53 protein-coding genes are annotated in these 56,256 nt (G+C 60.2%); 31 read left to right on the forward strand and 22 right to left on the reverse strand.

The features are described from left to right. Positions 1–113 precede the first annotated feature (113 nt). Complete coding sequence (locus ACP7AP_RS17410; protein ID WP_426036083.1) at positions 114–935, reverse strand: tripartite tricarboxylate transporter substrate-binding protein; 822 nt, start codon at positions 933–935, stop codon at positions 114–116. Positions 936–1,058: 123 nt separating this feature from the next. Next, positions 1,059–2,114, reverse strand: coding sequence for an ABC transporter substrate-binding protein (locus ACP7AP_RS17415; protein WP_426036085.1), 1,056 nt, complete (start codon positions 2,112–2,114; stop codon positions 1,059–1,061). A gap of 85 nt (positions 2,115–2,199) precedes the next feature. On the opposite strand from ACP7AP_RS17415, the gene ACP7AP_RS17420 reads away from it, so the two are divergent. From ACP7AP_RS17420 to ACP7AP_RS17440, 5 genes are all read left to right on the forward strand, one after another. Next, complete coding sequence (locus ACP7AP_RS17420) at positions 2,200–2,877, forward strand: response regulator (protein ID WP_426036086.1); 678 nt, start codon at positions 2,200–2,202, stop codon at positions 2,875–2,877. Continuing rightward, positions 2,874–4,265, forward strand: coding sequence for a sensor histidine kinase (locus tag ACP7AP_RS17425; RefSeq protein WP_426036087.1), 1,392 nt, complete (start codon positions 2,874–2,876; stop codon positions 4,263–4,265). The genes ACP7AP_RS17420 and ACP7AP_RS17425 overlap by 4 nt, the downstream gene beginning before the upstream one ends. Positions 4,266–4,386: 121 nt before the next feature. Further along, the gene (locus tag ACP7AP_RS17430) at positions 4,387–5,379 is read left to right on the forward strand and encodes a sugar phosphate isomerase/epimerase family protein (protein WP_426036088.1); all 993 of its coding nucleotides are present in this window, start codon (positions 4,387–4,389) and stop codon (positions 5,377–5,379) included. A 104-nt stretch (positions 5,380–5,483) separates the two neighbouring features. Next, positions 5,484–6,338, forward strand: a complete 855-nt coding sequence (locus ACP7AP_RS17435; protein ID WP_426036090.1) for a MurR/RpiR family transcriptional regulator — start codon at positions 5,484–5,486, stop codon at positions 6,336–6,338. A gap of 7 nt (positions 6,339–6,345) precedes the next feature. Further along, positions 6,346–7,248: a PfkB family carbohydrate kinase gene (locus ACP7AP_RS17440; protein WP_426036092.1), complete on the forward strand. Its 903-nt coding sequence runs from the start codon at positions 6,346–6,348 to the stop codon at positions 7,246–7,248. 113 nt (positions 7,249–7,361) lie between these two features. Here the strand turns inward: ACP7AP_RS17440 and ACP7AP_RS17445 are convergent, their stop codons facing one another. The 5 genes from ACP7AP_RS17445 to ACP7AP_RS17465 are packed head-to-tail and all read right to left on the reverse strand — an operon-like array spanning position 7,362 to position 12,215. Next, positions 7,362–8,825: an aldehyde dehydrogenase gene (locus tag ACP7AP_RS17445; protein WP_426036094.1), complete on the reverse strand. Its 1,464-nt coding sequence runs from the start codon at positions 8,823–8,825 to the stop codon at positions 7,362–7,364. A gap of 38 nt (positions 8,826–8,863) precedes the next feature. Next, positions 8,864–9,901 (reverse strand): LLM class flavin-dependent oxidoreductase, encoded by a 1,038-nt coding sequence (locus ACP7AP_RS17450; protein ID WP_426036096.1) that lies wholly within the window; start codon positions 9,899–9,901, stop codon positions 8,864–8,866. Between the two features lie 10 nt (positions 9,902–9,911). Beyond that, entirely contained in the window at positions 9,912–10,826 is a 915-nt protein-coding gene (locus ACP7AP_RS17455) for a flavin reductase family protein (protein ID WP_426036098.1), read from the reverse strand. Beyond that, a complete protein-coding gene (locus ACP7AP_RS17460; protein WP_426036100.1) occupies positions 10,823–11,641 on the reverse strand; it encodes an alpha/beta fold hydrolase in 819 nt (272 codons plus the stop codon). Before ACP7AP_RS17460 ends, ACP7AP_RS17455 begins: the two co-directional genes overlap by 4 nt. After that, positions 11,613–12,215 carry an amino acid synthesis family protein gene (locus ACP7AP_RS17465; RefSeq protein WP_426036102.1) on the reverse strand — a complete coding sequence of 201 codons (603 nt, stop codon included), beginning with the start codon at positions 12,213–12,215 and terminating at the stop codon, positions 11,613–11,615. The genes ACP7AP_RS17460 and ACP7AP_RS17465 overlap by 29 nt, the downstream gene beginning before the upstream one ends. A gap of 106 nt (positions 12,216–12,321) precedes the next feature. Here ACP7AP_RS17465 and ACP7AP_RS17470 point away from each other — a divergent pair, with 106 nt between their 5' ends. Both ACP7AP_RS17470 and ACP7AP_RS17475 read left to right on the forward strand, forming a co-directional pair. Then, positions 12,322–12,999, forward strand: a complete 678-nt coding sequence (locus tag ACP7AP_RS17470) for a GntR family transcriptional regulator (protein ID WP_426036104.1) — start codon at positions 12,322–12,324, stop codon at positions 12,997–12,999. Next, positions 12,999–13,283, forward strand: a complete 285-nt coding sequence (locus ACP7AP_RS17475) for a DUF1330 domain-containing protein (RefSeq protein WP_426036106.1) — start codon at positions 12,999–13,001, stop codon at positions 13,281–13,283. The genes ACP7AP_RS17470 and ACP7AP_RS17475 overlap by 1 nt, the downstream gene beginning before the upstream one ends. Here the strand turns inward: ACP7AP_RS17475 and speB are convergent. Then, positions 13,280–14,239 carry an agmatinase gene (gene speB, locus ACP7AP_RS17480; RefSeq protein WP_426036182.1) on the reverse strand — a complete coding sequence of 320 codons (960 nt, stop codon included), beginning with the start codon at positions 14,237–14,239 and terminating at the stop codon, positions 13,280–13,282. The genes ACP7AP_RS17475 and speB overlap by 4 nt on opposite strands. Before the next feature lie 227 nt (positions 14,240–14,466). On the opposite strand from speB, the gene ACP7AP_RS17485 reads away from it, so the two are divergent. After that, positions 14,467–15,810: an NAD(P)-binding domain-containing protein gene (locus tag ACP7AP_RS17485; protein ID WP_426036108.1), complete on the forward strand. Its 1,344-nt coding sequence runs from the start codon at positions 14,467–14,469 to the stop codon at positions 15,808–15,810. Positions 15,811–15,991: 181 nt separating this feature from the next. On the opposite strand, the gene ACP7AP_RS17490 is transcribed toward ACP7AP_RS17485, so the two are convergent. The 5 genes from ACP7AP_RS17490 to ACP7AP_RS17510 form a co-directional block, all read right to left on the reverse strand. Beyond that, the gene (locus tag ACP7AP_RS17490) at positions 15,992–16,750 is read right to left on the reverse strand and encodes a type 1 glutamine amidotransferase (RefSeq protein ID WP_426036110.1); all 759 of its coding nucleotides are present in this window, start codon (positions 16,748–16,750) and stop codon (positions 15,992–15,994) included. A gap of 106 nt (positions 16,751–16,856) precedes the next feature. After that, positions 16,857–18,164 carry a type III glutamate--ammonia ligase gene (glnT, locus tag ACP7AP_RS17495; protein WP_426036112.1) on the reverse strand — a complete coding sequence of 436 codons (1,308 nt, stop codon included), beginning with the start codon at positions 18,162–18,164 and terminating at the stop codon, positions 16,857–16,859. A gap of 62 nt (positions 18,165–18,226) precedes the next feature. After that, positions 18,227–19,552: an FMN-binding glutamate synthase family protein gene (locus ACP7AP_RS17500; RefSeq protein ID WP_426036114.1), complete on the reverse strand. Its 1,326-nt coding sequence runs from the start codon at positions 19,550–19,552 to the stop codon at positions 18,227–18,229. 7 nt (positions 19,553–19,559) lie between these two features. Then, entirely contained in the window at positions 19,560–20,249 is a 690-nt protein-coding gene (locus ACP7AP_RS17505) for a protein GlxC (RefSeq protein ID WP_426036116.1), read from the reverse strand. A gap of 2 nt (positions 20,250–20,251) precedes the next feature. After that, positions 20,252–21,148, reverse strand: coding sequence for a class II glutamine amidotransferase (locus ACP7AP_RS17510; protein WP_426036118.1), 897 nt, complete (start codon positions 21,146–21,148; stop codon positions 20,252–20,254). Between the two features lie 265 nt (positions 21,149–21,413). On the opposite strand from ACP7AP_RS17510, the gene ACP7AP_RS17515 reads away from it, so the two are divergent. The 11 genes from ACP7AP_RS17515 (at position 21,414) to ACP7AP_RS17565 (ending at position 30,779) form a co-directional block, all read left to right on the forward strand. Next, positions 21,414–21,704: a hypothetical protein gene (locus tag ACP7AP_RS17515; protein WP_426036120.1), complete on the forward strand. Its 291-nt coding sequence runs from the start codon at positions 21,414–21,416 to the stop codon at positions 21,702–21,704. Then, complete coding sequence (locus ACP7AP_RS17520; protein WP_426036122.1) at positions 21,705–22,085, forward strand: hypothetical protein; 381 nt, start codon at positions 21,705–21,707, stop codon at positions 22,083–22,085. It abuts the gene before it with no gap. Positions 22,086–22,094: 9 nt separating this feature from the next. Further along, positions 22,095–22,283: a hypothetical protein gene (locus ACP7AP_RS17525; protein ID WP_426036124.1), complete on the forward strand. Its 189-nt coding sequence runs from the start codon at positions 22,095–22,097 to the stop codon at positions 22,281–22,283. Then, positions 22,270–23,697: an APC family permease gene (locus ACP7AP_RS17530; protein ID WP_426036126.1), complete on the forward strand. Its 1,428-nt coding sequence runs from the start codon at positions 22,270–22,272 to the stop codon at positions 23,695–23,697. Before ACP7AP_RS17525 ends, ACP7AP_RS17530 begins: the two co-directional genes overlap by 14 nt. A 53-nt stretch (positions 23,698–23,750) precedes the next feature. Continuing rightward, positions 23,751–24,410, forward strand: a complete 660-nt coding sequence (locus tag ACP7AP_RS17535; RefSeq protein WP_426036128.1) for a hypothetical protein — start codon at positions 23,751–23,753, stop codon at positions 24,408–24,410. Further along, positions 24,407–24,679, forward strand: a complete 273-nt coding sequence (locus ACP7AP_RS17540; protein WP_426036130.1) for a hypothetical protein — start codon at positions 24,407–24,409, stop codon at positions 24,677–24,679. Before ACP7AP_RS17535 ends, ACP7AP_RS17540 begins: the two co-directional genes overlap by 4 nt. A 213-nt stretch (positions 24,680–24,892) precedes the next feature. Continuing rightward, positions 24,893–26,665, forward strand: coding sequence for an APC family permease (locus tag ACP7AP_RS17545; protein WP_426036132.1), 1,773 nt, complete (start codon positions 24,893–24,895; stop codon positions 26,663–26,665). Between the two features lie 226 nt (positions 26,666–26,891). Continuing rightward, on the forward strand, positions 26,892–28,031 hold the full coding sequence (locus ACP7AP_RS17550; protein WP_426036134.1) for an aminomethyltransferase family protein: 1,140 nt from the start codon (positions 26,892–26,894) through the stop codon (positions 28,029–28,031). Between the two features lie 83 nt (positions 28,032–28,114). Then, entirely contained in the window at positions 28,115–28,765 is a 651-nt protein-coding gene (locus ACP7AP_RS17555) for a dimethylamine monooxygenase subunit DmmA family protein (protein ID WP_426036136.1), read from the forward strand. Continuing rightward, complete coding sequence (locus ACP7AP_RS17560; protein ID WP_426036138.1) at positions 28,762–29,727, forward strand: PDR/VanB family oxidoreductase; 966 nt, start codon at positions 28,762–28,764, stop codon at positions 29,725–29,727. Before ACP7AP_RS17555 ends, ACP7AP_RS17560 begins: the two co-directional genes overlap by 4 nt. Before the next feature lie 11 nt (positions 29,728–29,738). Further along, positions 29,739–30,779, forward strand: coding sequence for a heme-dependent oxidative N-demethylase family protein (locus ACP7AP_RS17565; RefSeq protein ID WP_426036140.1), 1,041 nt, complete (start codon positions 29,739–29,741; stop codon positions 30,777–30,779). A 5-nt stretch (positions 30,780–30,784) separates the two neighbouring features. On the opposite strand, the gene ACP7AP_RS17570 is transcribed toward ACP7AP_RS17565, so the two are convergent. Beyond that, positions 30,785–31,444, reverse strand: coding sequence for a helix-turn-helix domain-containing protein (locus tag ACP7AP_RS17570; RefSeq protein ID WP_426036142.1), 660 nt, complete (start codon positions 31,442–31,444; stop codon positions 30,785–30,787). A gap of 78 nt (positions 31,445–31,522) precedes the next feature. Between ACP7AP_RS17570 and ACP7AP_RS17575 the strand changes: the two genes are divergently transcribed. Next, positions 31,523–32,533 (forward strand): GlxA family transcriptional regulator, encoded by a 1,011-nt coding sequence (locus ACP7AP_RS17575; RefSeq protein WP_426036144.1) that lies wholly within the window; start codon positions 31,523–31,525, stop codon positions 32,531–32,533. A 73-nt stretch (positions 32,534–32,606) separates the two neighbouring features. Here the strand turns inward: ACP7AP_RS17575 and ACP7AP_RS17580 are convergent, their stop codons facing one another. From ACP7AP_RS17580 to ACP7AP_RS17600, 5 genes are all read right to left on the reverse strand, one after another. Then, positions 32,607–33,170 carry a sarcosine oxidase subunit gamma gene (locus ACP7AP_RS17580; protein ID WP_426036146.1) on the reverse strand — a complete coding sequence of 188 codons (564 nt, stop codon included), beginning with the start codon at positions 33,168–33,170 and terminating at the stop codon, positions 32,607–32,609. Continuing rightward, entirely contained in the window at positions 33,163–36,060 is a 2,898-nt protein-coding gene (locus ACP7AP_RS17585) for a sarcosine oxidase subunit alpha family protein (protein ID WP_426036148.1), read from the reverse strand. The genes ACP7AP_RS17580 and ACP7AP_RS17585 overlap by 8 nt, the downstream gene beginning before the upstream one ends. After that, a complete protein-coding gene (locus tag ACP7AP_RS17590; RefSeq protein WP_426036150.1) occupies positions 36,057–36,344 on the reverse strand; it encodes a sarcosine oxidase subunit delta in 288 nt (95 codons plus the stop codon). Before ACP7AP_RS17590 ends, ACP7AP_RS17585 begins: the two co-directional genes overlap by 4 nt. 114 nt (positions 36,345–36,458) lie before the next feature. Further along, positions 36,459–37,709, reverse strand: coding sequence for a sarcosine oxidase subunit beta family protein (locus ACP7AP_RS17595; protein WP_426036152.1), 1,251 nt, complete (start codon positions 37,707–37,709; stop codon positions 36,459–36,461). Positions 37,710–37,794: 85 nt separating this feature from the next. Then, positions 37,795–38,637 (reverse strand): EamA family transporter, encoded by an 843-nt coding sequence (locus ACP7AP_RS17600; RefSeq protein ID WP_426036154.1) that lies wholly within the window; start codon positions 38,635–38,637, stop codon positions 37,795–37,797. Positions 38,638–38,749: 112 nt separating this feature from the next. Between ACP7AP_RS17600 and ACP7AP_RS17605 the strand changes: the two genes are divergently transcribed. Together ACP7AP_RS17605 and ACP7AP_RS17610 are read left to right on the forward strand one after the other, a co-directional pair. Next, positions 38,750–41,119: a DUF1989 domain-containing protein gene (locus ACP7AP_RS17605; protein ID WP_426036156.1), complete on the forward strand. Its 2,370-nt coding sequence runs from the start codon at positions 38,750–38,752 to the stop codon at positions 41,117–41,119. A gap of 9 nt (positions 41,120–41,128) precedes the next feature. Further along, a complete protein-coding gene (locus ACP7AP_RS17610; protein ID WP_426036158.1) occupies positions 41,129–41,530 on the forward strand; it encodes a group II truncated hemoglobin in 402 nt (133 codons plus the stop codon). Between the two features lie 737 nt (positions 41,531–42,267). Here the strand turns inward: ACP7AP_RS17610 and ACP7AP_RS17615 are convergent. Next, the gene (locus tag ACP7AP_RS17615; protein WP_426036160.1) at positions 42,268–42,900 is read right to left on the reverse strand and encodes a hypothetical protein; all 633 of its coding nucleotides are present in this window, start codon (positions 42,898–42,900) and stop codon (positions 42,268–42,270) included. 189 nt (positions 42,901–43,089) lie between these two features. Next, entirely contained in the window at positions 43,090–44,016 is a 927-nt protein-coding gene (locus tag ACP7AP_RS17620; RefSeq protein ID WP_426036162.1) for a 2-hydroxyacid dehydrogenase, read from the reverse strand. 72 nt (positions 44,017–44,088) lie between these two features. On the opposite strand from ACP7AP_RS17620, the gene ACP7AP_RS17625 reads away from it, so the two are divergent. Both ACP7AP_RS17625 and ACP7AP_RS17630 read left to right on the forward strand, forming a co-directional pair. Beyond that, positions 44,089–44,862 (forward strand): SDR family oxidoreductase, encoded by a 774-nt coding sequence (locus ACP7AP_RS17625; RefSeq protein WP_426036164.1) that lies wholly within the window; start codon positions 44,089–44,091, stop codon positions 44,860–44,862. Positions 44,863–44,883: 21 nt separating this feature from the next. Beyond that, positions 44,884–45,414, forward strand: a complete 531-nt coding sequence (locus tag ACP7AP_RS17630; RefSeq protein ID WP_426036166.1) for a gluconokinase — start codon at positions 44,884–44,886, stop codon at positions 45,412–45,414. A gap of 451 nt (positions 45,415–45,865) precedes the next feature. On the opposite strand, the gene ACP7AP_RS17635 is transcribed toward ACP7AP_RS17630, so the two are convergent. Next, positions 45,866–46,810, reverse strand: a complete 945-nt coding sequence (locus ACP7AP_RS17635; protein WP_426036168.1) for a LysR family transcriptional regulator — start codon at positions 46,808–46,810, stop codon at positions 45,866–45,868. Positions 46,811–46,951: 141 nt separating this feature from the next. On the opposite strand from ACP7AP_RS17635, the gene chvE reads away from it, so the two are divergent. The 7 genes from chvE (at position 46,952) to ACP7AP_RS17670 (ending at position 56,040) form a co-directional block, all read left to right on the forward strand. Further along, positions 46,952–48,028 (forward strand): multiple monosaccharide ABC transporter substrate-binding protein, encoded by a 1,077-nt coding sequence (gene chvE / locus ACP7AP_RS17640; protein WP_426036170.1) that lies wholly within the window; start codon positions 46,952–46,954, stop codon positions 48,026–48,028. 49 nt (positions 48,029–48,077) lie between these two features. Next, complete coding sequence (gene mmsA, locus ACP7AP_RS17645) at positions 48,078–49,607, forward strand: multiple monosaccharide ABC transporter ATP-binding protein (RefSeq protein WP_426036172.1); 1,530 nt, start codon at positions 48,078–48,080, stop codon at positions 49,605–49,607. Then, positions 49,607–50,782 carry a multiple monosaccharide ABC transporter permease gene (gene mmsB, locus ACP7AP_RS17650; protein WP_426036174.1) on the forward strand — a complete coding sequence of 392 codons (1,176 nt, stop codon included), beginning with the start codon at positions 49,607–49,609 and terminating at the stop codon, positions 50,780–50,782. The genes mmsA and mmsB overlap by 1 nt, the downstream gene beginning before the upstream one ends. A 12-nt stretch (positions 50,783–50,794) precedes the next feature. Beyond that, entirely contained in the window at positions 50,795–51,787 is a 993-nt protein-coding gene (gene araD1, locus ACP7AP_RS17655; protein WP_426036176.1) for an AraD1 family protein, read from the forward strand. A 7-nt stretch (positions 51,788–51,794) separates the two neighbouring features. Then, the gene (araD, locus tag ACP7AP_RS17660; protein WP_426036178.1) at positions 51,795–53,537 is read left to right on the forward strand and encodes an L-arabinonate dehydratase; all 1,743 of its coding nucleotides are present in this window, start codon (positions 51,795–51,797) and stop codon (positions 53,535–53,537) included. Positions 53,538–53,548: 11 nt separating this feature from the next. Further along, on the forward strand, positions 53,549–54,460 hold the full coding sequence (locus ACP7AP_RS17665; RefSeq protein ID WP_426036184.1) for a Gfo/Idh/MocA family protein: 912 nt from the start codon (positions 53,549–53,551) through the stop codon (positions 54,458–54,460). Positions 54,461–54,534: 74 nt separating this feature from the next. Next, positions 54,535–56,040 (forward strand): aldehyde dehydrogenase (NADP(+)), encoded by a 1,506-nt coding sequence (locus ACP7AP_RS17670; protein WP_426036180.1) that lies wholly within the window; start codon positions 54,535–54,537, stop codon positions 56,038–56,040. Positions 56,041–56,256: the final 216 nt, after the last annotated feature.

Raw genomic sequence — 56,256 nt, forward strand, 5'->3', positions numbered from 1 at the left:
GCGAAGCTCCATAGGATGTGATTTGCCCATCTCGATCCCCTATATCTGGAAAGATCAGGGAATCAGAAACCGTCCAAGATGGGAAGCCTGAATCATATGAACGGCGACTTGCTCTAACATTCGATATCAGTCACGAAGCCGGGGTATTTCCGCCGCGCGAAGTTTATGAAGGCAAGGTTCGCAATGTCATCCGCGCTCTCGATCATGTCCATATGCCGCCAATACGTAGACCAGTGCATGCCCTTTGGCTTACGCACGAAACTGCCCATACCCGGCTCACTTCCCATTGCCACCCGCCGCTTGTTTGCGGCGCGCACTGCCCGATCTACAGGGGTCTCCGATTGGCAGGTATAGGCGACCTGATTGCCAAGGATGGCCGCCAGCGCCTCACCACCGCCCGAGAAGGCGACGTAGTTGATCTTGGTCGGATCAATGCCTGCGGCTTTGGCCAAAAGACCGACGGTGATATGATCGACGCCACCCGCCGAGCCGCCTGCCCAAGACACCGAGCCCGGATCAGCCTTCATCATCTCAACCAATTCGCCAATGGTCTGGATCGGCGAGGATGCGGAAACCGCGATGCCCTCGGCTTCACCGGTCAGCCGCGCAATCGGGGTGACATCGGCCAAAGTAACCGGAGATGAGTTGGTCAGGATCGCGCCGACCATCACATAACCGCCCACGATCAACTGACTGGGATCGCCCGATGCGGTCGAAGCGAATTGCGCCAGACCGACAGTGCCGCCCGCGCCCGGTACGTTCTGCACCTGAACCGAGCCTGCGATGCCTTCGGCCTGCATCACCTCTTGCATCGACCGCGCGGTGCTGTCCCAGCCGCCGCCCGGTGCCGCAGGAGCCATGATCATGTAATCGGTGGCAAGTGCCGGAGCCGCCAGCGCAGCCACGAAGAACGCGCTCAAAAGCGTGTGTTTCATCCTGATTCTCCTCCCAAGGCACGGATTTTGTGCCGTTTCTTCTGGGCAGCACCTCCTCGTGCCGTCCCTGCTTGGAATTTCAGCACATAATCCTGTCAACTGGCTGACAGTGGCCGCGCGCAGCTATTTTGGGGCCAAAGCCGCGCGCCACAGCCGAAACAGCCGCTGGCGCTTGGCTTGATCAAGGTAAACCAGCACGCCGGGGCTGACCGAAACCGGCCGCAGTTGATCGCCCAAGGCCGCCTGCATCGCACGGCCACTGTTGGCACCCGAAACCTCTAGGCTCACCGCAGGCATCCGCAGCTTTTCCGACAGCAGGGTCTGGCCCTGTTTGCTCATCAGGAAATCCAGAAACTCCGCGCCCAGTGCGGGCGAGCCTGCCGCGCGCGGCACCAGTGCTACCCTTGACACCACCACGGTGAAATCACGCAACAGCACCAACCCCAGATCGGGCGCATTGCGGGCCTGATCGGCGGCATAAGAACCTAAGACGTTATATCCCAACACCAAACGACCATCCGCCACCCGGTCGATGATGTCCTGACTGGTGGGATAAGTTTGCAGGCCCGCCGCCGCCATTTCGCGCAGCAGTGACCAAATATCGGGAAAATGTTCGGTATCGCGGGCGAGAAACAGATATCCCACGGCAGAGCGTTCAATGTCATAAGTGCCGATTTTGCCGTGCATTTCGGGCGAGGCGTGGCGCAGCCAATCCATCAGCTCCAGCCGCGATTGCGGCGGGCCATTTGGGAAGCTGGGCTTGTGGTAGACCAGCACGCCGGGCTCGAACGTCATCGCAAAGGCGGTGTCCTGCCAGTTCGCCCATTGCGGCCAGTTGCGCGCGGCGGGCACCTCGACCGCCTGCGCATAGCCGTCATTGGCCAGCTTGATCTGCATATCCATCGCAGAGGAGAACACGAAATCCGCCGTAGGCTTTCCTGCTTCGGTTTCCGCCACCACCCGCGCTGAAATCTCGCCCGCCAGCAGGTCTTCGTAGCGCACCGCCACCCCCGGATGCCCCGCCTGAAACGCCGCAATCAGCGGCGCGGCCAAGTGGTTATCCAGCGTCGAATAGATCACCAATTTTGACTTAGCCGTGCCATCAGGGGCTGGATAGTTCACCACCTCGCCCCAGATCGGGCCAGCCATTGCAGCGCAAAACAGGGCCAAACCGAACATTCTTCGCATCATTTCACTCTGACCGATGCAACTTGCGTTCACAACTGAGCACTTTCCGCCTACCTTGCCCTAGGGGGGGATGAGTATGCGCTTGCTGGTGGTTGAAGATGATCTGCCCTTGGCGGAATCCTTGGTGACGCTGCTCACCTCGTCCGGTTATGCGGTGGATTGCGTGCATGATGGCGCGTCTGCCGAGGCGCTGGCGGCGGTGGAACAGTTTGATCTGGTGATCCTCGATCTGAACCTGCCGCAGATGGACGGGCTGTCACTGTTGCGCGCGATGCGAGCGCGGGCCAATCCGGCGGCGGTGATGATCCTGACCGCGCGCGGGGCCGCCGAAGACCGGGTGCGCGGCCTCGATCTGGGCGCGGATGATTATATGGCGAAACCCTTTGATGTGCGCGAGTTTGAAGCCCGCGTGCGATCTTTGTTGCGGCGTCAAGCGGGCCTGCGTTCGGCCACCGTCACCTTGGGCACCGTCACGCTGGACCTGACCACCCGGCAGTTTTCCGCCGCAGATCAAGCGCTTGACCTGCCGCCGCGCGAACGGGCCCTGCTGGAACTGCTGCTGACCCGCGCCGGAAAAGTGGTGACGAAAGAGGCCATCGTGCAATCCTTGACCTCGCTGGATGATATGCTGTCGGACAATGCCATCGAGCAATATATCTCACGCCTGCGCCGCCGCATTGCCCCGTTTGGTTTGGGTTTGCAGGCGGTGCGCGGCATTGGCTATCTGCTGGAAAAAGCCCCGGACAGCCGATGAAACCCTATTCCCTGCGCCGCCGTCTGCTGCTGTGGCTGTTTCTGGCCACGGCTTTGCTGGGCCTGATCGCGCTGCTGGACACTTGGCGTGAGGCGCTGCGCACCGCGCAAAGCGTGTCGGATCGGGTGCTGGTCGGCTCGGCCTTGGCGATTGCCGAGCGGGTGACAGTGGATCAGTTCGGCGAGTTAGAGGTCGATCTGCCCTATTCCTCGTTGGAAATGCTGACCTCGACCGCACAGGACAAGGTGTTTTATCGGGTAGATGGCCCAATCGGCCACTTTCTGACCGGATATGAGGATCTCGCGGTGAACCCAGCGCCTGCGGGTGGTGTGGCGTTTGCTGATGGCACGCATGGCGCGGTGGGTATCCGCAGCGCCACTTTGATGCGCGAGGTGTCCACGGGGGCACGCTCGATTGGCTTCAGCGTGACGGTGGCGGAATCGACGCGGGCGAGGGCGGAATTGGCGCGCGCGATCCTTTTGCGCTCGGCGTTGCGGCTGGCGGTGCTGATCCTTGGCGTCGCCTGCATCGTCTGGATCGCGGTGACATCGGCGCTACGCCCGCTGGACCGACTTGGGGCCACCATCGCCGAACGCTCGCCCGACGATTTGCGCCCAGTGACCGCCGATACCCCGCAAGAGGTCGAGGCGCTGATGCGGGCGATCAATTCCTTCATGAAAAGGCTGGATACCGCGCTTGAGGCGTTGCGGCATTTCACCGGCAATGCCAGCCACCAGCTGCGCACCCCCCTCGCCGTGGTGCGCACGCAACTGGCCTTGATTGACCGCAGCGCTACCCCCGCGCAGGCCACTGCGGCGACGGATAAGGCGAAAATTGCGCTGGAACGCGCCGAGCGGGTTTTGGCGCAACTGCTGGTGCTGTCGCGGGTGGATGCCGCAACAGGAGCTGCGGCATTGCAACGGCTTGATATCGTCGCCATCGCGAAAGACCTGACTGCCGAAATGGTGCCGCTGGCGCTGAGCCATCACATCGACCTTGGCTATGAGGGGGCGACGGAAGCCATGACATTGGCCGAGCCGGTGCTGCTGGCCGAGTTGTTGAAGAACCTGCTGACCAATGCCATCGCCTATGCCGGGGTCGGTGCGGTGGTGACCGTGCGGGTGCAAAAGCTTGGCGACGCGGTGGTGCTTGAAGTTGAAGACAACGGCCCCGGCCTGTCGCCCGAACAGACCGAGCGCGCGGTGCTGCGCAAACGCGGCACCAGTGCCCCTGCCCGCGCGCTGTCGGCTGATCAGGAAACCGGCTTTGGCTTGGGTCTGGCGATCACCACCGAAATCGCCGCGTTGTTTGATGCCGAAATTCAACTGCAGCGCGGGGCGGAACAGCGTGGTCTGCTGGTCCGGGTGAAATTTCCGCCGCTGGCGTAAGGCATAGCGCGAACGGCAAACCGAACACCGTAAATTCGAAGTGACCTGTGCTTATGTGAGACGGGAATTTGCTTCATACTTTACAACCAATATAGTAGTTGTGAAGCTATGGGAGAATCAAATGCTCGGAAACCGTTTCGCAACCCGGATCAATTCCTTCGCATCGGGGGCATCCGACTACTGGCCTGACTTGGCCGGAAAGCCCTCGCTGGCGCAAATAATTCAACGTGCGGCGACGGTCGACGGGCTGACCGAGTTGGACCTTAACTACCCTGATCATGTCGGCGCAGATGCTATGGAAATCGCCAAAGTGGTGGGTGATTGCGGCCTTTCAGTTAGCGGTCTGGCGATGCGTTATTACACCAACCCAGCCTTCAAACGCGGCGCTTTCACCAACCCAGACGGTGCTGTGCGACGCGAGGCGATTGATCTGACCAAGCGCGGCATTGATGCCGCCCGCGCCATCGGTGCGCCGATGATGACGCTGTGGTTGGGGCAGGATGGCTTTGATTACACCTTCCAATGCGACTACGCCGCAATGTGGCAAGATGAGATTGCAGGCATCGCCGAAGTCGCTGCACATGATGCGGATTGCCTGATCTCTATCGAGTACAAACCCAATGAACCAAGGGCTTATAGTGTTCTTCCCGATGCGGCGACCACGCTTTTGGCGATTAAAGAAGTGGGCGCTGCAAACCTTGGTGTCACCATCGACTTTGCCCATGCGCTTTATGCCGATGAGCAGCCCGCCTTTGCTGCAGCGCTGATCCAGCGCCACAGCCGCCTGCTTGGCTTGCATCTGAACGACGGCTACGCCAAGCGCGATGATGGGCTGATGGTGGCCGCAGTACACGAACAAGCGACGCTGGAACTGCTGCGCGAGGTCAAGCGTGGCGGCTTTGAGGGCGCGATTTATTTTGACACCTTCCCCGATGCCTCGGGCCTTGATCCGGTGGCGGAATGTGCCGCCAACATCCGCACCGTGCGCCGGATGCTGGCAGCGGTGGATGTGATGGCAGGCGACAACCGCCTCGCCGATGCCCAAAGCCGTCAAGACCCGATTGCAGCACAAGAAATCGCTCGAATTGCGCTGGCGGGTAAGACAGTGGCCTGAATTTCTTTACAAGTGTACGTAGGCTTGTGCTGAATTGTGTCGTCGTGAATACAGTCCGTTGCACGACAAGCAGATGGAACGCGTTGTGAAAATCCGAGGGAAATATGGGCGACCCAAAAGCCGTAGCCGCACAGATCCGCATGAAGCTGCCGAACCTGACGCCGCTGGAAGGCAAGGTCGCAAGCGATATTCTGGCGCGCAAGGATATTGATGCCGCAACGCCCCTGCGGGAGGTGGCCGAGAAATCCGGCGTATCCGATGCGATGGTGGTCAAGGTGGCGAAGAAACTCGGCTTTGCCGGATTTCGCGAGTTTCGTCAGGGTCTTGTCGATTACTACAAATCTGACAGCGCCGCCCTGCATTCTGAAATCTCGGAACAAGACGGCTCTGGTGAGATCGTGCAGAAGGTGTTCCGCACTGCGATGCAGGCGCTGGAGGAGACCTTTGCCATCCTCGATCTGGCGGCGTTTGATCGGGCGGTGGATTACCTGCACCGCGCCCGTCAACGCGACTTCTACGGGCTTGGCGGATCAGCACAAATCGCCCGCGATGTGGCGCATAAATTTTTGCGCATCGGCATCCGGGCCAGCGTCTTTGACGACGCGCATATGATGATGATGTCGGCGGCGCTGCTGGGGCGCGACGACGTGGTGGTGGCATTTTCACATTCCGGCACCACGGCCTCGGTACTGGATGCGGTGGAACTGGCGCGGCGCAATGGCGCGCTGATCATCGCGGTGACGAACTATGCCGAAAGCCCCCTCGCCGGGTTGGTCGATGTGGTGTTGTGCTCGACTGCGCAGAATTCGCCGCTGCTGGGGGAAAACGCCACGGCGCGGATTGCGCAGTTGAACCTGCTGGATGCGCTTTTTGTGGCGACAGCCCAGCGCGACCGCGCTACCGCCGATCAAAATCTGGATCGCACCATGCGCGCCGTGCAATCGAAACGCAGACAATGAGGCCAAGATGACCAAGCCCGCCCGCCTGATTGGAAATACCGTCCTTGTGGTCGGCAGCCTGCACTACGACATTATGGTCGAAGCCGATCATTTGCCGCGCCGCGATGAGACGGCGGTGGGATCGCGCTGGTATCCGAAATTCGGCGGCAAGGGCGGCAATCAGGCGGTGGCGGCGCAGGCTTATGGTGCTGTGGGCCGGATATTGGGCGCGGTTGGCGCGGATGATTTCGGCGCGTTCCTGCGGGCACGGTTGGGAAGTTCAGGCGTCGATCACCGCTTTGTCGCCACCTGCGACGAAGTTGGATCGGGGATGAGTGTGGCGATCATGGATGCCAGCGGTGATTATGCGGCGACGATTGTGTCGGGGGCGAACCTGCATATCGTTTGCGAAACCCTGCAAAATCCTGAGGTTTGGCAGGATGTCGGCCTACTGGTTTTGCAAAACGAAGTCCCCGAAGCCATCAACCTGCATGCCGCGAAAGCCGCCCGTGCGCGCGGCATCCGCACTCTGTTGAACGCCGCCCCGAGCCGCCCGCTGTCACTTGAATTCGCCCGTTTGGTGGATGTGTTGGTGGTAAACGCGGTCGAAGCCGAAATGATGGGCGCAAGCCCGATCACCAACCTGAAAGCCGCTGCCGCTGCCGCGAAAAAGTTGGCGGATCGCTTTGAAAGCGTGATTGTCACCGCAGGCAGCCTGGGACTGGCGGCGTGGAGTGCCGAGGATGAGCATTTCAGCATCGCCGCCGAGAAGATCGACGTGGTCAGTTCGCACGGCGCAGGCGATGCGTTTATCGGTGCCCTCGCCGCCTGCATGGTGGGTGGAGCCAAGTTCAAAAAGGCATGTGCTGCGGCCTCGCACGCCGCAGCCGAGCATGTGGCCGGGCGGCCTGCGATGGCGATTGCCCGCTGAAAGCGGCAGCTGAATTTCTCCCAGCGGGGAATGACTTGTGTTTTCTGCCACTTTTTTTTCGAAAATCTACCACATGTGGTAGTATTTTTTGCACATTCGCAAAAGCTTCCGTTTTAGCGCATCACGAAGGGATCAGGAATTGGATCGTCCGAGGTGCGCAGCCAGACCGTCTTGACCGTGGTGTAATCCAGCGCGGCCGCAAGCCCTCCCTCACGGCCATGCCCAGACAGCCCCTGCCCACCAAACGGCGCAATCGGCGACACCGCGCGATAGGTGTTCACCCAAACCACTCCGGCGCGGATACCCCGGATCATCCGGTGTGCCCGGGTCAGGCTGCGGGTGAACACGCCCGAGGCAAGGCCGTAAACCGTGTCATTCGCCAGCGCCAAGGCCTCGGCTTCGGTCTCAAAACTGATGACCGACAGCACCGGGCCAAAAAATTCCTGCTGCAAGCCCACCGCATCCGGCAGGCCAGAGCAATCTAAAATCGTTGGCGGATAAAAGAATCCGTGGCCTTCCGGCACCACGCCGCCCGTCACCAGCTTGGCCCCCTGCCCCAGACTTTGCGCCACCAGATCGGCGATGCGCGTGCGTTGCCGCTCGGTGCAAAGTGGGCCAACTTCGGTGGTCATCTGATCGGGGGCGGCAATCCGAATGGCCTCGGCCTTGGCCTTCAGCTTGGCGAGGAAAGCGTCTTTGATGCTGGCTTGGATGATCAGACGCGAACCCGCGACGCAGCTTTGCCCGGTCGCCGCGAAAATTCCCGAGATCTGCGCGTTGACCGCCGAATCCAGATCGGCATCCTCAAACACGATGAACGGCGATTTGCCACCCAACTCCAGCGAGGTCGAGGCGAGGTTCTCCGCCGATGCCCGTACCACATGCCGCGCGGTTTCCGGGCCGCCCGTGAAGGCGATATGGGCGATTTTCGGATGGGTGGTGAGGGCTGCACCCGCCGCCGGGCCGCCCGTAAGAATATTCACCACACCCGGTGGAAAGCCCGCCTCATCCACCAAACGGGCAAATTCCAACATCGGCGCGGGGCCGTCTTCAGAGGCCTTCAACACAACCGTGCATCCCGCAGCCAGCGCTGGCCCCAGTTTGACCGCCGACAGGAACAACTGGCTGTTCCACGGCACGATCGCGGCCACCACGCCGATGGGTTCGCGCCGCAGCCAAACTTCCATATCCGGCTTGTCGATCGGCAGATGCGCGCCTTCGATCTTATCAGCCACACCGGCATAATAGCGATAATATTCCGCGACATAGGCGATCTGCGCCGAGGTTTCGCGGATGATCTTACCGGTATCGCGGGTTTCCAAAGCGGCGAGTTTCGGGGCTGCCGCCTGCACCAGATCGGCCAACCGATACAGCAATTTGCCGCGCGCCGAGGCCGTCAAACCCGCCCAAGCCGGGCTGCAAAACGCACCCCATGCGGCATCGACAGCGCGCCCCACATCGGCAGCGGAAGCCTCTGGCATCAGCGCCCAAGGCTGGCCCGTCGCCGGATCAAGGCTTGCAAAGCTGGCCGCGCCATCCTCAAAAACCCCACCGATATACTGTTGGAACCGCTGCATAGAGCCTCCTTGGGCGGACATTGGGGGCGGAAGTTGGGTCAGGCAAAGGCAGGCATCACGTCTTGCACAAAGCGTGTCAACGAGGCTTTTTTGCGCGCAAAACTCATCCCAGAGTCGATCCACAGGCTAAACTCATCATAGCCCAAATCCTGATAGCTTTTGATGCGGGAAATCACCTCGGCAGGCTGGCCGACGATGTTGTTCTTGCGCATCGCAGCCGCTGAATAGAACGGATGGGCAGCGACTTCTTCGGGTGTCAGTGTCTGGATCAGGCCCTGCGAAATCGGGCGCTTGTTCAGGAACCAAGCGCCGAAGTAGTTGTAAAACAGGTTCAATTCTTCCGCGCCAAGATCGGCGTCGGCCTCACTCTCCGCCACATAGGTATGCCGCAGCACCATGATTTTCGGGCGCGGCATTTCGGGATGCGCGGCACAGGCGGCATTAAACCGCTGCATCAGGCTGACCACTTCTTCATCGCCCATATGCAAAGGCGTCACCTGCACATTGCAACCATTGGCAACGGCGAAATCGTGAGAGTTCGGATCACGCGCCGCCACCCAGATCGGCGGAAACGGCTGCTGCACCGGTTTCGGGGCCGAGGTGGTTTTCGGGAACTGCCAATGCTCGCCGTTGTGTTCGTAATCGCCCGCCCACAGGCCCTTGATCGCCGGGATCAGCTCGCGCATCTTTTGACCAGCGGTCCAGGCATCCAATCCGGGGCTCATCCGGTCATATTCAAAGCTGTAGGCCCCGCGCGCGATGCCCAGATCAAGGCGGCCGTCCATGATCAGATCGGCCATCGCGGCCTCTCCGGCCAATTTGATCGGATGCCAGAACGGAGCGACGACATTGCCGGTGCCAAGCCGCACGTTTTTGGTGCGGCGCGCAAGATCGACAAGGTTCAGAAACGGGTTCGGCGCGATGGTGAAATCCATGCCGTGATGCTCGCCGGTCCAGATCGCGTGCATGCCGTTTTCGTCAGCGATCTGGCAGAGTTCCAGCATTTCCTCATACAAGCGCTGCTGCGGCTCGTCGGCACTGACCCGCTCCATATGCACGAACAACGAGAATTTCATCGGCGATTCCTTAGCTTTTGCTGACCGGAGCAACCCGGCCCATATTCTGATTACCGAAATAAATGCCATAATCGCCGACACGGGCCTCATCGGCCAGCCGCTCCAGCATGGTGCGCATGGCGGGGTCGGTCACGTCGTCAAAGCGATTGGGGCTAAGTTCAACAAAGCCGCCCTTGCTCGGCGTGCCGCCCGTGCTGGGGCAGAGAAACGCGATGTGCTGCTGGCCCGCCGCGACGTCTTCATAGACCGAATAGATGAAACCGGGCACCGCCTGCACGCCCGCAGCCTCGATCAGCGCCTGCAAGGTCGCCGTGGCCCCGTTGACCCCAACCCGCGCCGTCGGAAGGCTCAGGCCGCCGCGCCCATCGTCTTGCAACAGCACATGGCCGTCCTGCTCGATCAAAGCCGAGACAACCACCGCAGGCCCACTCGCCAAAGCCGCGCCCGCTTGCGCCGGGGTGAAATAAGAGCCGCGATAATAACCCAAACCCGCCTGACCCGAGGCTTCAAACGCCGCAACCTTGCCGATCAGAATGGCATGATCGCCCGCGTCTATGACTTGATGCGTGCTGCAATCGAACCAAGCCGAGACGCCATGCAGGATGGGCGCACCGTGGGGGCCAATTTGCCATTGCACGGTGGAAAAGCGATCCTCCACCGGCTTGGCGAAGGTGTTAGAGACATCCTTCTGGCTTTCGGATAATATATTGATCGCAAAGCCTTTTGCCGCCATGAACCGCGCATAGTTGCCCGAGGTTTTCGCGATCAACACCAACAAAAGCGCGGGATCGAGCGACACCGAGGAAAACGAATTGGCGGTAAAGCCAATCGGCGCGCCCGCCTCGTCCAGCGCGGTCACAACGGTCACGCCCGTCATGAAGGTGCCAAAAGCGTCTCGCAGCAGGCGACAGTTTTCCAATGTCATGCGCGTATCCCCTTCTTTGCGGCGAGCAGTGGCACCGCCAACCAAGCCGCAAGTGCTGCATTGACCTGCGCCGGGGCCGTCAGATTGACCATATGGCGGTGGCCCTTGATCACCACAGCCTGACCCATCGGTGCCGCCATCGCCATCGCTTTTGCCATCGCCGGGGTCGAGTTCGCATCCCCCGAAGCCGTCAAAACCAAGGCGGGGCTATGGATTTTCGGCCAAGCCTCGGCATAGGCCATATCGCCATTGGCAAAGGCACGGTAAGCCGCCGCATAGCCTTGCAATTTCACCATACGCAGCCAGCCCGCCACCTGCGCGCGCACCGCTTGATCCGCCGCCGTGTCGCCAAACCAACGCGTCAGCGGCACATCAATGTCATTCGCGCCATTGGCCAAATCCGCTGCCCGCGCCTGCACCGCCGCCCGCGCCTCGGGCGTGCGGCGATAAACCCCGTTCAAAACCGCCAGCCGCAGCACCAGATCGGGATGATCTACGGCCAGGCCAGCGGCGATCAAAGCCCCCATCGAATGGCCCGCGACATTGACAAAACTGCAGCCCAGCTGGCGCAAAGTTTTCGCCGCCCAAACCACATAATCAGTTAATTCCGGTTGCCCCGGAAGCAGGTCAGACAAGCCATGTCCCGGCATATCGAGTGCAATCACCCGGTTGGTTTTGGCAAAATGCGCGATCTGCGGCCCCCAAGAGTCCGCACACATACCAACGCCGTGCAGCAGAACCAAAGGCTCGCCCTGGCCAAGCTCCAGATAGCTGATGCGCGTGCCGTCAGACAGCCGCAGGGTTTGCAGCGTCATGGCCCAGATCCTTAAGGTCTTGATAGCGATCACCAATCCGGTGATGTGGCCGCCCACCGATGGAAGCCCCCAGTGCCACCACAATCTCATCCGCCGCCGGGGCATCCGGGATGGCGAAATGGATGGTCAGGTAATGCGAGCGCCGGCCTTCATCGTTTTTATCCATCAGCGGGATCATCACCGGGGTATTCGCGCCACCGCGGATATTGGTGAACGCCAGATAAGATTTCGCCCCGACCGCCGTGCGATAATGATTGCCAAACCGCAAGGTGTGGATCAGCGCCGAGGCATGCTCGACCTCACCATCAAGCCCGACAATCGCGGCTTTACCGTAGGCTTCAATCACCTCGCCCGAACCCGCAGCCTCCAGGATCATCGCGGTCAGCAGGGCACCCAGATCGGGCGCAACATCATGAATCGCGGGCTTGAGGTTCTCGACAAAGCCCATTCCGGCCCAGGGGTTTTGCACCACCGCCGCCGCCGCGATCAGCTTTAACGGCATTGCCGCCACCTTACCGCCCTCAATCAGCGTGGTTTCAACGTGCAGCAGGGTCTTGCGGATAACGGCTGGCATTTTGGCCTCAGAATCGCTAGGTTTGTCTGATGGTATGTTGGTATACCATAGGACCGCATGTCAAGAACCAGTTGCGATTGACCCATCTTCTCGCTAGATTGATGCCATGAACCCGCTTGAAGATCTGAAAATCACCCATCCGCCGCAGACCCTGCGCGAGATTGTGCTGGAGCGGATGCGCAGTGCGATCCTGTCAGGCCGATTTGCCTCTGGCGAACGTTTGGTGGAACGCACGCTTTGCGACCAGCTTGGCGTCAGCCGATCCGTGGTGCGCGAGGCGATCCGCTATCTTGAGGCCGAAGGTCTGGTCGAAATCATGCCGAACAAAGGCCCGATGGTGGCGCGGATGGATTGGGCGCAGGCCGCGCAAATATATGAAATCAGGCTGCTTTTGGAACAAAACGCCGCCGCTGCCTGCGCTCAGGCCGCGGACGCCACGGTGAAAGCCAAGCTGCAAGCGGCCACCCATGCCATCGAGGCCGCCTCTGCCGTAAATGAAAACCCCGCTTTGATTGCGGCCACCACCCGGTTTTACGAGATCATCTTCACCGCCGCAGGCCACCGCATCGCTTGGGAGGTTGTGCAGCGCCTGAATGGCCGGATCAGCCGCCTGCGCGCGATGACTTTGGCCACCACCGACCGCCGGGTTTCTGGCCCGGTGCGGATGGCGCGGATTTGTGCGGCGATCTGCGCCAATGACCCCGATAGCGCCGCGCAAGCCGTCTGCGATCACCTCGATGAAGCCGCCAAAATCGCCCACCGTCTGTTGAAAGAGGCCAAGTGATGCCCGCCTATTGGATCGCCCATGTCACCGTCACCGACCCCGCGCGGTACAAAGGGTATCAGGCGCTCGCCCCACAGGCGTTCGCGAAATTTGGCGGCAAATTCCTTGCCCGAGGCGGGGCGTCTGACAGCCCCGAAGGCGCGGGATTTGAACGCCATGTCGTGATCGAATTTCCCGATCTGGCAACCGCCCGCGCCTGCTACGCCTCGCCCGAATACAGCGTCGCCAAAGCCGAGCGCGACGGTGCGGCCCGCGTGATGATCACCATGGTCGAAGGGCTTTAGCCGACATGCCGCCCCTGCGGCACCCCCGGCAGAACACAGAGCATTTCATAGAGCAAATTCGCCCCGATCAGCGCAGTATTTCCCGACGGATCATAGGGCGGTGACACCTCAACCAGATCGCCGCCGACGATGTTCAGACCCGCACATCCACGAACGATTTCAAGGCCTTGCCAGATCGTGAGGCCACCCGGTTCAACCGTGCCAGTGCCGGGCGCAAAGGCGGGATCGAGGCTGTCGATATCATAGCTCAGATAGACCGGCGCGTCGCCGATTTTGGCGCGAATTTCCGCCATCAGCGGCTTTAAGGATTTATACCAACACTCCTCGGCCTGCACCACGGTCCAGCCATTTTTACGGCCCCAGTCGAAGTCATCAAGGCTATATCCGGTGCCGCGCAGGCCGATCTGAAAAACCTTGTCATTCTGCAAACAGCCGTCTTCCCAAGCGCGGCGGAACGGGCAACCATGCGCCACTTTCTCGCCAAACATCGTGTCATTCACATCGGCATGGGCATCAACGTGGATCAACGCCACAGGGCCGTGTTTCGCCTTGATCGCGCGCAAAATCGGCCAAGTTAACGTGTGATCGCCGCCCAAAGTCAGCGGCAGCGCACCATGCGCCAGCACGCCGTTGTAATAGTCGGTGATGATATCGACCGACTTTTTCAGATCAAAGGTGTTGATCGGCACATCGCCGATATCGGCCACTTGCAGATGCTCGAACGGTGCCGCTCCGGTCGCCATATTAAAGGGGCGCAGCATCCGGGATTCGTCGCGAATTTGGCGCGGCCCATGCCTTGTGCCCGAACGGTTCGAGGTGCCAATATCCATCGGAATCCCGATGAAGGCCACATTCAGCCCCGCCGCTGTGTCTTGCGTCGGCAGCCGCATCATCGTGGCAGGCCCGCCAAAGCGCGCCATCTCATTACCGCCAAGCGGTTGATTGAATTTGGACATTTCCACGATCTCTCCCAAAGCTTGCACGCAGCTTAGCCGCAAGCCGCGATCCGTGGAAAGAGCTTTGTCTGCCATGGCTTTGCCGATTTTTGAGGCAGGTCGAAAGATTCACCCCCTTCATCTTTTTCCCAACAGGAAAATAATTTGACAGTAGCGCGCCTGTGTCGCTAGCCTGTTTTCCAACAGGAATGCAGCCCGAACCGGGCGCGGCCAATTCGGAGGAAGACATGGCAAAACGTGTGGCAGTGATCGGCGCGGGGCCGTCTGGTCTGGCGCAGTTGCGGGCTTTTCAATCGGCCAAGATGAAGGGCGCGGAAATCCCGGAAGTGGTGTGTTTCGAGAAGCAATCGAACTGGGGCGGCCTTTGGAACTACACGTGGCGCACCGGGCTGGACGAGACTGGCGAGCCGGTTCACAGCTCGATGTATCGATATCTGTGGTCGAACGGTCCGAAGGAAGGTCTTGAGTTTGCAGACTATTCCTTTGAGGAACATTTCGGCAAGCAAATCGCCTCTTATCCGCCGCGTGCTGTGCTGTTCGACTATATTCAAGGTCGGGTGCTGAAGGCCGGTGTGCGCGATTGGATCAGGTTTTCGACCCCGGTGCGGTTTGTGAAATACAACGAGGTTAAGGGAAATTTTACCGTTACAGCACACGATATGAAAACCGACCGGATGTATGAGGAGGAGTTCGACAACGTCATCGTGGCGTCGGGCCACTTCTCAACCCCGAACGTGCCGGAATATCCGGGGTTTGATAAGTTCGGTGGCCGGGTGCTGCACGCCCATGATTTCCGCGATGCGATGGAGTTCAACGGCAAGGATATCCTGCTGCTGGGGTCAAGCTATTCGGCGGAAGATATCGGCTCGCAATGCTGGAAATATGGCGCGAAGTCGATCACCGTGGCCTATCGGAATGCGCCGTTGGGCTATGATTGGCCAGAGAATTTCGTTGAGGTTCCGGCGCTGGAGCGGGTGGATGAGACCACGGCTTATTTCAAGGATGGCACAACCAAACGGGTGGATGCGATCATTCTGTGCACCGGCTATAAGCATCACTTCCCGTTCCTGCCCGATGATCTGCGGCTGAAAACCGCGAACAGGTTGGCTGCGGCGGATCTGTATAAGGGGGTGGTTTGGGTGAATAACCCGAAGCTGTTCTATCTCGGCATGCAGGATCAGTGGTTCACCTTCAACATGTTCGACGCGCAGGCTTGGTGGGTGCGGGATGTGGTGATGGGGCGGATCGCGGTGCCTGCGGATAAAGCGGTGCTGCTGGCCGACGTGGTAAACCGGGTCGCGCGCGAGGATGCGGGCAAGGATGCGCATGATGCGATCCATTATCAGGGCGACTATGTGAAGGAATTGAACGCCGAGACCGACTACCCCAGTTTCGATGTCGATGGGGCCTGTGAGGCGTTCTTTGAATGGAAGGAACACAAGAAAGCCGGGATCATGACCTTCCGCAACCACGCCTATAAATCGGTGATCACGGGCACGATGGCACCGGTGCATCACACGCCTTGGAAGGACGCTTTGGAGGATAGTTTGGAGGCTTACCTTCGGAACTGATACCGGATGAAAGGGCCTTGGGATTTTCCGGGGCCTTTTTGCTGGTCCCAACTCGGGACCGTTTTTGAGGTCAGTGTATTCAATGGCTTACGAGGCCAAGGCAAGAGAAAATTAACGAATCCGCTGCCTTAGATCATCCTGTGTGCTCAAATATTCAGCCCGGAATGCCAAGGCATTCCGGCTAGCCGGAGACTTCGCGGCTAATGCAGTTGCGACGGTGAAAATCCCCGTCCATCAAAGCCTTCAAACCCTGATTGATCTGTCCGGCAATGTTCCGAAATTCAGGCAGATGCGGGGCGACGTCTGCCTCTAGCTTCTTGGCGGCTTCCGCCCCAATCGCGGCATGCAGCGCCGCGCGGTAGGCGGGAATGGTTTGCCAGTCGGTGACGGTGGAGGGCAGGATTTCGAGGTGGTATTGCACGCCGTAAGCGTGGCGACCCACCCGCATCGCTTGCACGGCGCAGGCAGGGTTTGAGGCCAGCACGACGGTATCGGGCGGCAGCGTTGTGACTTCGACGCCGTGCCATTGCAGGGTTGTCATTTGCGCAGGGAGGTTTGCGAACATCGGGTCGCTGCGCCCTGCCCCGGTTAAAGTGATTTTCGTAAGGCCAACTTCGGGGTGCTGCATCGGGCGGGCTTCGCCACCCGTAGCTACGGCGAGCAGTTGATGGCCTAAGCAGATGCCGAAGTAGGGGCGGTTCAGGATTTGGACCCAGTGTTTGATCGCGGCTTTCTCAGAGATCAGCCATGGGTGCTCGGCTTCCTGCCAGACATCCATCGGGCCGCCCATGACGGCGAGCAGATCGTAGTCTTGTAGGGCTGGGATTTTGTCGCCTTCGTCTAAAGCTATGACGTGCAGCTGATGGCCGTCTGCTGCCCAGAGTGCGGCAAAGATCCCGGCAGTTTCACAGGCCAGGTGTTGGAAGATCAGGATTCTCATGCAAATCCGGTACTTGGGGCCGCAGAAGGAGCCTCCGGCGGGGATATTTATAAACAGATGAAATGGTTAGGGAGCGCGGCAGATAAGCTGCGCCCCCCTTGTTTGGTTAGATGTCGAGGGTGTTTTCGTGTTCCCATTTCGAGAAATGGCTGACGTAGCTGTCCCACTCTTTGCCTTTGAGTTTCAGATAGGCGGCGGAGAATTCTTCGCCCATCGCGGCTTTCAAAGTGGTGTCTTTGTCGTAGTCGCGCAGAGCATCGAGCAGGTTCAGCGGCAGCTTGGGTGCTCCGGTGACGGTCTGACCTTGGGTATACATATCAATGTCATAGCGCGGGCCGGGGTCGGCTTTGGTGCGCACGCCGTCAAGGCCAGCCGCAAGGATCACGGCTTGCATCAGGTAGGGGTTTGCCGCGCCATCTGGCAGGCGCAACTCGAACCGACCGGGGCCGGGAACGCGGACCATGTGGGTGCGGTTGTTGCCCGTCCACGTCACGGTGTTCGGTGCCCAAGTCGCACCCGACGAGGTGCGCGGGGCGTTGATGCGTTTGTAGCTGTTGACGGTCGGGTTGCAGATGGCCGCCAAAGCGCTGGCATGTTTCATGATGCCGCCGAGGAAGTTGCGGCCACGGTCTGACAGGCCGAGTTCCTTGCTATCATCAGAGAACACGTTCTTTTTGCCGTCCATATCCCAGACCGAGATATGGGCGTGGCAGCCGGAACCTGTCAGTCCTTTGAAGGGCTTGGGCATGAAGGTGCAGCGCAACCCGTGCTTTTCAGCCACCGATTTCATCATGAATTTGAAGAAGCTGTGCTTGTCGGCGGTTTGCAGAACGTCGTCGTATTTCCAGTTCATCTCATACTGGCCGGTCGCGTCTTCGTGGTCGTTCTGGTAGGCCTCCCAGCCGAGTTCCAGCATGTAATCGCAAACTTCGGCGATCACGTCATACTGGCGCATCATCGCTTGCTGATCGTAGCAGGGTTTTTCGGCGTTATCATAGGGATCGGCGATTTTATCGCCTTCGGGGGTCAGCAGGAAGAATTCAGGCTCGACCCCGGTTTTGACGCGCAGGCCCTCTTTCGCGGCCTCATCCACCAGTTTGCGCAGCACGTTGCGCGGGGCTTGGGCGACGGGTTTGCCCTCCATCACGCAGTTGGAGGCGAGCCATGCCACCTCTTTTTTCCACGGCAGTTGGGTGACTGAGGAGGCATCGGGCACAGCCATCATGTCGGGATGCGCGGCGGTGAGGTCAAGCCATGTGGCAAAGCCTGCAAAGCCCGCACCATCGACGGCCATGTCGTTGATCGCCTGCGCGGGCACCAGTTTGGCACGCTGCGCGCCGAACAGATCGGTGTAGCTGATCATGAAGTATTTCACGCTTTTTTCCTTGGCGTAAGCGGCTAGATCTTGGACCATTTGGTCTCTCCCTGTCGTCTTTAATTATGGTGCTGGTCTGATTGTTCAGGCCAGCCAATTCGTTAGAAGCCGTTTTTGCCGGGAATCCAGTTGGTGCCGGCCAAGGGAACGCCCGCCATGGCCGCGCCTTCAATGGTCAGCGCACACAGGTCTTCGGGTTCCAGATTGTGCAGGTGGTTCTTGCCACAGGCCCGCGCGATGGTTTGCGCCTCCAGCGTCATCACCTTGAGGTAGTTTTTCAGGCGACGCCCCCCGAGAATCGGATCAAAACGGTTGAAAAGTTCCGGGTCTTGCGTGGTGATGCCTGCGGGGTCTTTGCCCTCGTGCCAATCATCATAAGCGCCTGCGGTGGTGCCGAGTTTGTTGTATTCGGATTCCCATTTCGGATCGTTGTCACCCAAAGCGATCAGGGCGGCGGTGCCGATGGCGACCGCATCAGCGCCGAGCGCCATCGCCTTTGCCACGTCTGCTCCGGTGCGGATACCGCCCGACACGATCAGTTGCACTTTGCGGTGCATGCCGAGGTCTTGCAGCGCCTTCACCGCCAGCGGAATACAGGCGAGGATCGGCATGCCAACGTTCTCGATGAACACGTCTTGGGTGGCAGCCGTGCCGCCTTGCATGCCGTCGAGGACCACCACGTCAGCGCCTGCTTTGACGGCGAGGGCGGTGTCGTAATAGGGGCGCGCGCCGCCGATCTTGACGTAGATCGGCTTTTCCCAATCGGTGATCTCGCGGATCTCCATGATCTTTATTTCCAGATCATCGGGGCCGGTCCAGTCGGGGTGGCGGCAGGCAGAGCGTTGGTCGATGCCTTTGGGAAGGTTGCGCATTTTGGCAACCCGGTCAGAGATCTTTTGGCCCAGCAGCATACCGCCGCCGCCGGGTTTGGCACCTTGGCCGACGACGACTTCGATGGCGTCAGCGCGGCGCAGGTCGTCGGGGTTCATGCCGTAGCGGCTTGGCAGGTATTGGTAAACCAAGGTGTTGGAGTGGCCGCGTTCTTCCTCGGTCATGCCACCATCGCCGGTGGTGGTCGAGGTGCCAGCAGCGCTAGCTCCGCGACCCAAGGCTTCTTTCGCGGGGCCGGAAAGCGCGCCGAACGACATGCCTGCGATGGTGACGGGGATGTCGAGGTGGATCGGTTTTTTGGCAAAGCGGGTGCCGAGCCAGACGTCGGTGGCGCATTTCTCGCGGTAGCCTTCAAGCGGATAGCGGGAGATCGAGGCACCGAGGAACAGCAGGTCATCGAAATGCGGCAGTTTGCGTTTGGAACCGCCGCCGCGAATGTCGTAAATCCCGGTGGCTGCTGCGCGGCGGATTTCGGCGTTCACGTCGTTGGAATAGGTCCAGCTTTGCTTCGGCGGGGTATGGGGAAAATCGCTCATATAAGCCTCAGTACGACGACGCGTTGTCGATGTTGAATGTGTAGAGTTTGCGGGCGGAGCCGTAGCGTTTGAAATCTTCGGGCTTTGCGAGGTGGTCGGCTTCGCCGCGCTTCAGCAGGTCGGCGATGATGGCGAGGTGTTCGGGGCGCATTTCCTTTTCGATGCAGTCGGTGCCGAGGGACTTGACGGTGCCGCGCACGAACAGATGCGCCTCATAAAGTGAGTCGCCCAGCGCGTCGCCTGCATCCCCAAGCACAAGGATGTTGCCGGATTGCGCCATGAAGCACGACATGTGGCCGATGTTGCCATGCACGACGATGTCGATGCCCTTCATCGAGATGCCGCAGCGCGACGAGGCATTGCCTTTGATCACCAAGAGGCCGCCGCGACCGGTGGCACCTGCGTATTGCGAGGCGTCACCGTCGATGATCACGGTGCCGCTCATCATATTCTCGGCCACGCCGGGGCCAGCCGAGCCTTTGACTCGGATGGTGGCTTGTTTGTTCATCCCGGCGCAGTAGTAGCCTGTTGATCCGCGCACGGTGATGTCTATCGGGGCGTCAACGCCGACGGCAATCGCGTGGCTGCCCTTCGGGTTAACCACTTCCCATGCGGTCTGATTGGTCTGGCCTTTGAGGTTGTGAAGCGCTTGGTTCAGCGCGCGCAGGCCCTGCGCTTCAAGGTCGAAAGTCTGCATGTTCAGCGTTCCCAGAAGTAAACGGTGGCGGGCTCTGGCTCCCATACGCGGGCGGATTCGATGCCCGGCAGGTTGACGAGGGCGCGGTATTCGGACCCAAAAGCGACGTATTGGTCGGTTTCGGCCATCACGGCGGGTTTGCAGGCGATGGGATCACGCACCACGCCGAAGCCGTCTTTGGTGCCGACCACAAAGGTGAAGAAGCCGTCAAGATCGGTGAGGGTGGCTTCCAAAGCCTGACCCAAAGTCTCGCCCTGTTGCAGTTTGTGGCTGACAAAGGCCGCGCCAACTTCGGTGTCGTTTTCGGTCTCAAACGTCATGCCGAGACGTTTCAACTCGCGGCGCACGCCGTTATGGTTGGAAAGCGAGCCGTTGTGGACCAAGCACTGATCCGGCCCGGTCGAGAACGGATGCGCGCCCATAGTGGTCACAGCGGATTCGGTGGCCATGCGGGTGTGGCCGATGCCGTGGGTGCCGTGCATTTTGGCGACTTCAAAGCGGGCAGCCACGTCTTTTGGCAGGCCGACTTCCTTATAAATCTCAATGCCTTCGCCCGAGGACATGATCTTCATACCAGGGCGAATTTTCGCCAAGGCCGAACGCGCCGCATCCAACTGGCCTGCGGGGACTTCCAGCACCGCATGGCTGGATTTCACCAGCATCAGCACGGGCTGGCCCAGCGCCGCGCCCAGATCAGCGTCGAGATTTTTGAAATCAACTTCGGGCGTGGCGGACTGCACGGTCAGCTTGCCGTGGCCAATCTTGCCTTGGGAATAAATCGCGATTCCGGCGCTGTCGGGGCCGCGGTCGGTCATGGTGATCAGCATATCGGTCAGCATTGCGCCCAACTGAGGCTGTAATTTGGGGTCTTTCAGGAAAAGCCCGACGATTCCGCACATGGCGACGACTCCTTGTCGTGTGGATATGGCGTTACGCTATCACGGCAAAATATTTCGTCAACTGTGAAGAAACTTTTTTTCACCGTGGGTAATGATTTTCATTTTGCCTGCTTTCTCATCAAATGCTTTGACAGAATGTCGCAGGCAGTGTTTCCTGTCAGACAATAAAATTCACACAGAGAGATCAAGCGGGACGATAACCCGCTGCGACTGCCGCGCTATGGCCCTAGGCGCGGTCAGGTGGAGGGGGCCTTGGGAGGAAATCTTGTCTGATCTGAACACACGGATCGAGGCGATGCATCGAAGCGACACGCGGATTGCGTGGGCTTTTGTCATCGGCCTTTGGCTGGCGATTGGCTTTGTGGCCTATGGCACTTGGGATCTGGCACCCTCGGGGGCGGCTCGGGTGATGCTGCTGATCGGCGGGGCGCTGGTGCTGATCTATAACACGGCGGCGATCATGGCGATGCTGCGGCATTACCGCGAGGACCGCGACTTTATGTATGGCTTGGATATCCAGTTCATGGATGCGGCCCGTGCCGCGAAGGGGAAATAGATGGCACGCTATATTCCCCCCGTTCAAAGCAAGCTGGGTCAGGTGATCGACGTGATCGTGCTGGTGGTGCTGTCGGTTGGCGCGTTGTTCGTGCCGTTGTGGCTGGGGCTTGCAGGGTCGGCCAAGCTGCCGGTTCCGGTGGAAAATCCGACTTGGGAGAGTTTGGGGCAGAACCCGGTGATGGTGCAGCAGTGGAATAAACTGGGCTTTCCAGATGCGGCTTCGGCGCATGACATGATCACGGCGCGGTATGATTACAGTTTCAGCTGGGTCAGTTTGGCGGTGATGGTGATCGTGATCGTCGGCTATTTCGTGATGATGATCCGGTTTTCCGACATCGAATACCGCGAAGTGATCGCTGAGAAATTCGGTGAGAAATAGGGGGCGATGATGGATACCTGGAATTATATCGAATACGGCGCTTGGGCACTGTCCGCGCTGTTCGGGCTGTTGATCGTGATCGACTGGATCAAGATCGACACCACCTATTCGGAAGAAATGCTGACCTCGTCGCGCGAAGGCGTGTTGGAAGCGATGACCGAGAAACATAAGCTGGAGGGCTCAGATGGCACTGTCTGATACGGACGTTGACCACACCGCGCATGGTCAGTCGATGGGTCTGCTACGGGTGCTGGGGCCTGCGCATGTCTGGGCGCTTGGCGTCGGCATCGTTCTGGTCGGCGAGTATATGGGCTGGAACTTTGCGGTGGGTAAGGGCGGGGCTTATGCAGCGCTGATTGCTTGCTGGTTTGCGGGGATCTTGTATTCTTGCGTGGCGATGATTGACTCGGAAGTGACTTCGACGGTGGCCGCAGCTGGCGGGCAGTATACCCAAGCCAAGCACATCATCGGGCCGCTGATGGCGTTTAACGTCGGGCTGTATCTGGTGTTCGCCTACACGATGCTGGAGGCGGGCAATGCGATCACTTTGGGCTTCCTTGTGGATACCGTGGCGGGGATGACGGGGCATCAGGGTGGCTTGGATCAACGGCCGTTCATCGTGCTTGCGATCATGTTTCTGGCATGGTTGAACTATCGCGGGGTGTTGGCGACTTTGACGTTCAACCTTGTGATCACCGCGATTGCCTTTGTGGCGATCATCACGATTTTCCTCGCCACCTCGCCATTGTTGGGGGCTGGCGAGTTGCTGCACAAGGATCTGATGAGCGGTCAGGCGTCTTTGCCTTATGGCTGGTTGGGGATCTTGGCGGCGATGCATTTCGGGCTGTGGTATTATCTCGGGATTGAAGGCACGACGCAGGCGGCAGAGGAAGTGCGCTCACCGGCGCGGTCTTTGCCGTTTGGCACCTTGGCCGGGATCATGACGCTGCTGATTGCCGCGACTTTGACTTGGTATGTCTGCGCGGGGCTGATGCCTTGGGAATATTTGGGCGACGGGGTGAATGGGGCGGTGGCACCCTTGTTCTCGGCAGCGCAGATCACAGGGTCTTCGGCACTGGTTTGGTTGCTGGGGATCGGCACATTGTTTGCGACTTTGGCATCGGCGAATGGTTGTATCAATGATGCCTCGCGCGCGTGGTTCTCGATGGGGCGGGATCATTATCTGCCTGCGTGGTTTGGCGCGGTGCATCCGGTGTATCGCACCCCCTACCGCGCGATCATCTTTCTGGTGCCGATTGCGCTGATTTTTGCTTTGGGCGCGCCTTTGGATCAGGTGATCACGTTCTCAATCCTGTCGGGGTTGCTGGGCTACACGTTCATGCCGATCAACATGATCATGTTCCGCAAGAAATGGCCTTTGGACACCATCAAGCGCGGCTATGAGCATCCGTTGCACCCACTGCCTGCAATCTCACTGATGGCTTTGTGTTCGGTGACTTATTTCGCGGTGTTCTTGGGCTATGGCACCCAGCTGATTGCGATGATTGGGTTTTATATCGTGGTCAGCCTGTGGTTCCACTTCTGGCGCTATCGCTTTGTGAAGCGCGCCGATCAGTTCACCATGCCGTGGCCACGTCCGCGCGGGTATTGAGACAGCTTCCGGCCCGCCTTGAACGGCGGGCCGGATCATTTTTGGGATATGGTATGAAATTTCTGATCTGGGCTTTGGTGATTGCGATCGGCTGCGGCATCGCTGTGCGATTGCGGGGACAGAGCGCCAAGCGGTTTGCCGTGCGCGGGCGGTATTTCGCAGCGGTTGAGAAGCTGTTTGCGGCCCCGATTGTCGCGCTTGCCCCGACCGGATTTCCTCGGCTGTCGGGACACTATCAAGACGCGCTGTTTGATCTGCAAGTGGTGCCGGATACGCTGACCTACCGCAAACTGCCCGCGCTTTGGCTGCTGGTGACGCTGGCCGAACCCACCCCTGCCCGCGCGACGCTGGATGTGATGCTGCGCCCGCGTGGGGTCGAGCCGTTCAGCAACTTCCGCGATTTGGCGGTGCAGATCGCCACGCCTGCGGGATTTCCCGAAGATTGCGCCATTCGCAGCGATGCGCCGGAGGCTGCTGTGCCTGCCGCGTTGGTGCTGAAACATCTGGCCGGGCTGGATGCGGATTTGCTGAAAGAGCTGGTGATCTCGCCCAAAGGTCTGCGCCTTGTCTGGCTGGCCGAGGAAGCCGACCGCACGCGGTATCTGGCGTTTCGCGACTCGGAGATGGGGAAAACTCCGCTGGCCCCTGCCCGGCTGGAACCTTTGCTGAACGCCCTGCTGGCGTTGCGGGATGATTTGAAGGAATTGCCATGAGCCAGCCGCTGAATCCCCGTCTGGTCCTGCTGGCCGCGACGATCCTGCCGGGATCGGGCCAAGTGCTGAACCGTCAGCCGATCCGGGGGCTGACCTTTGTGTTCTTCATCATCTTGCTTGGCGCGTTCACCCTGAAAACCGCAAGCCCCGACGTATCACTGGTCGGCAAACTTGCGGGTGGTTTGTTCGCTTGGGCGTTGGCGATGATGGACGCGTACAAAACCGCGCGGGTGCGATTCGAGGTTTGGCGGCACGGCAAAGGCCGTTGATCGCCCGATTTTGCGGCAGAACCGGTGTGGGAGACTCGGAAAATCAAATCCACATTAGATCAAAAGTTAAAAATTATTCCTCGCAGGTGAAAAATCGCTTTGCGCTTGGCCTGCTCCGCTTCAATGTGTCGCAATCGAAACCAGACGTTCTGGCTCAACCAAACGACCCGACCATCGCAAGGCCGGGCGGCAACAGGGACAAAGGAACACTTGATGTCTACAGAAAGTAAAGCGGGCGATCTGCATCGCACGCTGAATTGGAAGGGCGCCTTCTGGGTCGCCGCAGGGGTGCCGCCCCTCGTGCTGTTTTCCATCGGCGGCATCGCGGGGGTGGCGGGGCAAGCTGCCTTCGTGGTGTGGATGCTGTCGATGATCATGGGCTTTTCGCAAAGCTTCACCTATGCCGAAATGGCGGGGATGTTCGGCAATAAGTCGGGCGGGACAAGCGTGTATGGTGCGACCGCTTGGCTGCGCTATTCCAAGCTGATCGCGCCGTTGTCGGTATGGTGCAACTGGTTCGCATGGTCGCCGGTGCTGTCGCTGGGTTGCGCCATCGCGGCGGGCTATATCCTGAACGCTTTGTTCCCGATCCCGCTTGATAGCGCGCCGCAAGTCGTCGCATGGGTCGCGGCGCATCTGGCGGATTACACTGCGGCCACGCCCGCAGTCGTCGATTACATTACGGCCAACGCAGGCACCACGCCCGAGGCCGCGATGCAAGCCGTGGCTTCCGCCGATGGAATCACCGCGCTGACCCCCGCCTTCCGGGTGTGGGAGGCTTATGCGCTGAACGTCCCCGGTCTGGGCACGCTGCACTTCAACTCTACCTTCGTGATCGGTGTCGTGCTGATGCTGATCATGCTGGCGATCCAGCATCGCGGCATTGCCACCACGGCAAGCGCGCAAAAGGTGCTGGCGGTGGTGGTGCTGGTGCCCTTGCTGCTGGTTGGCCTGATCCCGATCATCACTGGCGAGATCAACACGATGAACGTCACTGGCATTGTGCCGCCAACCTCCAGCTATTCCGGGGTGAATGGTGAGTGGAATGTCGGCGGCTGGACGCTGTTTCTGGGCGGTATGTATATCGCGGCGTGGTCGACCTACGGCTTTGAAACCGCAGTGTGCTACACCGCCGAGTTGAAAGACCCCAAGCGCGATACGTTCCGCGCGATCTTCTACTCGGGGCTTTTGTGCATCGTGTTCTTCTTCCTGATCCCGTTCTCGTTCCAAGGTGTTTACGGCCTGAGCGGCATGTTGACCCCCGGCGTGATCGACGGCACCGGGGTGGCAGAAGCTTTGGGCGCGATGGTGGGCAGCAATCCGATCTTCATCCAGATCTTCGTGATCCTGATGATCCTCGCGCTGTTTCTGGCGATCATGACGGCGATGGCGGGGTCTTCACGCACCTTGTATCAAGGCTCGCGTGATGGCTGGCTGCCGAAATATCTGAGCAAAACCAACAGCCACGGTGCGCCTGTCGGGGCGATGTGGACCGACTTTGGCTTTAACGTCATCCTGCTGGCTTTGGCTTCGGACATCGGCGGCTATTTCTATGTGCTGGCGATTTCCAACGTTGGCTACATCATCTTCAACTTCCTGAACCTGAATGCGGGATGGATTCACCGCATTGACTCAGGGCACCTGAACCGCCCGTGGAAAGCCCCAAACTGGCTGATCGGGGTCAACACCGTGCTGGCGTTCGTCAACGCGCTTTTCCTTGGCGCAGGCGCGAAGGTCTGGGGCTATGAGAACGCCTTGTGGTCGGGTCTGGTGTTTGCCGCCTTCATCCTGCCGGTGTTCTGGTTCCGCCACTATGTTCAGGACAAGGGCCATTTCCCGAAGGAAGCGATGGAGGATCTGGGCCTGACCGATCACGGCGATCTGGGGCCAAGGAAGGCCGGGATGCTGCCCTATCTGGCGCTGGTTGCCGGGGCTGCGGTGGTGCTGTGGTCGAACTGGTTCTTCGTGCTGCCAGTCGCCGCCTGAACCGTCGCGGCCTGAACCGTCACGGCACGAATCATCACAGACTGAACTGCTGCTAAATTGTGCAAACGGGCGGTCTTCGGGCCGCCCGTTTGTATTTCTGGGCCGGTGCGCAAGAAAACGTCAAAAAACTTCCCTGACAGGAAATAATTTTGCACAACAAGGTTGATTTTAACAAAACCCGGTCGCAGACTGTTGCCAGCAAACAAAACCGCTCTAGGGGGGCTACATGACAAATTCCTGGCGATTCTCGACGCTCGCAGACCGTCACCGCGCTTTGGGGTCCAATCTGGAAGACTGGTCGGGCATGGGCACGGCTTGGTCCTATGAGGCGGGCGACCCGGATGCCGAATATATGGCGATCCGCACCAAGGCCGGGTTGATGGATGTGTCGGGGCTGAAGAAGGTGCATATCGTAGGACACGGCGCGTCGCATGTGATCGAGCGTGCCACGACGCGGAATATGGAAAAGCTGATGCCGGGGCGCTCGGTTTACGCCGCGATGCTTAATGATGCAGGCAAGTTCGTTGATGACTGCGTGATCTACCGCACCGGGCCGAATGCGTTCATGGTGGTGCATGGCTCAGGGGCTGGCTTTGAGCAGTTGACGATGGCGGCAGCGGGCCGCGATGTTTCGGTGCGGTTTGACGACAACCTGCATGATCTGTCGCTGCAAGGGCCGCTGGCGGTGGATTATCTTGCACAGCATGTGCCGGGCATCCGCGACCTCGCGTATTTCTCGCAGATGCAGACCTCGCTGTTCGGCAAGCCCGTGATGATCTCGCGCACCGGCTATACCGGAGAGCGCGGCTATGAGATTTTCTGTCGTGGCCAGGATGCGCCGATGATCTGGGACTGGATCTTGGCGGAAGGCGCTGCGATGGGGATTATCCCCTGCCGCTTCACCACTTTGGATATGCTGCGGACAGAGTCCTATCTGTTGTTCTTCCCATTCGACAATTCGGAAATGTATCCGTTCGAGAGTGAAGGCCCCGGCGATACGCTATGGGAACTAGGCCTCGATTTCACCGTGTCTCCGGGCAAGGTCGGCTTTCGGGGAGCAGAGGAGCACCACCGTCTGAAGGGCCGCGAGCGTTTCAAAATCTGGGGTCTGAAGTTGGAAGGCAAGAATGCTCCGGGTAATGGCGCGCCAGTGTTCAAGAATGGCACAAAGATCGGCGTGGTGACGCAAGCGATGTATTCACCGCTGAACGAGTGGACCATCGCCATCGCCCGCCTGCCCACAGATTGCGCCAACAACGGCACCAAACTGGTGGTGAACTGCGAAACGCATGGCGAGATCGCGGCAACCACCCATGCCATGCCATTCTTTGATATCGAGAAAAAGCGGCGGACGGCGAAGGGCTAGGGCTTTCAGACTGGCTTAAATACTCCCGCCGGAGGCACCCGGTTTATACGTCGGATGCCTCCGGCGGGGATATTTAGGAACAGATGAACTGCAAAGAATGTTCAGGGATTGACGTGACGATGACAAAGACGGTGTTTGAGCCTGCCATCCCCAGCCGCCCGGTTTACGGCGTGCTTATCCCCGGCGTGGGATCGGCGCATCTGTTTGTGGCTGATGGTGAAGGCGCGGATGCAATTTGCGATTTGTTTGCGAAAGCCGAGGCGCAGGAAATGAAAACTGCCAGCCGTATCATCTATGTTCCCGGCGCGAATGGCTGCGACAAGTCGGTGGATTTGCAGGTTTTGGGCGCAGCACAGTTTCATCGCAGCCCCAGTTTTGCCTCCGCCCAGTCGCGGTTGGCCAAGGTGTTGACCGATGCGCATATGGGATTGCAGGTTTATGCGGCAGGCACCGAAGGGCTGATGGCGCAGGTGGCGGCACTCGCGCAGGCGGCGGGTCTGCCCTATGAGGCCGTGCAGATGGAGCATCGCGGCAGTCTCGCGCGCCGGGTGCAGTGCGTGCATTGTAAGGGCGTCACCGAGAATGTGACGCTGGACCCGTTTCAATGCAGCCATTGCGGCTTGAGCCTGTTCGTGCGCGACCATTTCTCGCGCCGTCTGGCGGCGTTTCAGGGCGTGAATATTGATGCGGAAGACCCTGGGCAAGTTCCTCCTGCGGTGGAGCGGTTCAAATGAGTGTGGGCGCGCCAAAAATCCCGGTTGTTGTGGCCGGGGTGGTTGAGGTCAACGCACTGATCAAACGCTTCCGCTTTCAGCGCCGCGACGGCGCTGCGATGCCGGTGTTCTCAGGCGGATCGCATGTGGTGGTCGAGATGGACGATCACGGCACCCGGCGGATGAATCCCTATTCGCTGATGAGCCATCCTGCCGACACCATGGGCTATGAGATCTCGGTGCGCCGGGATGACGTGGGGCGCGGTGGCTCGCTATATATGCACAATCATGTTCGCCCCGGCATGGAGATGGTGCTGAGCCAGCCGGTTAACCTGTTCCCGCTGGATGCGCGCGCAAAGAAGCATCTGATGATCGCGGGCGGCATTGGCATCACGCCGTTTGTCGCGCAAATGGCGCAGCTGCAAGCGATGGGCGGCCGGTTTGAGTTGCATTATTCGGTGCGTTCGCCTGTGCTGGGGGCCTATGTCGGGCATTTGCACGAACAGTATGGCAGCCGGGTGCATGTTTATTATGATGAGCTTAAACAGCAGATTGATCTGAAAACCCTGCTGAAATCGCAACCGCTTGGCAGCCATATCTATGTCTGCGGGCCGAAGGGCATGATCGCTTGGGTCCATGCTACCGCTAAAGCGATGGGCTGGCCGGATCGCGCGGTGCATTCGGAAGAATTCCTCGCCCCCCCGGTTGGCATTGCCTTTGAGGTGCAACTGGCGGCCTCGGGCAGAAGCATCACCGTGCAGCCGAACCAATCGCTGCTGGAGGCGATTGAGGCGGCGGGGGTGGAAGCGCCCTACCTGTGCCGGGGTGGCGCTTGTGGGCAATGTGAGACCGACGTTTTGCGCTGTGACGGCCATATCGAGCATAACGACCACTGGCTGACCGACGCGCAAAAAGCCAGCCATACCAAGATCATGCCATGCGTATCGCGGTTTCGGGGCGCTGCCCTGATCCTCGACCGATAAGGGGGAGCCTCATGTCACTGGATTTCAACGACGAAACCTTTCGGGGCGACTATACATTCAAGAATTCGGCGAAAGCCATAAAGCGGTTTCCGTTCCCGTTCCCCGAAGACAGCTACATGTATTCGGTGAATATGGAACCGCATGTGCCGGGCGCTGTGGGATCGGTGTTCGAGTATATGTTCGATGTGGACGAGCATTATGTGGCCGAGATGCGCGACCGCGCGCAGGTTTTGGCCGACGATCCTTTGCGCTGCCAGTCGTTGCCGCATATGGAACTGGCGGGTTGGGATTTGCTGGAACTGATCATGGAGAGCAAGGCGCGGGATTATCCGCACTGGTTTTCACTGACCAAGGACGGCAACCAGTGGCACTGGATCAACCGGCCGTTGCAGATCGAGCAAAAGTTCACCTTCATGGATGCCTCCACCCTGCCTTACGGGCCGATGGAATACATCACACGGCAGACTCAGGGCGATTTTACCCTGCAAGATCAGCGCGATGACGATCTGTGGATCGAGGCCGGCATGGTGACAACCCAAGCCGACTGGTCACTCGATTTCGACATCGGCATGAGCTTCAAGCAATGGCACGCCCCGGTGCCATTGGCGCATCAGATGCATATCTTTGACCGTGCGCTGAAGTTCCTGCTGAAGCTGCAATATGGAGCACCCGTGCGGCGATTCAACTGGACGATGACGGTCGATTCGTTGCTGGATACTTCACCGGAGAATTACCCGAAATGGGGGCCGTCGAAAACCACCATGACGCCGGACAGCATCGGCCACCGCCAGCATTTGCGGGTGGAGTTGCAGACATTACACCGCTTGCCGAGATCAAACGCCATCGTGTTCCCGATCCGCTGCTATCTGATCCGGTTTGAGGAATTGGTGACGGTGCCGAAACGGGCGCGGCGACTGCACCGCGTGGTGCGGGATATTCCCGATGAACTGGCGACCTATAAGGGGTTTCTGCGCAACAAGCCGCTGATGCTGGACTATCTCGCGCAGTTTGACGACGGCACGCCCACCTCGCCGGGGTTTGGCGCAGAATAGCCCGTCTACGCCTGCTTGTAGGAAATAACCGACAGATAGCGGGCCGGAAGTTTTACCAGAATCTCTGGCCCGTGTTGGGCGTCGGCGTCGAAGAACAGACTATCGCCCGGTTTCAAATGGAAAAGCTGATCGCCATGACGATATTCGACCTCACCCTCAAGCATGTAGAGCAACTCGATGCCGTCGTGCTGGAAGGCCGGGAACACGTCGGATTCGGTGGTCAAGGTGATCAGATAGGGCTCTACCAGCACGCCGGAATCGTTCGATCCGATATGGCCGAGCAGGTGGTATTGATGGCCCGCGCGGGTGCCGCGCCGCTCGATTTCAATATGGTCGCCGGCCTTGACGTGCTGCACCTCGCGGCGTTCCTCGAAACCACGAAAGAACGAGGTGACCGGAGTGGAAAACGCGTGTGACAGGATTTGCAGCGTGGTCAGCGAGGGCGAGGTGATGCCGTTTTCAATCTTCGACAGCATGCCGATCGACAGCCCGGTGACACCTGCAAGGTCGGCCACCGTCATGCCTTGGGCGCGGCGAAATGCGCGGACAGAACGACCAATCGCCATCTCCAGATTGCGCTCGGACAATTCGCGGACCCGGTGCGGGTCTTGGTCGAAGGCCGGTTTGGCGCGCGGAAGGTTGGGTTCGTCGGTGTCGATATCCATTGGTTGCGCTCTTTGTGGCAGGGCTACCCTTGTTTACTACCGTGAAACACAATCTCACTCAACAGAAAATCTCCCCGTATGAACATCCACCGAGATACCGCGGCGACTTTGGGGTTTTTGCTGTTCCCCGGCTTTCCGATGGCCTGCTTGACCTCGGCGATTGAACCGCTTCGGGCGGCGAATGAAATCACTGGGCGGAAAGAATTTGCCTGGAAGCTGATTGGTGAAGCAGCCAGCCCGATCCGGTCCAGCGCCGAGGTGCGGTTTGACCCGGATGTGTGCTTAGGGGATGCGGTGGGGCTGGACTATCTGTTTTTCCTGTCGGCCCCGACCTCGCAATTTCAAAACCCCAAGCGCGGCAATGCGCAGGTGCGTTGGCTGGATCGCTCTGGCGTGGTCTTGGGCGGGTTTTCCGGCGGGATTTTTCCGCTGGTGCGCTCGGGCGTGATGGAGCGGCATGCGGTGTCGGTGCATTGGTGCTATGAGGCAGCGTTCAAGGGCGAATTCCCCGAGATGCAGGCGTCGCAGGCAGTGATCTTGCGGGATCGGCGGCGCTATACGGCGTCGGGCGCGGGGGCAGTGTTCGATCTGATGCTGCGGCTGATCGAGGAGCGGTTGGGGCGCGACACGATGACCGAAGTGGCCTGCTGGTTTCAGCATCCGTTCGTGCGCACCGAGGATGCGGCGCAGAAGGTGCCGGTGCAAAAGCAGGGCGGGACGGATGATATGCTGCCCGACACCGTGCGCGCGGCGATTGCGATCTTTGGCGAGAATATCGAAGACCCGTTGCAGATCGCCGATGTGGCGGAAGCCTTGGCTATGTCAGAGCGGCATCTGGAGCGCTGTTTCAAACAGGCAACCGGGCAAAGCCCGCTGAAATACTACCGCCTGATGCGGCTGCGCAAAGCCCGCCAGCGGGTGCTGTATTCGACGCAAAGCATCCGCGAGATCGCGCAATCGGTGGGCTATGCCAGTTCCACCCCGATGACCAAGCATTACGCCGAGGCGTTCGGGGTCAATCCGAATGACGAACGCCGTAGGTTGGTGGGGTTGCGGGGCTTGGCCGGGGCGATGCCGCCGCATGATTAGGGCGCGCGTTTTGCATAAAGGCCGGGGGTTTCACACCCCCGGACCCCTGTGGGATATTTAGGAACAGATGAAATTATAGGAGCGCTTTTGCCGCTGTTGTGAGCGCATGGTGCAGGCTGTGGGCTGATGAGCGCGGGCCGAGGATCGTCACTTCGGTTTCGCTGCGGCGGATGACGTAGCAGCCGAGATGGTCGATCACGGTGCGGGTGGCGGCCCCTACCCCGGCGCGGCGAAGGTCGTGGTTGCACAGGCGTTCGAACAACGCAGGCAGATCGCTGGCGGTGATGTCAAAGCGCACCCAAGCGTCGGTTTGTTCGGTGATCGAAGCTGCCTCGCCGAAGATCGGTTTCAGCTGTGCTGTGATGTCTTCATGCGTGATGAAGGCGGCCTCGATCATCCATTGCGCGGGGCCAAGCCAGATTGCGGCGTAGAGGGTGGCGGACAGGCTGCGACCGGGGCCGGGCAGCGGGATGCCTGCGGCTGCCGCGGCGCTTGCCACTTCGGCCTCGCGGCCAAGCCGGGAGGCGAGCGAGGCGAGGGCTGTGCCGGTATTCTCGGTGATTGTGACCGCGCCGATGGTTTCGGTGATCGGTGTGTCATGGCCCAAGGGTGTGAGGGATTTCAACGGATTAGCCACGAAGACGCTCCCCTTCCGGGTCAAAGAAATGCGGGCTGACGATTTCAACCTCGACATCGGTGTTCGCCAGCAGGTTGACACTGCGCAACCGCTCGCCTTTGCGGTTATCGCCGGATTTCAGATAGCCGAGGCCAATGGAATGGCCCAAGTGCGGCGAATAGACCACCGAGGTCAGCCAGCCGCCATCATTCGCGGCCAGTGCTTCGGCACCTTTGGCGAGGAAATGCGCACCTGCGGTGAGCGGTTGCGCCGGATCGACGGGCTTGACGCCAACCAAACGATAGCCGTTCGGCGCGGTCATGCCTTCGCGCTGGCTTAGCACCATGCCGATGCTGTCTTTCTTGCGCGACACCATTTTTCCAAGGCCCATGTTCAGGGCAGAGGATTGGCCGTTCAGCTCATTGCCCGCAACATGGCCCTTTTCCACCCGCATCACGCCCAGCGCTTCGGTGCCGTAAACCACCGCGTCAAATTCACGCCCAGCCTCAACCAAGGCCCGGATCATCGCGTCGCCGTAGCGGGTCGGCACCGCGATTTCATAGGCGAGTTCGCCCGAAAAGCTGATGCGGAACAGCCGTGCGCGGGTGCCTTGCACGGTGATCGCACCGCAGGCCATATAGGGGAAAGCCGCGTTGGAAATATCCTGATCGACCAGTTTCTCCAGCAGTTTGCGCGCGTTGGGGCCAGCCACAGAATACTGCGCCCAAGCCTCGGTGGTTGAGATCAGTTGCACATCCAGATCGGGCCACAACACCTGACGGCAGTATTCCAGATGGCGAAACACCGGCACCGCATTGGCGGTGGTGGTGGTCATCACATATTCGTTTTGCCCCAACCGCGCCGTGGTGCCATCGTCCATCACCATGCCATCTTCGCGCAGCATCAAGCCGTAGCGGACCTTGCCAACGGCCAGACTGCCGAAGGTGTTGGCATAGACGCGATCCAAGAAAAGCCCCGCATCGGTGCCTTGGATGTCGATCTTGCCAAGCGTGGTCACATCGCAAATCCCGGCGGATTTACGGGTTTGCAGCACTTCCCGGTCCACCGATTGCCGCCATGTCGTCTCGCCCGCGCGGGGCAGCCATTGCGTGCGCAGCCAGTAGCCGACCTCGACAAACACCGCGCCCTGTTCGGCGGCCCATTTGTGGCTGGGGGTTTGCCGAGTGGGTTTGAAATCATGGCCGCGTGCGCGCCCTCCGAGTGCGCCCATCGCGACGGGCGTGTAAGGCGGGCGGTAGATCGTGGTGCCGGTCTCGGGGATGGTCTTGCCGGTCAGCTCCGCCATGATTGCAAGGCCTAACACATTGCCGGTCTTGCCTTGATCGGTGGCCATACCAAGCGTGGTGTAGCGTTTCAGATGTTCGACCGAGATGAAGCCTTCCTGCTTTGCCAGCTTCACATCCTTGACCGTCACATCGTTCTGCTGATCAACCCAAGCGCGGCCTTTACCGGACTGGACATACCATGCGGGGGTCAGGTTCAGCGGGGCGTCTTCGGCCTTTGGCGCATCGGCGCTGGCTTTGATACCAAGCTCGGCGAGAGCGGACACGGCTTGCGCGGCCCCGGTGGTCAGGGCGGCATGGGTGGACATGGCACCCGCCGCCGCACCCGCACAGGACAGGCCCGCGATGCTTTCCGGCGCGGGGATGAAGGCGGCGATTTGGTCATCCCAGACCGGGCGGCCCCGGTGGTTTGAGGCGATGTTGAGGTTCGGGTTCCAGCCGCCCGAGACGCCGAGGGCGCTGACTTGCAGGGTTTCGGTTTGACCATTGGCGCGACGGATGGTGATAGATTTCAGACCTAAGCGGCCTGCGGAATCAATCACTTCATCGCCTTTGCGGGCGTCAATCAGCGTGACGCTCAGGCCTTTGGCTTTCAGGTCGGCGACGGTACGCAAGCCGTCGTCGTTGTTGGTGAACACGGCGACCTTTTCACCCACAGCCACGCCCCAGCGGTTGGCATAGGCACGCAAGGCACCCGCGAGCATGATGCCGGGACGGTCGTTGTTTTCAAACGCAATCGGGCGCTCGGTGGCACCAGCCGCGAGGATGGTGCGGGCGGTATAGATCCGCCACAGGATTTGGCGGGGTTGGCCGGGGAGGGGTTCGGCAAGGTGATCCGAGACACGCTCGACTGCACCATAGATGCCGTGATCAAACGCGCCCATGACGGTGGTGCGCGGCATCAGGCGGACGTTGGGCATTGTGCCGAGTTCAAGCACGGTTTTGGCCGCCCAATCGGCCCCTGCGGCACCGCCCACTTCGAGCGTTTCAGCGTTCAGACGGCCTCCCATGCGGAAGTCTTCATCGGCAAGGATCACCCGCGCCCCTGCCCTGCCCGCGGTCAAAGCAGCGGACAGACCAGCAGGCCCCGCGCCGATGATCAGCAGATCGCAGTGCAGGAAACCCTTGTCATAGGTGTCGGGGTCGTCTTGTTTCGACAGTGACCCAAGCCCTGCGGCGCGGCGGATGATCGGTTCGTAGATTTTCTCCCAGAACGCCGCGGGCCACATGAAGGTTTTGTAATAGAAGCCTGCCGCGAAGAACGGCGACAACCGATCATTGATCGCCATCGCGTCAAATTTCAGACTGGGCCAGCGGTTTTGGCTTTGAGCGCCGAGGCCATCGAACAACTCAATCACCGTCGCCCGCGTGTTAGGCTCTTGCCGCGCGCCGGTACGCAACTCGACAATCGCGTTGGGTTCTTCCGAGCCTGCCGAGATCACCCCGCGCGGGCGATGGTATTTGAAGCTGCGGCCCATCAGGCGGACGTTATTTGCGAGCAGGGCCGAGGCGAGGGTATCGCCCGGGTGGCCAGTATAGCTGACGCCATCAAAGCTGAAACGCAGGCTTTTGCTGCGGTCGATCTGACCGCCGGAAATACGGCTCATTTACTGCGCCCCTCGGCTCGGGCCACATCGCGGGCCATCTCGACTGCGGTAATTTCGTGTGTGACGGTGTTGCGGGTGACGACCAGCCAGCTGCGGTCGCCCTGCTCGTGATACCAAAGCTCGCGATGTGTCCCTGCTGGGTTGTCACGCAAGTATGTGTAATCGACGAACTTACCTAAAGCGCCCTCGGTCATGCCATCGGGGCGGTGCATCAGGGCGGCATCGCCGAGGTAGATAAATTCCTGGCTGTCGCGGGGCCCGAGCAGGGGGTGATTGATGATCATGCGAAATATCCTTTTCGGGTCCGCTCATCCGGCCTTGCAGCCGTCTTCGCTGGAAAAGCGAGGAGCGTGGCGCAGCGAGCGATGAGCGTATGGCGGCAAGACAACATCACGGCCTCAATGCAAATTCGGCTGGGCGCCCTGGCCCTTTTCGTCGATCATCAGGCCCTTGGCGAAACGATCAAAGCGGTAGGCGGTGGCGGTGGCGTGCGGCATGTCTTTGGCCAGCAGATGCGCAAACACAAAGCCGCTGGCGGGCGTCGCCTTGAAGCCGCCATAGCACCAGCCACCGTTGAAATAGAGCCCGTCGATATGGGTCTTGTCGATGATCGGGCTGCCGTCCATCGACATATCCATGATCCCGCCCCACATCCGCAGCAACCGCGCGCGGCCAATCATCGGCATCAGGCTCATGCCACCTTCCGCCACATCCTCGACCACCGGCAGGTTGCCGCGTTGGGCGTAGCTGTTGTATCCGTCAATATCGCCGCCAAACACCAGACCGCCTTTGTCAGATTGGCTGACGTAGAAATGCCCGGCGCCATAGGTGATCACACCGTCAATCAGCGGCTTTAAGCCTTCGGAGACAAAGGCTTGCAGCACATGGCTTTCCATCGGCAGGCGCATCCCCGCTCCGGCCATCACTTTTGACGACGACCCCGCCACCGCCACGCCAACCTTTTTCGCGCCAATGAACCCGCGTGAGGTTTCGACCCCCAGCACCCGACCACTCTCGATCCGCATCCCCAAAACCTCGCAGTTCTGGATGATATCAACGCCCCGGCTGTCCGCGCCGCGCGCATAGCCCCAAGCCACCGCGTCATGCCGCACCGTGCCGCCCCGCCGCTGCATCAAAGCACCCTTGATCGGGAAGCGGGCGTTCTCAAAATTCAGGAACGGATACATCGCCCGCACCTGATCCTTGTTCAAAAGCTCGGCATCTGCGCCATGCATGATCATCGCATTGCCGCGCCGGGTTGCCGCATCGCGCTGCGCATCGGTGTGAAACAGGTTGATGATACCGCGCTGCGACACCATGGCGTTGTAGTTGAAGTCCTGCTCCAACCCCTCCCACAGCTTCATCGAAAATTCATAGAACGGCTCATTGCCATCGAGCAGATAGTTGGACCGCACAATCGTGGTATTGCGCCCAACGTTGCCGCCGCCGATCCAGCCCTTTTCCAGCACCGCAATCCGCGCCTGTTTGAATTCTTTCGCCAGATAATAGGCGGTCGCCAGCCCGTGCCCGCCGCCACCGACGATGATATAGTCGTAAGCCGCTTGCGGGGCCGGGTCGCGCCACGCCGGTTTCCAGCCCTTATGCCCGGTCAAAGCCTCGGCAATCACCCTAAAACCCGAATAGCGCATCTGGTGTTCCTATGTCTTCCTTGCCTCCAATATGGTGCAGGCGAAGCCTGTCTGTGCTTTCATTCCCGACAAGCAATCTTTCATTTCAGACAAGCCCCAAGACGGCGATGCCTGCAAACACCACCATAGCGCCCAAGGCTTGCACCTTGGTCAGCGGCTCATGCAAGAACCGCCACGCCAGCAGAATTGTCACCAATCCAAAGCAGGACGAGGCCACCGACGCGAATTCGGGCCGCGCAAAACCGCCTGCCATCGTGACCGCCACCATGCCGCCGACATCCAAAGCTCCCATCATCAAAAGCGTCGGCCAGATTGCCAAAGCAGGTTTCAGATCAATGCGTTGCGCAACGACCCACACCAAGACACCGATGAAGCCCGCACACCGGGCAATCAGCGTAACCGGCAGATCAGCCGCCATCTCGGCGGCCTGATGCAGCAATTCAAAACTGACAGCAAAGCCAAGCGCCGCGATGATCGACCATAGGATAGCCGCGCGGGCGGTGCCCTTGGTCTCGCTGTTTTCGCCCTGCGCCACTACGGCAATCCCCGCCAAAACCGCTAATGATGCCAACCAAACCACCGGACCCGCCGCTTGCCCGCGCGCGACTGCAAACCCAACCGACAGCAGCGGAAAGGCCCCGCAAATCGGTGCCACCAACCGCACCGGTCCGATGATGAAAGCACGATACAGCGCATAGACGCCCAAAGCGTAGATCAGACCCGCGAAGCCACAAAACCCCAGCAGCGCGGGTGTGAAATCGCGCCATCCGTCTGACGAGGCGGCAAGCGGTGCCAGCAAAACCGCGCCAAACCCCAGCACAACCAGATACAGCGCTGCCGCGTCGGTGCGTGCCGCCACACGGCGGATGGTGAAATCGTGCAAGCCCCACAGAACTGCCGCCAAAAGCCCCAACATCAGTGATTGCACTTTTCCCTCCGGTTTTGTGGCATGCTAGCCGTGTAAATCACTTGCGCAAATCCCGCGCCGCGATATTCTTCAAAAGAAACAAATTTGCCGTATATGCAAAAGTGAGGCTCTGATGCTCGACTCATATCCGACAGTCCGCCCCGGCCCACCGCGCCCCAGCCAGATTCTGACGCCTGAACCTTTCGGCGCGAGATCGGGGCTTGAGCGATTTACGGTGCCCGGTGGTGGCGCTTGGCTGATCGCCTTGGGCGCGGGCGATCAGGTGCGCGTGGTGAACCTTGAGGGCGGCCAGCGCTGCGAATTGATCGCGGCGGATGATCAGGGGCGGGTTGATCCGGGGGTTCTGGGGGTCAGTGGCAATTCCGATGCGGCGGGACTGAAGGCGCTGCTGTCTGACGCCCGCGCGCCAGGTCTGGCCGGGCTGCGACTGGGTATTGAGCGGCGCGGCATTAACCTTTCAGCGGCACAGGCTGTGGCATGTTTTGGCGAAACCTCGCCTGCGGGGGATGAGCAAAGCTTTACCGCCAGCCGTGACGGCGTACTGATCATCGCCGCCCCCGGCAGCGCAATGATCCCTGCGGCGCAGGACACTTTGACGCCGATTGGGGTGCGGGTGCAACGCTCCACCCTGCTGGGGCTCCAGAAGTTTGAACTGCCTGATCCGCTGGCCACCCCGGTTTTGGATTTGCGGGTGAAGTCGGCGACGGCGGAAAGTTATTTCGTCAAAGCGGGCGATTACATCCAGATTATTGACGTAGAAGGTCGTCAATGCACGGATTTCCAATGCTTTTCCGCCCGCAAGCTGGACAAGGGGCTGGAACATCCGCTGGATGTGACCACCTCACGCACCCTGATGGGTCATGCCTATTCGATGCCCGGCCTACATGCGAAATACTACGACCAAGACTGGCTGCCGCTGGTCGAGGTGATCCAAGACACCGTCGGTCGACATGACGCCTTCGCCATGGCCTGTGCGTCAAAATACTATGACGAGATCGGCTATCCCGGCCATGTCAACTGCTCGGACAATTTCAACGCGGTCCTCGCCCCGCATGGCGTCACCGCCCGCCCCGGCTGGATGGCGGTTAACCTGTTTTTCAACACCAATATCGACGCCCACGGCGTGTTGATCGCGGATGAGCCGTGGTCGCGCCCCGGCGACTACGTGCTTTTGCGCGCGCTGACCGATCTGGTCTGCGTAAACTCCGCCTGCCCCGATGATACCTCGCCCGCGAATGGCTGGTATCTGTCCGACATCCATGTGCGCACTTATGACGGCGCGGAAACCTTCCAGCGATCTATAGCCCACCGCCCCACCCCGACATCGGAGCCTGTGATGACCAAAGAGACCGCTTTTCACGCGCGCATCGCCGAGAAAACCCGCAGTCTGGTAGAGTATAAGGGCTACTGGCTGCCGCAGACCTATTCCTCCAACGGCGCGATTGAGGAATACTGGGCCTGCCGCGAGAAAGCCGTGGTGCTCGATCTGTCGCCCTTGCGGAAGTTTGAGGTGACCGGCCCGGATGCCGAGGCTTTGCTGCAATATTGCCTGACGCGGGATGTGAAGAAGCTGTCTGCGGGGCAAGTGGTCTACTCCGCAATGTGTTATGAACACGGCGGCATGATTGACGACGGCACATTGTTCCGGCTGGGCCGCGATCAGTTCCGCTGGATTGGCGGCGATGATTACTCCGGCATCTGGCTGCGCGAGCAGGCGGAAAAGCTGGGGTTGAAGGTGATGGTGCGGTGCTCGACCGATCAGCTGCATAACCTCGCGGTGCAGGGGCCAAACAGCCGCGAGATCATGCGGCGGATGATCTGGACCGCGCCGCATCAGCCGACGATTGCTGAACTGGGGTGGTTCCGGTTCACGGTTGGCCGCTTGGGCGGGCCGGAGGGCGCTCCGGTGGTGGTGTCGCGGACGGGGTATACCGGCGAGTTGGGGTTTGAGGTGTTTTGTCACCCGAAAGATGGTGCTGCGGTTTGGAATGCGGTTTGGGAGAGTGGCGCGGATTTGGGGCTGCGGCCGATGGGGCTGGCAGCACTTGATATGGTGCGGATTGAGGCGGGGTTGATCTTTGCGGGCTATGATTTCAGCGATCAGACCGACCCGTTTGAAGCGGGGATCGGGTTTACGGTGCCTTTGAAATCCAAGACCGATGACTTTATCGGACGCGCGGCTTTGATCCGCCGCAAGGAAAACCCGCGCGACAAGTTTGTCGGGCTGGAAATTGACGCGGCGGTGGAGGTTGGGCACGGCGATGGTGTCCATGTCGGGCGGGCGCAGGTGGGGGTAGTGACCTCGGCAATGCGCTCGCCTTTGCTGGGCAAGAATATTGCCCTCGCGCGGATTGACCTGGCGCATGCGGAGCTGGGAACGCCGGTAGAGGTGGGGAAACTCGATGGCCAGCAGAAACGGCTGCCGGCGGTGGTGACGGCACCTTCGGCGTATGATCCGAAGAAAACTCGGCCGCAATCGTAGGGGGCGGGCATGGCTGCGGTGATTGATCGGATCGGCGGCGAGACGGCGGTGCGGGCGCTGGTCGAGCGGTTCTATGATCTGATCGAGACGCAGCCTGTGGGGCGGCAAATCCTGCACCTGCATTTCCGGGGGCACGGGATTTCCCACGTCAGGGCCGCGCAGTTTGAGTTTCTGTGCGGTTTCTTCGGTGGGCGGCGGGATTATATGGAACGGGTGGGGGCGCTGGGTTTGAAAGACATGCACGCCCATGTTCCGATCCGGCCCGAGGATGCCGAGGATTGGCTGACTTGTATGCGGCAGGCTTTGCAGGATGTGGGGGTTTCCGAGCCGGTTAGGGGGCAGATTTTCGGGGCTTTCCAGCGCGCCGCCCAGGCGCTGATCAACCGCGAGGCCGGCTCGGCTGCGGAGTAGTGTCCACGCGTGGACAGCGGGTGTGGGTTAGGGATATCAAGGGGTTAGGTGGGGGTTGTTAAGGGAATTTTAAGGTTTTGTCAGCGAAATGGTCGTAAGGCAACGACTGCGCAATCTTTTTGAAAGGGTTGAAGTGGAAAGCCAAGTGACAGGCAAGCAATATACGATACGGATATTCTTATGGTTGGTCGCGGTTCAACTGGTGTTGCTATACGTCGATATTTACAATGACATGCCTATTCTCGACGATGACGCAAAGTATGTTGTTCATGTTTTATCACGCTATCTTATTCCAGTCGCAATCGGCGTCGGGATATTTCTTCATATCATTGAATATGCAGGTGCGATTATAGCGCGTAGAAAATGAACGTCGCTGAACCTTGTGTTGCTGTGCATGCAGCAGTGTCAGCGGCTTTCGATTCCTTCCCAAACCAATCTGAAAACGCTCCTGCGGAGCGTTTTTCGGTTTGTTGGCCATAAGGCTGCAAGCCGTTGGGCAAGGGGTGTGGGGCAGCGCGCCGACATTTCAGAAATCGGGGCGCGGCTGCCTCGGTGGGCGCATTTTGCGCCTGCGGGGGCAGGCAGGCGCGGCCCGATTTGTTTTCGAACAAATCGGGCAAAAAGTCAGCGGTGTGAGGGATTATTGGGGTTGAAACAAGCGCTCTATCTCGTCCATCACATCGTCGATCAGCGCGCCGGAGCGGGCTTCGGGGCCGCAGAAGCGCATGATCCAGCCGTCACCGGATTTTCCCCGCCTTATGGTTAACCCCTGCTTCAGATGCAGCAGACGTCTGGGGCGGCTGGGGGTGGCGGCCGGTGGCTTCCTCGGAGGGGTCAAGCGACTCGGACAGGATCGGCAGCAGGGCTTGCCATTGGGTGGGCAGGGCGGAGCGGCGGTGGTCGCGCAAGGTCAGGTGGATCAGCTTGGACAGGCCGGCGCGCAGGGCGGCGCTGAGGCGGTGCATTTGGCGGCCGGTGAGGCGTTCGGGGGTGGCGATGGCGTCTTCCAGGTCTTCGACAACCTCGGCGAAGGCGCGCAGGCGGGCGCGTTTTTGACGGCTGGCGCTGGCGTGCAGGGTTTGGGTGGCATCGTCCAGCGTGTCAAAGATACCGACGCGGGTGGCGGCGAGCAGGGTGGCAGCTTTCCCGCAAGGGCTTGTCTCAGACCGGATTTCGTTCTCGGCGACCATATCGGCCATCGCTTGCGGGATGGTTTCGGGGCTGCGCAGGAAGGCTGCGATCTGCGTGAAGCTGCCGTTTTGGCGCAGGGTTGCAAGGCGCTGATGCGCGGTGAGGCGGCGCAGGCCGGAGATCAGGCCGTAGCGGAATTGGTCGGTGGGTTGCGAGAGTTTCCAGACCTCAACGGGCATGCGCAGGCCAGAGGTGGCGAGTTCTTGCAGGGCGTCCTCGTCAAGTTGGGTGCGGTCGCGCGGCAGCGCTTCGGCGTCGATTTCAGAGGTGGGGATGAGGATGTGGGGATCATTTTACGCTCCGATCGTTGCGGGATTGGAGCGCTTGGATGGTTAAGATTGGGTGGCGGGTGCGGGCGGTGAGGTTTCTCAGATGACCGGGGTGAGCAGCGGCTGGCCCGCGAAATAGGCGCTCAGGTTATCACGCATCAGCTGCCCCATGGCGCGGCGGGTTTGCAGGGTGGCGGAGGCGTGGTGGGGTTGCAACAGGGCGTTTTTCAGGCGGAGGAAGCGGGGGTTGATCTGGGGCTCGGACTCAAAGACGTCGAGGGCGGCTCCGGCGATCTGGTTGGATTCCAGAGCGTCGAGCAGGGCCACTTCGTCGACATTGGCGGCGCGGGAGATGTTGATCAGGAAGCCGTCGGGGCCGAGGGCTTTGAGAGTGGCTACGTTGATGATGTGGTGGGTTTGGGGCGTCGCGGCGGCGGTGACAATCAGGAAATCGGCGTGGGTGGCCAGTGCTATGGGGTCGGGAATGTATGTGTAGGGCAAGGGTTTTTCGTGGCGGGCAGAGTAGGCGATGTCCATCCCAAAACCTGCAAGGCGGGTGGCTACGTCTTGGCCGATGCGGCCCATGCCGAGGATGCCGGCTTTGGCACCCCAGACGCGGCGTTGCAGCGGGAAGCTGGCGGCGGTCCATGCGCCGGAGCGGGCGTGGTGGTCGGCGGCCGGGATTTGGCGGGCGAGGCTGAGCATCATGCCTAGAGCGAGGTCGGCGCAGTCCCCTGTCAATACGTCGGGGGTGTTGGTGACTTGGATCTGGCGCTCTGCGCAGAGGGTGAAGTCGATGGCATCATAGCCGACGCCGTAGATGGCGATCAGTTTGAGGTTGGGGCAAGCGTTTATGACCTCGGTGGCGACTCCTGCCCCGCCGTTGGTGGCGATGGCTTGGATTTTGGGACCGATTGCGGTGAGGTCGGGGCTTTGGTCGAGGTGGTGGACGTTGTAAGCAGCGTCCAGCGCAGTTTGGTCCCATGCGGGGAAGCTGGTGATCTGGAGGATGTGGGATTTGGGCAATTTGGCCTCCGGTTGACAGCAGGGGTTTGCGCTACCTAACTGGGGTGTGGGCGGGGTGTCGAGGGGGAACGGATGGGGCTGTTTGATCTGACGGGCAAGCGGGCGCTGATTACGGGTGCGTCGCAGGGCATTGGGCTGGCACTGGCGCGGGGGCTGGCAGAGGCTGGGGCGGCGGTGGTGCTGAACGGGCGCGATGCGGGGCGGTTGGAATTGGCTGTGGCGCAGGTGCCGGGGGCGCGCGGGCTGGCGTTTGATGTGACGGATTATGGGGCTGCGCGGACGGCGGTGGATGGGTTTGAGGCTCAGGTCGGGGCGATTGATATTCTGGTGAACAATGCCGGGATGCAGCATCGTGGGCCGCTTGAGGAGTTCCCAGAGGCAGCGTTTCAGCAGCTGTTGCAGCAGCTGTTGCAGCAGCTGTTGCAGACCAATATCGCATCCGTGTTCAATGTCGGGCAGGCTTGCGCACGGCACATGATTGCGCGCGGCGCGGGCAAGATCATCAACATCGCCTCGGTGCAGACAGCTTTGGCGCGGCCGGGAATTGCGCCTTATACCGCGACCAAGGGGGCGGTGGGGAACCTGACAAAAGGCATGGCTGTCGATTGGGCGCGGCATGGGTTGCAATGCAATGCGATAGCGCCGGGATATTTTGACACACCGCTGAACGCGGCTTTGGTCGCGGACCCGAGCTTTACCGAATGGCTGGAAAAGCGCACGCCTGCGGGGCGCTGGGGGCGGGTGGAGGAACTGGTCGGGGCTTGCGTGTTTCTCGCCTCGGCGGCGTCGAGTTTCGTGAACGGCCGATGTTTGTATGTCGATGGTGGGATTACCGCCAGTTTGTAAGGCGGGGGTTTGTGAGGGCTGATGAAGATCGTGCTGATGGGGGTGGCGGGCTGCGGGAAATCCTCGGTCGGGGTGGCTTTGGGGGCGGCGCTATCCCTGCCCTACCGCGATGGCGATGATCTGCATCCTTCCGCAAATATCGACAAGATGTCGCGCGGTGAGGCTTTAAGCGATGCGGATCGTTGGCCTTGGCTGGCGCTGGTGGGCCAAGCTTTGCGCGGGCCGGGGATTTTGGGCTGCTCGGCTTTGAAGCGGGCGTATCGGGAGTTGATTGACCGAGAGGCCGGTGGCGGAGTGGTGTTTGTGCATCTGTCGGGGTCGCGCGCGGTGATTGAGGCCCGGATGCGGGCTCGGACGGGGCATTTCATGCCGCCTGCCTTGCTCGACAGCCAGTTTGCCACGTTGGAGCTGCCCGTGCCGGATGAGCGGGCGGTGGTGGTGGATATTGATCAGCCGCTGGAGGCGGTGGTGGCGGAGATTGTTCTGAAGCTTCAGAGTCTTGAGCTGGCGGCTGGGGGCTCTCCCCCAGATCCCGAGATTGATCATAGCTAACGTAACTGGGGGATAATTGATGTCGGCGGCAACGGATTCAAATACTGAAATCATTTTTGTTCGGCTGCTGAACGAAGCAACGGACGTGTTTCGCCCGACAACGGCTATCGTCGTCGGCAATGGGAACTTCAAAATTCTTCCAACAGTGGACTATGATCCTAACGATGAGACTTAGGAATTCTTACCGGGCTCTATCGTCTCTTGCTCTTGGAAAGTGCTTTCTGGGTGCGAAGTGCGCATAGCAACAAATATTTAGACCACCGTAAGGGCAAATTTGATTTAAATTTTAGGGGCTTGGTTGGCGCTGGATGCTGCCTCGCAACTCCCGCTCTCTCATACTTAACTCTTTCACATTGGCAAAAATACTCCACGGGGGTCCGGGGGTGTGAAACCCCCGGCTTGACGGCTTGGTGCGGAGCATCCAAGAAAATCTTCGCCGTCGAGGCGGATCTTACACGATCACCATGTTCTGAATCTCTCGCGCCAGCCTCGCGGCCACCGGCGGCAGGATCGCGTCTGCGCGGGTCACCAAGCCGAAGGGTTCGACCTCGATGCCCAGATCAATCGCAAGTTCGGTGTAGGGGGCGTCGGGATGGGCGGAAAAGCTGGTCACAACGGCGCGGGCAAGCGGGGCTATGGCGTTGGATTGCTGGATCAACGCGAAGGTCAACAGGAAGGATGCTGTGGAGAGCCGTTGCGGCGGGCTCGGCATACCGCTGGCGCGCAGGCGGGCGTGGACGGCGCGCGATAGCAAGGATTCGGGCGGCGGCATCACCCAATCGTAGGACATCAGGTCTGTCGGTGTGGGGTTGGTGTGATTGGCAAGCGGATGGCCTTTGCGCACCACAAGGCTGACAGGTTCGGTGGCGATGGGGGTCAGGGTGAACAGATCGCGGGTCGGGCCTTCGGGCAGACGACCGATCACGAAATCCAGACGGCCCGCGAGAAGTTGCTCGCACAAAAGGTCTGACGGAGACACCACGACTTCAACTGTCACTTGCGGCGCTGTCAGGCGGGCGTTGCGCAACGTCGGCAGCACGCGGTCGATGGCGGGGCCGGTGACAGAACCGATGCGGACATGACCGCTGGTGCCGGACACCACTTCGGACATGTCACGGGCGGCGTCGCGCAGCTCCATCTGGATGCGCTGGGCGCGGGTCGCAAGGGCTTGGCCCACCGCTGTCAGCGACATGCCGCGCCCGGTGCGGTGATGCACGGGCTGGCCGACGATGCGCTCGACTTCCGCCAGCAGGCGCGAGGCGGCGGGCTGGGTAGAGCCGATCCGATCCGCCGCAAGGCTGATGTGGTTGGTTTCGGCCAAAGCCGCCAGCAGGCGCAAATGGCTCAATTTTAAGCCGCGTTGAATCAGATAATCGGCGGTTGGGGGTTTTGACATATCAATTCAGCCATGTGTCTATGCGATTTCATCATTTGACCGATATATTTACCTGTTGCAAGAGTGCCGCACGGTCTGGGAGGGCCAGCTCTGCCAACCGTCGGGTTATCGCGGCCAATGTGCCGCTTGGGAGGATACAGAATGCAAGTTTCAAGAAGGGCGCTTTTGGCGCTTGGCGGCGCTGCGGCGGCAACAAGCATCGTCGGTCTGCCAGCTTTTGCACAAGACAAAGGCACCATTGGCATTGCAATGCCGACGCAATCTTCGGCGCGTTGGATTTCGGACGGCAAGTCGATGGTGGATCAGTTCACCGCCGCCGGCTACACCGCTGATCTGCAATACGCAGAAGACGACATTCCGAACCAGTTGGCGCAGATCGAAAACATGATCACCAATGGCGTCAAAGCGCTGGTGATCGCGGCGATTGACGGCACCACCTTGTCGAATGCTTTGGACGCGGCCAACAAGGCTGGCATCAAGATCATCGCTTATGACCGTCTGATCCGCGATTCCGGTTCGGTCGATTACTATGCGACGTTTGATAACTTCAAGGTTGGCGTGCAGCAGGCGACTTCGCTGGTTGAAGGTCTGAAAGAGCGTTTTGCGGATACCAAGCCGTGGAATGTCGAACTGTTCGGCGGCAGCCCGGATGATAACAACGCGTTCTTCTTCTATGATGGCGCGATGTCGGTGTTGCAGCCGATGATCGACTCGGGCGAGATTGCCATTCCGTCGGGCCAATCTGGCATGAAGGTCGTCGGCACCCTGCGTTGGGATGCTGCCGTGGCACAAGCCCGGATGGACAACCTGTTGTCGTCGAACTACGGCGACAAGGTTCTGCACGGCGCTCTGTCGCCTTATGACGGTCTGTCGATCGGTATCCTGTCGTCTGTCAAAGGCGTCGGCTACGGTTCGGGCGATCTGAAAATGCCGATCGTCACCGGGCAGGATTGCGAAATCCCGTCGGTGAAGTCGATGATTGCAGGCGAGCAGTATTCCTCGATCTTCAAGGACACCCGCGAGCTGGCGAAAGTGACCGTCAAGATGGTGGATGCCGTACTGTCGGGCGCCGAGCCTGAAATCAACGACACCAAGACCTATGACAATGGCGTCAAAGTGGTGCCGTCGTATTTGCTGGAAAGCCAGCCGGTCAACGCCACCAACTATGAGGCTGTGCTGGTGACTTCGGGCTATTACACTGCTGATCAGCTGAAGTAAGCTAACCCCGTGCCCGTCTTTGGGCGGGCACGGGATTTAGGGGGGAATGATGGCAGCACTGTTGGAAATGCGGGGGATCAGTAAGGTCTTTCCGGGTGTTCGGGCGTTGGATAACGTGTCGCTTAGCGTGCAGCCGGGAGAGATCCACGCGATCTGCGGCGAGAATGGCGCAGGCAAATCCACCCTGATGAAGGTGCTGTCGGGGGTGTATCCGTTTGGCTCTTACGAGGGCGATATCATTTATGACGGCGAGACTTTGGCTTGCCGCAACATCCGCGACAGTGAGCATCGCGGGATTATCATTATTCACCAAGAGCTTGCGCTGGTGCCTTTGCTGTCGATTGCCGAGAATCTGTTTCTGGGCAATGAAGTGGCGAAGAATGGCGTGATCAACTGGGGCGAGGCCTATCAGCGCACCGAGGGGTTGCTGAAGAAGGTCGGGCTGAACGAACTGCCGACCACCAAGGTAGAAAAGCTGGGCGTCGGCAAACAGCAGTTGATCGAGATCGCCAAGGCCTTGGCCAAGGATGTGCGGTTGTTGATCCTCGATGAGCCGACGGCGGCTTTGCAGGAAAACGACAGCCAGAAACTGCTGGATTTGATGCTGGAGTTGAAGGCGCAGGGGGTGACGCAGATCATCATCTCGCACAAGTTGAACGAGATTTCCCGCGTGGCGGACCGGATCACCGTGATCCGCGATGGCGCTTCCGTCTCAACCATGGACAAGCACGAGATCACCGAAGACCGCATCATCCGTGACATGGTGGGCCGCGATATGGCGCATCGCTATCCGGAACGCACGCCCAATCCGGGGCCGGTGCTGATGGAAGTGAAGGGCTGGAACGTCTGGCACACCGAACAGGCCGAGCGGCAGATCATCAAGGATGTGTCCTTCAATGTGAAAAAGGGTGAGATCGTTGGCATCGCCGGGCTGATGGGCACCGGGCGCACCGAACTTGCGATGTCGATTTTCGGCAAATCCTATGGGCAGGGCCATAAGGGCTCAATCAAGATGCACGGGGCCGAGGTGGATGTGTCCACTGTGCCGAAGGCGGTCAAAGCTGGGATTGCTTATGTCACTGAGGACCGCAAGGGGCTGGGGCTGATCCTTGAGGAGCCGATTGTGAAAAATATCACCCTCGCCAATCTGGCCGGGGTGGCGATGCGCGGGGTGCTGGACAAGCGGCGCGAAACCCGTGTGGCCGAGGGCTATCGCAAGCAGTTGGCGATCCGCACGCCGGGGGTGCAGCAGAAGGTGGTCAACCTGTCGGGCGGCAACCAGCAAAAGGTGGTGCTGTCGAAATGGCTGTTCACCGAGCCTGAGGTGCTGATCCTCGATGAGCCGACGCGCGGCATCGACGTAGGCGCCAAGTTTGAGATTTACACCATCATGAAGGAACTTGCCGAACAGGGCCGTTCCATCGTGATGATCAGCTCGGAAATGCCCGAGTTGTTGGGGATGTGTGACCGGATTTATGTGATGAATGAGGGGCGCATCGTGGGGGAATTGGACCGTGCAGAAGCGAGCCAAGAGAAGATCATGGCGTTGATCCTGAAGGGCGAAGGGAAGGCTGCATAATGGCACAAGATCAAAAATCAGGCTCGGCTTTGGGCGATCGCTTGCGCGAAAATGGCATGCTTTTGGCGTTGGTCGCCATTGTGGCGCTGTTTTCTGTGCTGCTCGCCTATCAGGGCAAGACGTTTTTGCAGCCGCAAAACATCACCAACATCTTTCTACAGAACGGCCATGTGATCATCCTTGCCTTGGGGATGCTGCTGGTGATCGTGTCGGGGCATATTGACCTTTCGGTGGGCTCGGTTGCGGCGTTCACCGGGGCGGTAGCGGCCTATTTGACGGTTAATCTGGGGCTGCCGTTCTATGTGGTTATTCCCCTCACGCTGATCGTCGGTGGCTGCATCGGGGCGGTGCAAGGCTATTGGGTGGCGTTCTGGCGCATCCCTTCGTTTATCGTGACTTTGGCGGGGATGATGGTGTTCCGGGGCGCTACGATGTGGATGCTCGGCGGGCAGAACATCGGGCCGTTCCCGAAAGAATTCCAAGCGATTTCAAGCGGTTTCCTGCCGGATTTGACCGGGCTGGATAAGCCGCATGGCTTGACGGTGATCCTCGTGGTGCTGGCGATTGGCGCGCAATTCTGGCTGGGCTTCCGCGCCCGCGCCCGCGATGCCGAGTTCGGGATTGAACCTGAGCCGATGGCTTTGTTCATGGGCCGCACGGTTTTGATTGCAGCCGCCACGGGATTTGTGGGCTATCAGTTGGCGTTTCTGAAGGGCCTGCCGAACGTGCTGGTGGTGCTGATCGTGTTGACGGTGCTCTATGCGTTTTTTACTGAGAACACCACGATGGGGCGGCGGATTTACGCGGTCGGCGGCAATGAAAAGGCCGCGAAACTGTCGGGGATCAACTCGGACCGGCTGGTTTTCGCCTGCTTTGTCAACATGGGCGTGCTGGCTTCGCTGGCGGGGATGATGGTGACGGCGCGGTTGAACTCGGCGACGCCGAAGGCGGGCACCGGGTTTGAGCTCGATGCGATTGCCTCGGTGTTCATCGGTGGTGCTTCGATGACCGGCGGTTCGGGCAAGATCGTTGGCGTGGTGATCGGGGCGCTGATCATGGGCGTGATGAACATGGGCATGTCGATCATGGGCATCGGTATTGATTATCAGCAGATGATCAAGGGCCTCGTGCTGTTGGCCGCCGTGATCTTCGACGTCTACAATAAAGCGAAATAAGGCAGGAATATCATGCTGTTGTCTCAGATAGTTAATGCGGATGGGTCGCTGAGTGTGGTGGCCCGTGAAGGCTCCGAGGCGGCGGTGGTGCGCGGCGCTGTCAGCACCTATGCGCTGGCTATGGAAGCACTGGAGCAGGGTCGCGGTCTGGCTGCGGTGATCGCAGCGCGGGGGCTTGGCGAGGCGGTTGATCTGGTGGCACTGGCTGCGGCGGGTCGGCTGGCTTTGCCGATCACTCACCCCGATCTGACGCATATGCATCTGACGGGCACCGGGCTGACGCATTTGGGCTCGGCTGCGACACGCGATGCGATGCACGCCAAGCTGGGCGAGACGGCGGTTCTGACGGACAGCATGAAGATGTTCCAGATGGGGCTGGCGGATGGGCGGCCTGCGCCGGGGCAAGTCGGCGTGCAGCCGGAGTGGTTTTATAAGGGCAACGGCTACACGGCAGTGGCCCCCGGTGCCGCGCTAACCTCCCCCGGCTTCGCACTCGATGGTGGCGAAGAACCTGAACTGGCGGGGATTTACCTGATCGACGCCGATGGCACCCCCGCCCGAGTCGGCTGGGCTTTGGCAAATGAGTTTTCCGACCATGTGACCGAGCGGATCAACTATCTGTTCCTCGCCCATTCCAAGCTGCGCGAGGCGTCGTTTGGGCCGGAGCTGTTGGTGGGCGATCTGCCGCTCGATGTGCGCGGGGCGAGCCGGATTTACCGCGATGGCAAGGCGATCTTCGACAAGCCGTTCCTGTCGGGTGAGGCGAACATGTCGCATACATTTGCGAACCTGGAGCATCACCATTTCAAATACGCTCTGTTTCGCCAACCGGGCGATCTGCATGTGCATATGTTTGGCACCGCGACGTTGAGTTTTGCCGAGGGGCTGACTGTGCTGCCCGGCGATACTTTTGAAATTCAGGTGGACGCCTTTGGTCTGCCGCTGCGCAATACATTGGCCGTTGCCCCTGCCCTGTCGGGTGCGGTGAACGTCAAACAACTCTGAGGATAACATGACTTTTAAGCCTGCCGCATGGCCCCGCAAACTGCGCTCGCAAACCTGGTTCGGCGGCACGTCGAAGGACAATATCTATCACCGTGGCTGGATGAAAAACCAAGGCTTCCCGCCGGATTTGTTCGATGGTCGCCCGGTGATCGGCATCCTGAACACATGGTCAGAACTGACCCCCTGCAACGCCCATCTGCGCGATCTGGCCGAGCGGGTAAAGCATGGCATCTATGAGGCCGGGGGTTTTCCGGTGGAAGTCCCGGTGTTTTCGGCATCCGAATCCGCCTTCCGCCCCACCGCAATGATGTTCCGCAATCTGGCGGCGATGGCAGTGGAAGAAGCCATGCGCGGCCAGCCGATGGATGGCTGCGTGCTGATGGTCGGCTGCGACAAGACCACGCCTTCTTTGCTGATGGCCGCCGCCAGCACCGATATTCCGTCGATCGTTGTCACCGGCGGGCCGATGCTCAACGGCTATTACAAGAACGAACGTGTCGGCTCCGGCACCCATCTGTGGAAGTTTTCCGAGGCCGTGAAGGCTGGCACGATGACCAAAGAGGAGTTTGTTGACGCCGAAGCCTCGATGAGCCGCTCTCCGGGGTCGTGCAACACGATGGGGACGGCGTCCACCATGGCCTCGATGGCTGAAGCGTTGGGCATGGCTCTGTCCGGCAATGCGGCGATCCCTGCTGTGGATTCTCGGCGTCGCGTGATGGCGCAGCTGACCGGGCGGCGGATTGTGCAGATGGTCAAGGATGATCTGAAGCCGTCCGATATCATGAAGAAAGAAGCGTTTGAGAATGCCATTCGCACCAATGCGGCGATTGGCGGCAGCACCAACGCGGTGATCCACCTGCTTGCGATTGCGGGCCGGGTTGGCATTGATCTGACGCTGGAAGACTGGGACCGCTGCGGCCGCGATGTGCCGACGATTGTGAATCTGATGCCGTCGGGGAAATACCTGATGGAGGAATTTTTCTACGCAGGCGGCCTGCCAGTGGTGATCAAGCGGCTGGGCGAGGCTGGGCTGTTGCACAAAGATGCGCTGACGGTTTCCGGCGAGACAGCTTGGGAGCAGGTCAAGGATGTGGTCAACCACAACGATGACGTGATCCTGCCTGCCGACAAGGCGCTTGCGCAATCGGGCGGCGTGGTGGTGGTGAAGGGCAATCTCGCCCCCAAGGGTGCTGTGCTGAAACCCTCGGCTGCAACCGCCGCTTTGCTGACCCACCGGGGTCGCGCAGTGGTGTTTGAGGATATCGACGATTACAAAGCCAAGATCAACGATGAGGATCTCGACATCGACGAGACCTGCATCATGGTCTTGAAAAACTGCGGGCCAAAGGGCTATCCGGGCATGGCAGAGGTCGGCAACATGGGTCTGCCGCCGAAAATCCTGCGCCGCGGCATCACCGATATGGTGCGCATCTCCGACGCGCGGATGTCGGGGACGGCTTACGGCACGGTGGTGCTGCACACCTCGCCGGAAGCGGCGGCGGGTGGGCCTTTGGCTGTGGTGCAGAACGGCGATTTCATCGAGTTGGATGTGCCGAACCGCCGCCTGCATCTGGATATTTCCGACGCCGAACTGACGGCGCGGCTGGCGAAATGGGTGCCAATCCATCCGCTTTATGAAAGCGGCTACGGCTGGCTGCACCAGCGCCATGTTGAAGGTGCCGATACCGGGGCCGACCTCGATTTTCTGAAAGGCGCGCGCGGCAATGCGGTGGGCAAGGATTCGCATTGATGCCCAATCCCATGAAAGTCGCACTGGTTGGCATCGGCAAGATTGCCATTGATCAGCATGTTCCGGCGATTGCCAATTCCCCGGATTGGGAGTTGGCGGCGACGGTGTCGCGCAAAGGTTCGGTTGACGGGGTGGAGGCGTTTGACGATTTCGCGGCGTTTCTTTCGGCGCGACCCGATGTGACGGTGGTGTCTTTGTGCCTGCCGCCGGTGCCTCGGTTCGACTATGCCGAGGCGGCTTTGCTGGCGGGGCGGCACGTGATGTTGGAAAAACCCCCCGGCGCGACTTTGGCGGAAGTTCATGCCTTACAGGCACTTGCGGCTGCAAAGGGCCTGACGTTGTACACCACATGGCACAGCCGGATGGCCCATGCCGTCGCTCCGGCCAAGGCTTGGCTGGCGGATAAAGCGATCCTGCGCGCTCATATCACCTGGCGCGAAGATGTGCGCAAATGGCATCCGGGGCAGGATTGGGTGTTTGAACCGGGCGGCATGGGCGTGTTCGATCCAGGCATAAATGCGTTGTCGATCCTGACCGAAATCTTGCCTGCGCCCGTGCATCTGACGGCTGCCAGCCTTGAGTTTCCGTCGAACCGCCAGACCCCGATTGCAGCCAAGCTGACCTTCTCGGGCCATGTCACCGCTCATTTTGACTGGCGGCAAACCGGGCCGCAAACGTGGGATATCGAGGTAGAAACCGACCAAGGCGCGATGGCCCTGCGGATGGGCGGCAATGTGCTGGAAATCGCCGGGCAAGCCTCAGCGGGCGAGAATACCATTATGGGCGAATATCCGGCGCTGTATAAGCGGATGGCCGAACTGGTCGCTACAAACACCATCGAAGTCGATCTCGCCCCTATGGTCCACGTCGCCGACGCGCTCACATTAGGCCGCCGCATTGAAACCGAGGCCTTCGACTTCTAATTTCACATTGGCACAAATACTCCACGGGGGTCTGGGGGTGTGAAACCCCCAGCCTGCGTTGAAAGGAAACCACCATGCTGACTGGCAAACACCTTATCGCAGGCAACTGGGTTGCGGGCGATGCAAGCTTCCTCTCCTCTCCGGCGACGGGCGAGGCTTTGGCTTTCGCCGTCGGCACCCCGGCGCATGTCGATGCGGCGGCGCAGGGGGCCGAGGCGGCCTATCCTTCGTATTCGGGCTTAAGCCGCGAGGCGCGGGCAGCGTTTTTGGACAAGATCGCCGAGGAAATTGACGCGCGGGGGGCCGAGATCACCGCGATTGGCACTTCGGAAACCGGGCTTCCCGCGGCGCGGCTGGAGGGTGAGCGTGGGCGCACGACGGGGCAGCTTCGGCTGTTCGCAAACCATATCCGCAAGGGTGAGTATCTGGATCGGCGCTTTGATGCGGCGCAACCCGATCGCGCCCCAGCCCCCCGCCCGGAAATCCGCATGATGCAGGTGCCGGTGGGTCCGGTTGCGGTGTTCGGTGCGTCAAACTTCCCGCTTGCGTTTTCCACAGCGGGCGGCGATACGGCATCAGCTTTGGCTGCGGGCTGTCCAGTGGTGGTCAAGGGCCATTCGGCGCATCCCGGCACCGGCGAGATTGTGGCCCAAGCCATTGATGCGGCGATCAAAGCGCATGGCCTGCATCCGGGGGTGTTTTCCTTGGTGCAGGGTGGCAACCGCGATGTCGGCGAGGCTTTGGTGCAGCATCCGTTGATCAAGGCGGTGGGCTTTACCGGGTCTTTGGGCGGCGGTCGGGCGTTGTTTGACCTCTGCGCGCGCAGGCCGGAACCGATCCCGTTCTTTGGCGAGTTGGGCTCGGTCAACCCGATGTTCCTGCTGCCTGCGGCGGTGGCGGCACGCGGCGAGGCACTGGCGGCTGGTTGGGCCGGGTCTTTGACGATGGGGGCTGGCCAGTTCTGCACCAATCCCGGCATCGCGGTGGTGGTGGACGGGGTGGAAGCTCAGGCGTTTATCGACGCAGCCAAGGCTGGGCTGGCGAAAGTTGGCGCGCAGACCATGCTGACCGATGGTATTGCGCAGGCCTATCGCGCCGGTCGTGACCGCGTGGCAGCAGCGGCGGGTGTGCAATCGGTGCTGACCTCGGTTTGCGATATGCGGCAGGCGACGCCCTATCTGTTCGAGGTTTCCGGCGCGGATTGGCTGGCCAATCATGCTTTGGGCGAGGAAGTCTTTGGGCCATTGGGGCTGGTGGTGCGGGTGGCGGATTTCGCGGAAATGCAGGCGGTGGCAAGTGCGTTGCAGGGCCAGTTGACCTGCACTTTGCAGATTGATCCGGCGGATTACCCAGCCGCGCGGCTGCTGTTGCCAGTGCTGGAGCGCAAAGCGGGGCGGGTTCTTGCCAACGGCTTCCCCACCGGGGTGGAAGTGGTCGATGCGCAGGTGCATGGCGGGCCTTATCCGGCTTCGACCAACTTTGGCGCGACCTCTGTAGGCACCTTGTCGATCCGGCGCTGGTTGCGTCCGGTGGCGTTTCAGAACCTGCCGGCCGAGTTGTTTCCGGCGGATTTAGTCTGACACCAAGGCCAAACTGACCCAACAAAAGCCTATCGGCACATCGTGCAGATAGGCTTTTTCGGCCAAAATCTGCACAAACTCCGCAACCAAATCAACATTTAGAGCAAGTCACCTTCAATCGGGACCATATCCTGCGGCTTTGAAGTAGTTTCTGCATTCCTGGCTATGGAATAGATCGCAGACTGCACCGACGGCGGTCCAGAGGGCTTGGTACGT

The sequence above is a fragment of the Cypionkella sp. TWP1-2-1b2 genome (assembly GCF_049896245.1).
Lineage (GTDB): Bacteria > Pseudomonadota > Alphaproteobacteria > Rhodobacterales > Rhodobacteraceae > Cypionkella.

Coding starts and splice junctions, on each gene's coding strand:
- ACP7AP_RS17570 (WP_426036142.1), bottom strand. CDS start 31,444: ATGGATATCGACACCGACGAACCCAACCTTCCGCGCGCCAAACCGGCC.
- ACP7AP_RS17500 (WP_426036114.1), bottom strand. CDS start 19,552: ATGAGCGATTTTCCCCATACCCCGCCGAAGCAAAGCTGGACCTATTCC.
- ACP7AP_RS17565 (WP_426036140.1), top strand. CDS start 29,739: ATGTCACTGGATTTCAACGACGAAACCTTTCGGGGCGACTATACATTC.
- ACP7AP_RS17540 (WP_426036130.1), top strand. CDS start 24,407: ATGAGCCAGCCGCTGAATCCCCGTCTGGTCCTGCTGGCCGCGACGATC.
- ACP7AP_RS17505 (WP_426036116.1), bottom strand. CDS start 20,249: ATGCAGACTTTCGACCTTGAAGCGCAGGGCCTGCGCGCGCTGAACCAA.
- ACP7AP_RS17460 (WP_426036100.1), bottom strand. CDS start 11,641: ATGACGCTGCAAACCCTGCGGCTGTCTGACGGCACGCGCATCAGCTAT.
- mmsB (WP_426036174.1), top strand. CDS start 49,607: ATGGCACAAGATCAAAAATCAGGCTCGGCTTTGGGCGATCGCTTGCGC.
- ACP7AP_RS17625 (WP_426036164.1), top strand. CDS start 44,089: ATGGGGCTGTTTGATCTGACGGGCAAGCGGGCGCTGATTACGGGTGCG.
- glnT (WP_426036112.1), bottom strand. CDS start 18,164: ATGGTCCAAGATCTAGCCGCTTACGCCAAGGAAAAAAGCGTGAAATAC.
- ACP7AP_RS17435 (WP_426036090.1), top strand. CDS start 5,484: ATGGGCGACCCAAAAGCCGTAGCCGCACAGATCCGCATGAAGCTGCCG.
- araD1 (WP_426036176.1), top strand. CDS start 50,795: ATGCTGTTGTCTCAGATAGTTAATGCGGATGGGTCGCTGAGTGTGGTG.
- ACP7AP_RS17520 (WP_426036122.1), top strand. CDS start 21,705: ATGGCACGCTATATTCCCCCCGTTCAAAGCAAGCTGGGTCAGGTGATC.
- ACP7AP_RS17470 (WP_426036104.1), top strand. CDS start 12,322: ATGAACCCGCTTGAAGATCTGAAAATCACCCATCCGCCGCAGACCCTG.
- ACP7AP_RS17430 (WP_426036088.1), top strand. CDS start 4,387: ATGCTCGGAAACCGTTTCGCAACCCGGATCAATTCCTTCGCATCGGGG.
- speB (WP_426036182.1), bottom strand. CDS start 14,239: ATGTCCAAATTCAATCAACCGCTTGGCGGTAATGAGATGGCGCGCTTT.
- ACP7AP_RS17585 (WP_426036148.1), bottom strand. CDS start 36,060: ATGAGCCGTATTTCCGGCGGTCAGATCGACCGCAGCAAAAGCCTGCGT.
- mmsA (WP_426036172.1), top strand. CDS start 48,078: ATGGCAGCACTGTTGGAAATGCGGGGGATCAGTAAGGTCTTTCCGGGT.
- ACP7AP_RS17465 (WP_426036102.1), bottom strand. CDS start 12,215: ATGCCAGCCGTTATCCGCAAGACCCTGCTGCACGTTGAAACCACGCTG.
- ACP7AP_RS17555 (WP_426036136.1), top strand. CDS start 28,115: ATGAACTGCAAAGAATGTTCAGGGATTGACGTGACGATGACAAAGACG.
- ACP7AP_RS17575 (WP_426036144.1), top strand. CDS start 31,523: ATGAACATCCACCGAGATACCGCGGCGACTTTGGGGTTTTTGCTGTTC.
- ACP7AP_RS17545 (WP_426036132.1), top strand. CDS start 24,893: ATGTCTACAGAAAGTAAAGCGGGCGATCTGCATCGCACGCTGAATTGG.
- ACP7AP_RS17510 (WP_426036118.1), bottom strand. CDS start 21,148: ATGTGCGGAATCGTCGGGCTTTTCCTGAAAGACCCCAAATTACAGCCT.
- ACP7AP_RS17420 (WP_426036086.1), top strand. CDS start 2,200: ATGCGCTTGCTGGTGGTTGAAGATGATCTGCCCTTGGCGGAATCCTTG.
- ACP7AP_RS17635 (WP_426036168.1), bottom strand. CDS start 46,810: ATGTCAAAACCCCCAACCGCCGATTATCTGATTCAACGCGGCTTAAAA.
- ACP7AP_RS17455 (WP_426036098.1), bottom strand. CDS start 10,826: ATGACATTGGAAAACTGTCGCCTGCTGCGAGACGCTTTTGGCACCTTC.
- ACP7AP_RS17530 (WP_426036126.1), top strand. CDS start 22,270: ATGGCACTGTCTGATACGGACGTTGACCACACCGCGCATGGTCAGTCG.
- ACP7AP_RS17415 (WP_426036085.1), bottom strand. CDS start 2,114: ATGTTCGGTTTGGCCCTGTTTTGCGCTGCAATGGCTGGCCCGATCTGG.
- ACP7AP_RS17605 (WP_426036156.1), top strand. CDS start 38,750: ATGCTCGACTCATATCCGACAGTCCGCCCCGGCCCACCGCGCCCCAGC.
- ACP7AP_RS17490 (WP_426036110.1), bottom strand. CDS start 16,750: ATGAGAATCCTGATCTTCCAACACCTGGCCTGTGAAACTGCCGGGATC.
- ACP7AP_RS17445 (WP_426036094.1), bottom strand. CDS start 8,825: ATGCAGCGGTTCCAACAGTATATCGGTGGGGTTTTTGAGGATGGCGCG.
- ACP7AP_RS17590 (WP_426036150.1), bottom strand. CDS start 36,344: ATGATCATCAATCACCCCCTGCTCGGGCCCCGCGACAGCCAGGAATTT.
- ACP7AP_RS17670 (WP_426036180.1), top strand. CDS start 54,535: ATGCTGACTGGCAAACACCTTATCGCAGGCAACTGGGTTGCGGGCGAT.
- ACP7AP_RS17595 (WP_426036152.1), bottom strand. CDS start 37,709: ATGCGCTATTCGGGTTTTAGGGTGATTGCCGAGGCTTTGACCGGGCAT.
- ACP7AP_RS17630 (WP_426036166.1), top strand. CDS start 44,884: ATGAAGATCGTGCTGATGGGGGTGGCGGGCTGCGGGAAATCCTCGGTC.
- ACP7AP_RS17485 (WP_426036108.1), top strand. CDS start 14,467: ATGGCAAAACGTGTGGCAGTGATCGGCGCGGGGCCGTCTGGTCTGGCG.
- ACP7AP_RS17475 (WP_426036106.1), top strand. CDS start 12,999: ATGCCCGCCTATTGGATCGCCCATGTCACCGTCACCGACCCCGCGCGG.
- ACP7AP_RS17525 (WP_426036124.1), top strand. CDS start 22,095: ATGGATACCTGGAATTATATCGAATACGGCGCTTGGGCACTGTCCGCG.
- ACP7AP_RS17560 (WP_426036138.1), top strand. CDS start 28,762: ATGAGTGTGGGCGCGCCAAAAATCCCGGTTGTTGTGGCCGGGGTGGTT.
- araD (WP_426036178.1), top strand. CDS start 51,795: ATGACTTTTAAGCCTGCCGCATGGCCCCGCAAACTGCGCTCGCAAACC.
- ACP7AP_RS17450 (WP_426036096.1), bottom strand. CDS start 9,901: ATGAAATTCTCGTTGTTCGTGCATATGGAGCGGGTCAGTGCCGACGAG.
- ACP7AP_RS17550 (WP_426036134.1), top strand. CDS start 26,892: ATGACAAATTCCTGGCGATTCTCGACGCTCGCAGACCGTCACCGCGCT.
- ACP7AP_RS17410 (WP_426036083.1), bottom strand. CDS start 935: ATGAAACACACGCTTTTGAGCGCGTTCTTCGTGGCTGCGCTGGCGGCT.
- ACP7AP_RS17425 (WP_426036087.1), top strand. CDS start 2,874: ATGAAACCCTATTCCCTGCGCCGCCGTCTGCTGCTGTGGCTGTTTCTG.
- ACP7AP_RS17665 (WP_426036184.1), top strand. CDS start 53,549: ATGAAAGTCGCACTGGTTGGCATCGGCAAGATTGCCATTGATCAGCAT.
- ACP7AP_RS17535 (WP_426036128.1), top strand. CDS start 23,751: ATGAAATTTCTGATCTGGGCTTTGGTGATTGCGATCGGCTGCGGCATC.
- chvE (WP_426036170.1), top strand. CDS start 46,952: ATGCAAGTTTCAAGAAGGGCGCTTTTGGCGCTTGGCGGCGCTGCGGCG.
- ACP7AP_RS17440 (WP_426036092.1), top strand. CDS start 6,346: ATGACCAAGCCCGCCCGCCTGATTGGAAATACCGTCCTTGTGGTCGGC.
- ACP7AP_RS17610 (WP_426036158.1), top strand. CDS start 41,129: ATGGCTGCGGTGATTGATCGGATCGGCGGCGAGACGGCGGTGCGGGCG.
- ACP7AP_RS17615 (WP_426036160.1), bottom strand. CDS start 42,900: ATGCCCGTTGAGGTCTGGAAACTCTCGCAACCCACCGACCAATTCCGC.